Source organism: Streptomyces changchenzhani (genome assembly GCF_039766235.1).
Taxonomy (GTDB): domain Bacteria; phylum Actinomycetota; class Actinomycetes; order Streptomycetales; family Streptomycetaceae; genus Streptomyces.
Genome location: NZ_JBDHNH010000010.1, coordinates 228,990 through 285,088, shown reverse-complemented (window position 1 = coordinate 285,088; position 56,099 = coordinate 228,990). Strand labels below are relative to the sequence as shown.

The 56,099-nt window shown below is 71.1% G+C and carries 51 protein-coding genes and 6 pseudogenes (2 of these 57 cut by a window edge); 36 read left to right on the top strand and 21 right to left on the bottom strand.

What is annotated here, in order from left to right:
• The 9 genes and pseudogenes from ABCR94_RS29785 to ABCR94_RS29750 all read left to right on the top strand — a co-directional run.
• Nucleotides 1-1,084, top strand: partial view of a glycoside hydrolase family 43 protein gene (locus ABCR94_RS29785; protein ID WP_347123493.1) — the 3' portion only. It extends 482 nt beyond the left edge of the window; the window shows 1,084 of its 1,566 coding nt (coding positions 483-1,566); the start codon falls outside the window, past its left edge; the stop codon is at nt 1,082-1,084.
• 29 nt (nt 1,085-1,113) lie between these two features.
• Nucleotides 1,114-1,260, top strand: a pseudogene (locus ABCR94_RS39240) (pectinesterase family protein); the annotation flags it as partial.
• Nucleotides 1,261-1,286: 26 nt separating this feature from the next.
• Nucleotides 1,287-2,654: an ABC transporter substrate-binding protein gene (locus ABCR94_RS29780; protein WP_521978106.1), complete on the top strand. Its 1,368-nt coding sequence runs from the start codon at nt 1,287-1,289 to the stop codon at nt 2,652-2,654.
• Nucleotides 2,655-2,999: 345 nt separating this feature from the next.
• A complete protein-coding gene (locus ABCR94_RS29775; RefSeq protein WP_347123492.1) occupies nt 3,000-3,833 on the top strand; it encodes a M55 family metallopeptidase in 834 nt (277 codons plus the stop codon).
• Complete coding sequence (locus tag ABCR94_RS29770) at nt 3,826-5,253, top strand: M20/M25/M40 family metallo-hydrolase (protein WP_347123490.1); 1,428 nt, start codon at nt 3,826-3,828, stop codon at nt 5,251-5,253. The genes ABCR94_RS29775 and ABCR94_RS29770 overlap by 8 nt, the downstream gene beginning before the upstream one ends.
• A gap of 52 nt (nt 5,254-5,305) precedes the next feature.
• Nucleotides 5,306-7,321, top strand: a complete 2,016-nt coding sequence (locus ABCR94_RS29765) for a S9 family peptidase (RefSeq protein ID WP_347123488.1) — start codon at nt 5,306-5,308, stop codon at nt 7,319-7,321.
• The gene (locus tag ABCR94_RS29760; protein WP_347123487.1) at nt 7,318-8,268 is read left to right on the top strand and encodes a S66 peptidase family protein; all 951 of its coding nucleotides are present in this window, start codon (nt 7,318-7,320) and stop codon (nt 8,266-8,268) included. Before ABCR94_RS29765 ends, ABCR94_RS29760 begins: the two co-directional genes overlap by 4 nt.
• A gap of 22 nt (nt 8,269-8,290) precedes the next feature.
• Complete coding sequence (locus ABCR94_RS29755; protein WP_347123485.1) at nt 8,291-8,866, top strand: GNAT family N-acetyltransferase; 576 nt, start codon at nt 8,291-8,293, stop codon at nt 8,864-8,866.
• Nucleotides 8,867-8,986: 120 nt separating this feature from the next.
• A pseudogene (locus ABCR94_RS29750) lies at nt 8,987-9,499 on the top strand (DUF5107 domain-containing protein); the annotation flags it as partial.
• A 38-nt stretch (nt 9,500-9,537) separates the two neighbouring features.
• Here the strand turns inward: ABCR94_RS29750 and ABCR94_RS29745 are convergent.
• Nucleotides 9,538-9,891, bottom strand: a complete 354-nt coding sequence (locus ABCR94_RS29745) for a VOC family protein (RefSeq protein WP_347123484.1) — start codon at nt 9,889-9,891, stop codon at nt 9,538-9,540.
• 102 nt (nt 9,892-9,993) lie between these two features.
• Here ABCR94_RS29745 and ABCR94_RS29740 point away from each other — a divergent pair, with 102 nt between their 5' ends.
• Nucleotides 9,994-10,491 (top strand): GNAT family N-acetyltransferase, encoded by a 498-nt coding sequence (locus ABCR94_RS29740; protein WP_347123483.1) that lies wholly within the window; start codon nt 9,994-9,996, stop codon nt 10,489-10,491.
• Nucleotides 10,492-10,508: 17 nt separating this feature from the next.
• Here ABCR94_RS29740 and ABCR94_RS29735 read toward each other — a convergent pair.
• Nucleotides 10,509-11,165: pseudogene (locus tag ABCR94_RS29735) on the bottom strand (class I SAM-dependent methyltransferase); the annotation flags it as partial.
• 135 nt (nt 11,166-11,300) lie between these two features.
• Here ABCR94_RS29735 and ABCR94_RS29730 point away from each other — a divergent pair.
• Nucleotides 11,301-12,017 carry a GvpL/GvpF family gas vesicle protein gene (locus ABCR94_RS29730; protein ID WP_347123479.1) on the top strand — a complete coding sequence of 239 codons (717 nt, stop codon included), beginning with the start codon at nt 11,301-11,303 and terminating at the stop codon, nt 12,015-12,017.
• Between the two features lie 164 nt (nt 12,018-12,181).
• On the opposite strand, the gene ABCR94_RS29725 is transcribed toward ABCR94_RS29730, so the two are convergent.
• A complete protein-coding gene (locus tag ABCR94_RS29725) occupies nt 12,182-13,696 on the bottom strand; it encodes a bifunctional phosphatase PAP2/diacylglycerol kinase family protein (RefSeq protein WP_347123478.1) in 1,515 nt (504 codons plus the stop codon).
• Between the two features lie 132 nt (nt 13,697-13,828).
• Between ABCR94_RS29725 and ABCR94_RS29720 the strand changes: the two genes are divergently transcribed.
• The 4 genes from ABCR94_RS29720 (at nt 13,829) to ABCR94_RS29705 (ending at nt 18,224) form a co-directional block, all read left to right on the top strand.
• Entirely contained in the window at nt 13,829-14,404 is a 576-nt protein-coding gene (locus ABCR94_RS29720) for a TIGR03086 family metal-binding protein (protein WP_347123476.1), read from the top strand.
• Between the two features lie 308 nt (nt 14,405-14,712).
• The gene (locus ABCR94_RS29715; RefSeq protein ID WP_347123474.1) at nt 14,713-15,510 is read left to right on the top strand and encodes an RNA polymerase sigma factor SigF; all 798 of its coding nucleotides are present in this window, start codon (nt 14,713-14,715) and stop codon (nt 15,508-15,510) included.
• A gap of 336 nt (nt 15,511-15,846) precedes the next feature.
• Nucleotides 15,847-17,064, top strand: coding sequence for an aminotransferase class I/II-fold pyridoxal phosphate-dependent enzyme (locus ABCR94_RS29710; RefSeq protein ID WP_347123472.1), 1,218 nt, complete (start codon nt 15,847-15,849; stop codon nt 17,062-17,064).
• A 41-nt stretch (nt 17,065-17,105) separates the two neighbouring features.
• On the top strand, nt 17,106-18,224 hold the full coding sequence (locus tag ABCR94_RS29705; RefSeq protein WP_347123471.1) for an MBL fold metallo-hydrolase: 1,119 nt from the start codon (nt 17,106-17,108) through the stop codon (nt 18,222-18,224).
• Here ABCR94_RS29705 and ABCR94_RS29700 read toward each other — a convergent pair.
• Together ABCR94_RS29700 and ABCR94_RS29695 are read right to left on the bottom strand one after the other, a co-directional pair.
• Nucleotides 18,172-18,792: a DedA family protein gene (locus ABCR94_RS29700; protein ID WP_347123469.1), complete on the bottom strand. Its 621-nt coding sequence runs from the start codon at nt 18,790-18,792 to the stop codon at nt 18,172-18,174. The two genes, ABCR94_RS29705 and ABCR94_RS29700, sit on opposite strands and share 53 nt — an antisense overlap.
• Entirely contained in the window at nt 18,789-19,562 is a 774-nt protein-coding gene (locus tag ABCR94_RS29695) for an MBL fold metallo-hydrolase (protein WP_347123467.1), read from the bottom strand. Before ABCR94_RS29695 ends, ABCR94_RS29700 begins: the two co-directional genes overlap by 4 nt.
• Nucleotides 19,563-19,706: 144 nt before the next feature.
• On the opposite strand from ABCR94_RS29695, the gene ABCR94_RS29690 reads away from it, so the two are divergent.
• The 3 genes from ABCR94_RS29690 (at nt 19,707) to ABCR94_RS29680 (ending at nt 22,553) form a co-directional block, all read left to right on the top strand.
• Nucleotides 19,707-19,847 (top strand): hypothetical protein, encoded by a 141-nt coding sequence (locus ABCR94_RS29690; protein WP_347123465.1) that lies wholly within the window; start codon nt 19,707-19,709, stop codon nt 19,845-19,847.
• A 69-nt stretch (nt 19,848-19,916) separates the two neighbouring features.
• Entirely contained in the window at nt 19,917-20,321 is a 405-nt protein-coding gene (locus ABCR94_RS29685; RefSeq protein ID WP_347123463.1) for a hypothetical protein, read from the top strand.
• 135 nt (nt 20,322-20,456) lie between these two features.
• Nucleotides 20,457-22,553, top strand: a complete 2,097-nt coding sequence (locus ABCR94_RS29680; RefSeq protein WP_347123461.1) for a phage holin family protein — start codon at nt 20,457-20,459, stop codon at nt 22,551-22,553.
• Here the strand turns inward: ABCR94_RS29680 and ABCR94_RS29675 are convergent.
• A pseudogene (locus ABCR94_RS29675) lies at nt 22,550-23,169 on the bottom strand (HdeD family acid-resistance protein). The gene ABCR94_RS29680 and the pseudogene ABCR94_RS29675 overlap by 4 nt on opposite strands.
• 122 nt (nt 23,170-23,291) lie before the next feature.
• On the opposite strand from ABCR94_RS29675, the gene ABCR94_RS29670 reads away from it, so the two are divergent.
• Nucleotides 23,292-23,771 carry a nucleotide triphosphate diphosphatase NUDT15 gene (locus ABCR94_RS29670; RefSeq protein ID WP_347123459.1) on the top strand — a complete coding sequence of 160 codons (480 nt, stop codon included), beginning with the start codon at nt 23,292-23,294 and terminating at the stop codon, nt 23,769-23,771.
• A gap of 207 nt (nt 23,772-23,978) precedes the next feature.
• Nucleotides 23,979-24,713 carry an SDR family NAD(P)-dependent oxidoreductase gene (locus ABCR94_RS29665; RefSeq protein ID WP_347123457.1) on the top strand — a complete coding sequence of 245 codons (735 nt, stop codon included), beginning with the start codon at nt 23,979-23,981 and terminating at the stop codon, nt 24,711-24,713.
• Nucleotides 24,714-24,760: 47 nt separating this feature from the next.
• Here ABCR94_RS29665 and ABCR94_RS29660 read toward each other — a convergent pair whose 3' ends face one another.
• The 3 genes from ABCR94_RS29660 to ABCR94_RS29650 form a co-directional block, all read right to left on the bottom strand.
• Complete coding sequence (locus ABCR94_RS29660) at nt 24,761-26,053, bottom strand: MDR family MFS transporter (RefSeq protein ID WP_347123455.1); 1,293 nt, start codon at nt 26,051-26,053, stop codon at nt 24,761-24,763.
• Nucleotides 26,050-27,282 carry a PLP-dependent cysteine synthase family protein gene (locus ABCR94_RS29655; RefSeq protein WP_347123454.1) on the bottom strand — a complete coding sequence of 411 codons (1,233 nt, stop codon included), beginning with the start codon at nt 27,280-27,282 and terminating at the stop codon, nt 26,050-26,052. The genes ABCR94_RS29660 and ABCR94_RS29655 overlap by 4 nt, the downstream gene beginning before the upstream one ends.
• 106 nt (nt 27,283-27,388) lie before the next feature.
• On the bottom strand, nt 27,389-27,760 hold the full coding sequence (locus ABCR94_RS29650; protein WP_347123452.1) for a hypothetical protein: 372 nt from the start codon (nt 27,758-27,760) through the stop codon (nt 27,389-27,391).
• A 245-nt stretch (nt 27,761-28,005) separates the two neighbouring features.
• On the opposite strand from ABCR94_RS29650, the gene ABCR94_RS29645 reads away from it, so the two are divergent.
• Entirely contained in the window at nt 28,006-28,419 is a 414-nt protein-coding gene (locus ABCR94_RS29645) for a hypothetical protein (protein ID WP_347123451.1), read from the top strand.
• Nucleotides 28,420-28,422: 3 nt separating this feature from the next.
• Here the strand turns inward: ABCR94_RS29645 and ABCR94_RS29640 are convergent, their stop codons facing one another.
• Nucleotides 28,423-29,241 carry a helix-turn-helix domain-containing protein gene (locus ABCR94_RS29640; RefSeq protein WP_347123450.1) on the bottom strand — a complete coding sequence of 273 codons (819 nt, stop codon included), beginning with the start codon at nt 29,239-29,241 and terminating at the stop codon, nt 28,423-28,425.
• A 136-nt stretch (nt 29,242-29,377) separates the two neighbouring features.
• On the opposite strand from ABCR94_RS29640, the gene ABCR94_RS29635 reads away from it, so the two are divergent.
• On the top strand, nt 29,378-29,683 hold the full coding sequence (locus tag ABCR94_RS29635) for a 4a-hydroxytetrahydrobiopterin dehydratase (protein WP_347123448.1): 306 nt from the start codon (nt 29,378-29,380) through the stop codon (nt 29,681-29,683).
• A gap of 345 nt (nt 29,684-30,028) precedes the next feature.
• Entirely contained in the window at nt 30,029-31,147 is a 1,119-nt protein-coding gene (locus ABCR94_RS29630; protein ID WP_347116969.1) for an IS630 family transposase, read from the top strand.
• Nucleotides 31,148-31,178: 31 nt separating this feature from the next.
• Here ABCR94_RS29630 and ABCR94_RS29625 read toward each other — a convergent pair whose 3' ends face one another.
• Nucleotides 31,179-32,024, bottom strand: coding sequence for an NmrA family NAD(P)-binding protein (locus ABCR94_RS29625; protein ID WP_347123446.1), 846 nt, complete (start codon nt 32,022-32,024; stop codon nt 31,179-31,181).
• A gap of 94 nt (nt 32,025-32,118) precedes the next feature.
• Between ABCR94_RS29625 and ABCR94_RS29620 the strand changes: the two genes are divergently transcribed.
• Both ABCR94_RS29620 and ABCR94_RS29615 read left to right on the top strand, forming a co-directional pair.
• The gene (locus ABCR94_RS29620; protein ID WP_347123445.1) at nt 32,119-33,051 is read left to right on the top strand and encodes an AraC family transcriptional regulator; all 933 of its coding nucleotides are present in this window, start codon (nt 32,119-32,121) and stop codon (nt 33,049-33,051) included.
• 72 nt (nt 33,052-33,123) lie between these two features.
• A complete protein-coding gene (locus tag ABCR94_RS29615; RefSeq protein ID WP_347123444.1) occupies nt 33,124-34,050 on the top strand; it encodes a class I SAM-dependent methyltransferase in 927 nt (308 codons plus the stop codon).
• A gap of 13 nt (nt 34,051-34,063) precedes the next feature.
• On the opposite strand, the gene ABCR94_RS29610 is transcribed toward ABCR94_RS29615, so the two are convergent.
• The 4 genes from ABCR94_RS29610 to ABCR94_RS29595 all read right to left on the bottom strand — a co-directional run bounded on the left by ABCR94_RS29610 (nt 34,064) and on the right by ABCR94_RS29595 (nt 38,473).
• On the bottom strand, nt 34,064-34,549 hold the full coding sequence (locus ABCR94_RS29610) for an RICIN domain-containing protein (protein ID WP_347123443.1): 486 nt from the start codon (nt 34,547-34,549) through the stop codon (nt 34,064-34,066).
• A 307-nt stretch (nt 34,550-34,856) separates the two neighbouring features.
• On the bottom strand, nt 34,857-35,570 hold the full coding sequence (locus tag ABCR94_RS29605; RefSeq protein ID WP_347123441.1) for a polyamine aminopropyltransferase: 714 nt from the start codon (nt 35,568-35,570) through the stop codon (nt 34,857-34,859).
• Between the two features lie 80 nt (nt 35,571-35,650).
• Nucleotides 35,651-37,336, bottom strand: a complete 1,686-nt coding sequence (locus tag ABCR94_RS29600; RefSeq protein ID WP_347123439.1) for a ribonuclease J — start codon at nt 37,334-37,336, stop codon at nt 35,651-35,653.
• A gap of 309 nt (nt 37,337-37,645) precedes the next feature.
• The gene (locus ABCR94_RS29595; protein ID WP_347123437.1) at nt 37,646-38,473 is read right to left on the bottom strand and encodes an aldo/keto reductase; all 828 of its coding nucleotides are present in this window, start codon (nt 38,471-38,473) and stop codon (nt 37,646-37,648) included.
• 331 nt (nt 38,474-38,804) lie between these two features.
• Here ABCR94_RS29595 and pqqA point away from each other — a divergent pair, with 331 nt between their 5' ends.
• The 6 genes from pqqA to ABCR94_RS29565 are packed head-to-tail and all read left to right on the top strand — an operon-like array spanning nt 38,805 to nt 43,103.
• Nucleotides 38,805-38,945, top strand: a complete 141-nt coding sequence (pqqA, locus tag ABCR94_RS29590) for a pyrroloquinoline quinone precursor peptide PqqA (RefSeq protein ID WP_347123435.1) — start codon at nt 38,805-38,807, stop codon at nt 38,943-38,945.
• 10 nt (nt 38,946-38,955) lie between these two features.
• Entirely contained in the window at nt 38,956-39,858 is a 903-nt protein-coding gene (pqqB, locus tag ABCR94_RS29585) for a pyrroloquinoline quinone biosynthesis protein PqqB (RefSeq protein ID WP_347123433.1), read from the top strand.
• Entirely contained in the window at nt 39,855-40,577 is a 723-nt protein-coding gene (pqqC, locus tag ABCR94_RS29580) for a pyrroloquinoline-quinone synthase PqqC (RefSeq protein WP_347123431.1), read from the top strand. The genes pqqB and pqqC overlap by 4 nt, the downstream gene beginning before the upstream one ends.
• On the top strand, nt 40,574-40,828 hold the full coding sequence (pqqD, locus tag ABCR94_RS29575; RefSeq protein ID WP_347123430.1) for a pyrroloquinoline quinone biosynthesis peptide chaperone PqqD: 255 nt from the start codon (nt 40,574-40,576) through the stop codon (nt 40,826-40,828). The genes pqqC and pqqD overlap by 4 nt, the downstream gene beginning before the upstream one ends.
• A complete protein-coding gene (gene pqqE / locus ABCR94_RS29570) occupies nt 40,825-41,928 on the top strand; it encodes a pyrroloquinoline quinone biosynthesis protein PqqE (RefSeq protein WP_347123429.1) in 1,104 nt (367 codons plus the stop codon). Before pqqD ends, pqqE begins: the two co-directional genes overlap by 4 nt.
• A 26-nt stretch (nt 41,929-41,954) precedes the next feature.
• Complete coding sequence (locus ABCR94_RS29565) at nt 41,955-43,103, top strand: PQQ-dependent sugar dehydrogenase (protein WP_347123428.1); 1,149 nt, start codon at nt 41,955-41,957, stop codon at nt 43,101-43,103.
• A 46-nt stretch (nt 43,104-43,149) separates the two neighbouring features.
• Here ABCR94_RS29565 and ABCR94_RS29560 read toward each other — a convergent pair whose 3' ends face one another.
• Entirely contained in the window at nt 43,150-44,949 is a 1,800-nt protein-coding gene (locus ABCR94_RS29560; protein ID WP_347123426.1) for an AMP-dependent synthetase/ligase, read from the bottom strand.
• Nucleotides 44,950-45,176: 227 nt separating this feature from the next.
• Here ABCR94_RS29560 and ABCR94_RS29555 point away from each other — a divergent pair, with 227 nt between their 5' ends.
• Complete coding sequence (locus ABCR94_RS29555) at nt 45,177-46,184, top strand: bile acid:sodium symporter family protein (protein WP_521978142.1); 1,008 nt, start codon at nt 45,177-45,179, stop codon at nt 46,182-46,184.
• A gap of 127 nt (nt 46,185-46,311) precedes the next feature.
• Nucleotides 46,312-46,728 carry a (2Fe-2S) ferredoxin domain-containing protein gene (locus tag ABCR94_RS29550; RefSeq protein WP_347123423.1) on the top strand — a complete coding sequence of 139 codons (417 nt, stop codon included), beginning with the start codon at nt 46,312-46,314 and terminating at the stop codon, nt 46,726-46,728.
• 243 nt (nt 46,729-46,971) lie between these two features.
• Here the strand turns inward: ABCR94_RS29550 and fdhD are convergent, their stop codons facing one another.
• The 5 genes and pseudogenes from fdhD to ABCR94_RS29525 form a co-directional block, all read right to left on the bottom strand.
• On the bottom strand, nt 46,972-47,811 hold the full coding sequence (fdhD, locus tag ABCR94_RS29545; RefSeq protein ID WP_347123613.1) for a formate dehydrogenase accessory sulfurtransferase FdhD: 840 nt from the start codon (nt 47,809-47,811) through the stop codon (nt 46,972-46,974).
• Between the two features lie 54 nt (nt 47,812-47,865).
• Nucleotides 47,866-48,724 (bottom strand): annotated as a pseudogene (locus ABCR94_RS29540) (2Fe-2S iron-sulfur cluster-binding protein).
• Nucleotides 48,721-50,705, bottom strand: a pseudogene (locus ABCR94_RS29535) (NAD(P)H-dependent oxidoreductase subunit E). The pseudogenes ABCR94_RS29540 and ABCR94_RS29535 overlap by 4 nt, the downstream one beginning before the upstream one ends.
• Entirely contained in the window at nt 50,696-52,627 is a 1,932-nt protein-coding gene (locus ABCR94_RS29530) for a molybdopterin oxidoreductase family protein (protein ID WP_347123422.1), read from the bottom strand. Before ABCR94_RS29530 ends, ABCR94_RS29535 begins: the two are co-directional and overlap by 10 nt.
• A complete protein-coding gene (locus ABCR94_RS29525; RefSeq protein ID WP_347123612.1) occupies nt 52,624-53,670 on the bottom strand; it encodes a 2-dehydropantoate 2-reductase in 1,047 nt (348 codons plus the stop codon). The genes ABCR94_RS29530 and ABCR94_RS29525 overlap by 4 nt, the downstream gene beginning before the upstream one ends.
• Before the next feature lie 187 nt (nt 53,671-53,857).
• Between ABCR94_RS29525 and ABCR94_RS29520 the strand changes: the two genes are divergently transcribed.
• The 3 genes from ABCR94_RS29520 to ABCR94_RS29510 form a co-directional block, all read left to right on the top strand.
• Nucleotides 53,858-54,805 carry a beta-ketoacyl-ACP synthase III gene (locus ABCR94_RS29520; RefSeq protein ID WP_347123420.1) on the top strand — a complete coding sequence of 316 codons (948 nt, stop codon included), beginning with the start codon at nt 53,858-53,860 and terminating at the stop codon, nt 54,803-54,805.
• Nucleotides 54,806-54,946: 141 nt separating this feature from the next.
• The gene (locus ABCR94_RS29515; RefSeq protein WP_347123419.1) at nt 54,947-55,621 is read left to right on the top strand and encodes a GntR family transcriptional regulator; all 675 of its coding nucleotides are present in this window, start codon (nt 54,947-54,949) and stop codon (nt 55,619-55,621) included.
• A 165-nt stretch (nt 55,622-55,786) separates the two neighbouring features.
• On the top strand, nt 55,787-56,099 hold the 5' portion of the coding sequence (locus ABCR94_RS29510; RefSeq protein ID WP_347123418.1) for an ROK family transcriptional regulator. 869 nt of this gene lie beyond the right edge of the window; the window shows 313 of its 1,182 coding nt (coding positions 1-313); the start codon lies at nt 55,787-55,789; its stop codon lies beyond the right edge, outside the window.

The following is a 56,099-nucleotide window of genomic DNA, read 5'->3' as shown; positions in this document are numbered from 1 at the left end:
CAAGAACCGCCTCACCGGCCACCGCATGAGCCCCGACGGTCGCGAACTCCTCGACGAGGGGCGGGTCCTGGTCGACGCCGACCGGATACCCGGCTGGTTCACCCTGGAAGGCCCCAAGCTCTACCGGCACGACGGCTGGTTCTGGATCTTCGCCCCCGCCGGGGGCGTGGAGACGGGCTGGCAGGGCGCCCTCCGATCCCGTACCTTCGCCGGCCCCTACGAGCACAGAACCGTCCTGGCCCAGGGCCGCACCGACATCAACGGGCCCCACCAGGGCGGCTGGGTGCGCACTCCGCAGGGCGAGGACTGGTTTCTGCACTTCCAGGTGCGCGGCGCCTACGGACGGGTCGTGCACCTCCAACCGATGCGCTGGGACGACGACGGCTGGCCCGTGCTCGGCGACAACGGCGAGCCCGTACGCGTACACCCGAAACCCAAGGCACCGCAGCAGCCGGTGTGCGCACCGGCCACCGACGACGAGTTCCCGGGCGGGCGGCACGGGCGTCAATGGCAGTGGACCGCCAACCCCGAGCACGGCTGGACGGTCACGCACACGGGCGACGGACTGCGGCTGCCCTGTCTGCCGGGCCCGTACGCCCACGATCCGCGCAGGCTCCCGCACGTGCTGGTCCAGCGGCTGCCCGCGGAGACCTTCACCGTCGAGGTGGAACTCGCCCTGGACGCGGCGCGGCCGGGGGCGAAGGCCGGACTCGTCGTCCTGGGCGACGCGTTCAGCTGGATCGGCCTGGAACGCGGGGCGGACGGGACGGCCCGCCTGGTTCATCGGTACGCGGAGGCGGTCGCCGAAAGGGAACGCGACGCGGAGTACGAGCGGCCCGCGCCCGGTGGCGAGGCCCTGCTGCGCATCGAGGTGACGGCAGGCGCCCGCTGCCGGTTCTCCGCCGATACCGGCGAGGGGACGCGGTCCTCGGGACAGGTCTTCGCCGCCACGCCCTGGCGCTGGGTCGGGGCGCTGCTCGGCCTGTTCGCCGCGGCCCCGGAGGGCGCGGGGCCCACCGGAACAGCCACCTTCACGCACTTTCGCGTCACCCCTGAACCGCCGCGAAGCCCTGAAGCCCTCTGAAGACACCCCTGAAGACAGCCGGACTTACCTACATCACTGCGCCGAGCACCTGGAAGGGCAACCCGTACGGCTTCCTGATCACCCGCAGCCGCATCGTCAGCGACGCGCCTGCGGGTTCCTTCCACCTCGGCCGGCCCTGGCACCCCGGCGGCAACCCGGACGCCGTCATGAGACTCCCACCCACATGAGAGAAGAGCCCACCATGAACACATCCATGCCGCACAGCAGGAGCAGGAGCAGAGGCAACGCAAGCCGCAGGACGGCCACGGCGGTCGCGCTCGGCGCCGTACTCGCGCTGACGGCGACGGCGTGCGGCGACGACGGCAGCGGCGGAGCCGGCCACGAGGGATCAGGGAAGGGCGAGATCACCTTCTGGGACAACAACGGCGGTGTCCGCACCGCCGTCTGGCAGAAGATCATCGCGGCGTTCGAGAAAAAGAACCCGGACATCGACGTGAGGTACGTGCCGATCCCGATCACCGACGTCCAGTCGAAGTACGACACGGCCATCGCTGGCGGCGGCCTGCCCGACGTGGGTGGCGTCGGCACGGCGTGCCTCGCCAACATGGTCGCGCAGAACGCCCTCGACCCGGTCACCGGCCGCATCGACGACAGTGCGCTCAAGGGAAAGCTCTCCACCGGCATGGTCAAGAACGTCCGGGCGGCAGGAGGCCGGGGCGAGGAGATGTTCGCCGTGCCGACCTCCGCGAACCAGGGCACCCTCTGGTACCGCTCGGACCTGTTCCGGGCGGCCGGCCTGAAGGTGCCCGCGACCTGGAAGGACTTCTACGCCGCGGCCGACAGGCTCACCGACGTGGGGAGCAACAAGTTCGGCTTCACCATTCGTGGCGGGGCCGGATCGGTGGCCCAGGCCCTCGACATGATGTACGCACAGTCGGGCATCGACACGTTCTGGCGCGGTGACAGGAGCACGGTCGCCGATCCGAAGAACCTCGCGGCGCTGGAGAAGTACATCGGCCTCTACAAGAAGGCCACCCCGTCCGCCGACCTCAACAACGATTTCACCAAGATGGTCGCCCAGTTCGACCAGGGCGAGATCGGGATGCTCCAGCACAACCTCGGCTCCTACCCCGACCATGTGAAGGCCTTCGGCAAGGAAAGGATCGACGGCTTCCCGCTGCCACCCGCCGCCGGCGGTGGCCCCCGCACGATCGTCTCCACACCGGTCGACGGCCTCGGCCTGTTCAAGAGCGGTAAGAACAAGGCCGCGGCCTGGAAGTTCATCGCGTTCGCGTCCTCACCGGAAATGAACAGCCTCTGGAACGAGGAGGCCGGTTCCATCCCGGCCAACAACGACGCCGCGGACGACGAGTGGATCACCTCGGCCAAGCCGATCGCGGCGGCCATGGAATCGGTCAACGACCCTGGCACGAAGATCGTGCAGCTCCCGTACTACCTGCCCGACTGGAACAAGATCAGTAAGGCGGAGACCGAGCCCGACTTCCAGAAGGTGCTGCTCGGAAAGATGACGGCGAAGGAGTTTGCGCAGAAGCTCGCCGGTCTGCTCGACGCGGCGCAGAAGGAGTGGAACGAGCAGCCCAACCCGTAAAGCGTCACAGCCCGCCCCAGGAGTCCACCAGCCCAGCGGAGAGGACCTCACGCGTCTCCTTCGTCACCCTCGCGCAGACGGACGGTCGCCGCGCTCGCCGCGCAGCCGCTGGCCCCGGCCGCGTACGGAGCCGTCGAAGTCGCACGGCTCGCGGCCGACGGGCTGCGGCGCCGGGTGCTCGCCACGCGCGACGTGCGGCGCCTCGACGACGAGATTCCGCCGGAGCGGATCGTCCGGCCGCCCGACGACCAGGTACGGGCCCAGCTAGCGCCGCCAGTGGTCCACACCTGAGGCGGCCCTGACAGACCTGGCTTGGGTGCTCGCCGACGCGTAACGTGATGCCGCATGAAGATCCTCATCAGCGCCGACATGGAGGGCGCCACGGGTGTCACATGGCCGGCCGACGTGTTGCCGGGCACCCCGCAGTGGGAGCGCTGCCGTTCCCTGTTCACCTCGGACGTGAACGCGGCCGTTCTCGGGTTCTTCGACGGGGGCGCCGACAAGGTGCTCATCAACGAAGCACACTGGACCATGCGCAATCTGCTCCTGGAGCGGCTGGACGACCGGGCCGAGATGCTGACCGGCCGGCACAAGTCCCTGAGCATGGTCGAGGGCGTCCAGCACGGAGACGTGGACGGCATCGCCTTCGTCGGCTATCACACCGGCGCCGGGACCGAAGGTGTTCTCGCGCACACTTATCTCGCGAACTCCATCACGGGCGTGTGGGTGAACGGCGAGCGGGCGAGCGAGGGCCTGCTCAACTCGCATGTCGTCGCCGAGTACGGCGTCCCTGTGGTGCTCGTCACCGGTGACGATCTGACCTGCGTGGACGCCAAGGGGTACGCTCCAGCGGCGCGGATGGTCGCGGTCAAGGACCATGTCTCGCGGTACGCCGCGGTGTGCCGCACCCCGGCTCGTACCGCGAGGGACATCAGGGCCGCGGCCAAGGAGGCGGCGGCCCTCGCCGTGCGGCACGATCCGGTGCGCGGCGTGGCGTTCACGGTGGAGCTGGAGTTCGACGCGGAGCACCTTTCGGCGGTCGCGACCGTGGTACCAGGGGTGGAGCCGACAGGTGAACGGCGTGTCGCCTACACCAGTGCGACGATGTATGAGGGCATTCGTACCTTCAAGGCGGTCACCACGATCGTCTCGGCCGCAGTGGAGGAGCAGTATGGCTGACATGCAGCCGAGCGACGACGGCACGACCGGCGACGGTACGACCGGCAACGCGACGACAGGCGACGTCACGACAGGCGACGTCACGACCGGCAACGACGGGTCGATCGACGCGCTCGCGCTCGACGAGGTGGTCGCCTTCACCTCCGAGCTGATCCGCATCGACACCACCAACCGCGGCAGCGGCGACTGCCGTGAGCGCCCGGCCGCCGAGTACGTCGCCCAGCGCCTGGCCGAGGCGGGCCTTGAGCCCGTCATGCTCGAACGCACCGCGGGCCGTACGAACGTGGTGGCCAGGATCGAGGGCACCGACCCCGGCGCCGATGCGCTGCTCGTCCACGGTCACCTCGACGTCGTACCCGCCGAGCCCGCCGACTGGAGCATGCACCCCTTCTCCGGCGAGGTCCACGACGGCGTGGTCTGGGGGCGCGGCGCGATCGACATGAAGAACATGGACGCGATGGTCCTCGCCGTCGTACGGTCCTGGGCGCGCGCCGGGGTGAGACCCCGGCGCGACATCGTCATCGCCTTCACCGCCGACGAGGAGGCCAGCGCCACCGACGGCTCGGGCTTTCTCACCGCCGAGCACCCGCAGCTCTTCGAAGGCTGTACGGAGGGCATCAGCGAGTCCGGCGCCTACACCTTCCACACCCGCCCCGGCATGGAGATCTATCCGATCGCGGCGGGCGAGCGCGGCACCGGCTGGCTGCGGCTCACCGGCCTCGGCACCGCCGGGCACGGGTCGAAGGTCAACCGCGACAACGCGGTGAGCAGGCTGGCCGCGGCCGTCGCCCGGATCGGCGAGCACGAATGGCCGGTGCGGCTCACCGCGACCGTACGCGCCAGCATCATGGAGCTGGCCGCCCTGCACGACATCGACGCACCGGACCTCGACGCGCCCGACTTCGATGTGGACGCCCTGCTCAACAAGCTGGGCCCGGCCGCCGCGCTGGTCGAGGCGACGGTACGGGGCAGTGCCAACCCGACCATGTTCAACGCCGGGTACAAGATCAACGTCATTCCCGGGCGGGCGACCGCCCATGTCGACGGGCGTTTCCTGCCCGGTGGCGAGGATGAGTTCCGCGAGACCCTGGACGCGCTCACCGGGCCGCACGTGGACTGGGAGTTCCACCACCGCGAGGTCGCTCTTGAGGCGCCGACCGACTCACCGACGTACGCGAAGCTGCGTGCGGCCGTGGAGCAGTTCGCCCCCGAGGGGCATGTTGTGCCGTACTGCATGTCGGGCGGGACGGACGCCAAGCAGTTCTCCCGGCTCGGCATCACCGGCTACGGCTTCTCCCCGCTGAAGCTGCCGGTCGACTTCGACTACCAGGCGCTCTTTCACGGGGTCGACGAGCGGGTACCGGTGGAGGCACTGCACTTCGGGGTACGGGTACTTGACCACTATCTGAAGACCGCGTAGACCGCATAGATCCGGACCGACCGCAGAGGGACGACAAAGGGGGACCGGGACCATGGTGCCGACAGTGCCGTACGGAAGCTGGCAGTCACCGATCGATGCCGCTCTCGCCGCATCGCACGACGGGCGTCCGGAGTACATCGGGGTGGTCGGTGACGAGGTGTGGTGGACCGAGCCCCGGCCCACCGAGGGCGGCCGGCGCGCGCTGGTACGGCGGCGGGCGGACGGCGCCGAGGAATCGGTGCTGCCCTCCCCCTGGAACGTACGCAGCAGGGTCATCGAGTACGGCGGGCAGCCCTGGGCGGGCGCCGCGCGTGAGGGCTCCGGCCCGCTCGTCGTCTTCGTCCACTTCCCCGACCAGCGGCTCTACGCGTACGAACCAGACGCCCCCGGCGCCGAACCGCGCCCGCTCACCCCGGTGTCGGCGGTCGGCGGCGGGCTGCGCTGGGTGGACCCGCAGCTGTGGCCGGCGCGCGGGGCGGCGGGCGAAGTGTGGTGCGTGCTTGAGGAGTTCACCGGCGAGGCGCCCACCGACGTACGCCGTGTCATCGCGGCCGTCCCGCTGGACGGCTCGGCCGCCGAGGACCGCGGCGCCGTGCGTGAGCTGTCCGACGACCGGCACCGCTTCGTCACCGGGCCGCGGGTCTCGCCCGACGGGCGGCAGGCCGCCTGGATCGCCTGGGACCACCCGCGGATGCCGTGGGACGGCACGCTGGTGATGCTCGGCGAGATCGCCGATGACGGCCCCTTCGAGGACATGCGGACCGTCGCCGGGGACACCGACGAATCGGTCGCCCAGGTCGAATGGGCGCCGGACGGCTCGCTGTTGTTCGTCTCGGACCTGGGCAACTGGTGGGAGCTGTACCGGGCCACGACTCCCGGCGAGAGCCTGCCGGGTGTCGTGGCCGGGACCGGTCTGTGCGCCGGGCGCGCCGAGGAGTTCGGCGGGCCGCTCTGGAAGATCGGACTGCGGTGGTTCCACCCCCTGGACAACGGCCTGATCGCCGTCATCCACGGCGCGGGCCCGACGACCCTGGGCATCCTCGACCCGGAGACCGGCGAACTCGTCGACGCGGCAGGACCCTGGACCGAATGGGCCGCCACCCTCGCCGTGGACGGCAGCCGCGTCATCGGCGTCGCCGCGAGCCCGCGCAGCGCGTACGAAATCGTCGAGCTCGACACCTTCACCGGCCACACCCGGGTCATCGGCTCCGCGCACGACGACCCGGTGGACCCCGCCTACTACCCCGAGCCGCAGATCCGCACCTTCGTGGGCCCCGACAGCCGCGACATCCACGCCCACATCTACCCGCCGCACAACCCCGACCACATCGCGCCGGGCGACGAACTCCCGCCGTACGTGGTGTGGGCCCACGGCGGCCCCACCGGCCGCGCCCCACTCGTACTCGACCTGGAAATCGCCTACTTCACCTCGCGCGGCATCGGCGTCGCCGAGGTCAACTACGGCGGATCAGCCGGGTACGGGCGCGAGTACCGCAACCGGCTGCGCGAGCAGTGGGGCGTCGTGGACGTCGAGGACTGCGCCGCCGTCGCCCTCTCGCTGGCCGAGGAGGGCACCGCCGACCCCGGCAGGATCGCGATCCGCGGCGGCAGCGCCGGCGGCTGGACCGCGGCGACCTCGCTGGCCACCACCGACGTGTACGCCTGCGGCACCATCATCTTCCCGATCCTCGACCTGGCGGGCTGGGCGACGGACGAGACCCACGACTTCGAGTCCCAGTACCTGGAGAGCCTGGTGGGGCCGATCGGCGAGTACCCGGACCGGTACCGCGACCGCTCGCCCGTGCACCACGCGGAGCGGATCACCGCACCGTTCCTGCTGCTCCAGGGCCTCGACGACGTGATCTGCCCGCCCGTGCAGTGCGAGCGGTTCCTGGAGCGGATGGCGGGGCGCGGCATTCCGCACGCCTACATCGCCTTCGAGGGGGAGGGACACGGCTTCCGCATGGCCGACACCATGACCCGCGCCCTGGAGGCCGAACTCTCCCTGTACGCACAGACCTTCGGAATCGACCGGGCCGACGTCCCCCGCCTGGAGCTCAATAAGTGACGCCGCCGCCTCCGGCCGGGCCCGCGCCCCTGACCAGGCCCGCGCGACTGAGGCCGGGGGCGCGGGTCGCCGTGGTCGCACCCAGCGGCAGCGTGCCCCGGGAGCGGCTCGACGCGGGCCTCGACATCCTGCGGGGCTGGGACCTCGACCCGGTTGTCGCACCCCATGTGCCGGACCGGCACCGGCAGTTCGGGTACCTCGCAGGCGCGGACGAGGCGCGCGCCCGCGACCTCCAGGAGGCGTGGTGCGACCCGACGGTCTCCGCCGTCCTGTGCGCGCGGGGCGGCTACGGGGCTCAGCGCATGGTGGACCTGCTCGACTGGAACGCGATGCGCGCCGCGGGCCCCAAGGTCTTCGTCGGCTACAGCGACATCACCGCGCTGCACGAGGCGTTCGCCGTACGGGCGGGGCTGGCCACACTGCACGGGCCGATGGTCGCGACGGATGTGTTCCTCAAGGACGGCCCGACCCAGGAGTCACTGCGGGCCACCCTCTTCGACCCCGAGTCGGTCCGTACCCTCGGCCTCCCCGCGGCCCGCGTCATGGTCCCCGGGCGGGCCCGCGGCGTCACCCTCGGCGGCTGCGTCAGCCTGCTCGCGGCCGAACTCGGCACCCCGCACGCCCGCCCCGGTGCGCGCGGCGGGCTGCTGCTCATCGAGGAGATCGACGAGGAGCCGTACCGGCTCGACCGGATCCTCACCCAACTCCTGCGCTCGGGCTGGCTGGACGGCGTCGCGGGCATCGCCCTCGGCTCGTGGGAGGAGTGCGGCCCGTACGACGACGTACGGGCGCTGCTGTACGACCGGCTGAGCCCGCTGGGCGTCCCGGGCGTCGAGGACCTGGGATTCGGCCGCTGCCCGACCGCGCTGACCATGCCGCTCGGCGTGCCCGCCGTACTGGACACGGACACCCGCACCCTGACCCTCGACGTGCCCGCGCTGCGCTGAGCGCGGCAAGTAGCCTGACGGGATGTCTCGTACGACGACCGGTCCCGGCAGGCCGCACCGCCCCCAGAGCCCCCAAAGCTCCCAGAGTCCCCGGGTGACCCTGCGGTCCTTCGGTCAGGACGACGCCGAGGAGTTCACGGCGCTCGCGCGGGACAGCAGGAGCCTGCACCGCCCCTGGCTCTTCCCGCCGGAGGAGCCCGCCGTGTACGCCGCCTACGCGAGGCGGCTCACCGAGGACCCGGCGAAGGCCGGCTTTCTGGTCTGCGAACGCCCGAGCGGTCGCATCGCGGGTTTCATCAATATCAACAACATCGTCCGGGGCGGTTTCCTCTGCGGGGCCCTGGGCTACGGCGCGTTCGCCCACGCGGCGGGCCGCGGCCTCATGAGCGAGGGACTCGACCTGGTTCTGCGCCACGCCTTCGGGACCCTGGGCCTGCACCGCCTGGAGGCCAACATCCAGCCCGCCAACCAGGGGTCCATCGCCCTCGTCCGCCGGGCGGGCTTCCGGCTGGAGGGCTACTCGCCCGACTTCCTCTTCATCGACGGCGCCTGGCGCGACCACGAACGCTGGGCGATCACGGCCGGGACGGCAGACTGATATTCACCGAACACTGGCCTACGGAGCCCCTGGTCAGAGCGGCCCCCGTCGTGTTCCGATGGTCGTCGGGGCATCGGCCACCGGAGCTGCCTGCGGCCCCCGTGAGGGAGTGAGGCTGTCTTGGCCACGACCGTGCGACGTTCTGTACTGACCTTGCCCGCCGCCCCGTTGGGGCCGCCGAACCCGCTGCCCGGACTGTGTCCCCTGGACGAGACGCACGTACTCGACGAGCGCTCACGTGACGGGCTGCCGCGCGATATGGGCCGGCAGATCGGCTTCGAACCGCTGCGCACCCCGCTGCCCGTGCGCATCCTCGACGGGTACGGGCGCGAACGCGCCGAGACCGACCTCGGCGCGTTGGTCATCGAGAACGACCGGCTGCGGGCGACCGTCCTGCCCGGACTCGGGGGGCGGGTGCACTCGCTTTTCCACAAGCCGACCGGCCGCGAACTCCTCTACCGCAACCCGGTGTTCCAGCCCGCCCAGTTCGCACTCAACGGCGCGTGGTTCTCCGGCGGCATCGAGTGGAACATCGGCGCCACCGGGCATACGACACTGTCCTGCGCGCCACTGCACGCCGCCGTCGTGCCTGCCCCCGACGGCGGTGAGATGCTCCGGCTGTGGGAGTGGGACGACCGCCCGCGGCGCCGGGCCCGACGCGGGGGTGAGCGTCAGGCGTCCGTGCGCAGGTCGACGTACTCGAAGACCGTGCCGTCGGGGTGGAGCGCGAGCAGGTTGCGGCCCGCCGGTGTCGCCACCGGGCCCACGATGATGCGGGCACCGGCCGCGCCGAGCGCCGCGCCCGCCTCGTCCAGATCCCGTACGGCGATGGTCGCCGACACCTTGCGCAGCACCTCCAGTTCGGACTCGGGGCCGCTCATCAACAGGAAGCAGCCCACCGCGGCCACCGAGATCCCGCCGCGCTCGTAGCGCTGCGCCCTGCTTCCCGTGAGGCGTTCGTAGAAGGCCACCGGGGCCTCCAGGTCGTCGACGCAGATGCGCAGCGTGGTTCCGAGGATCTCCATAGGCGCGAGGATAGTTGGTGGTCAGGGGCGGCGGGACGCGATTCGCACGGTCGGCCGGGCAATCGATTTGCCCGGCCGGGAACAGGGTGCGAAGGTCCGGGGATGAGTACGTACACCGTGACCGTCCGCCCGTACCGGGAAGCGGACTGGGACGCGGTCTCCAGGATCCATGACACGGCGCGCCGCGACGAGTTGCGCGGCCACCTCGGTGCGGACGCCTTTCCTCCGCTGGCCGAAACCTACGAGGACGAAGGGTTCTTCGACGGGACGGTGTGGGTCGCCGCCGCGGACGACGAGGGGGACGACGCAGGCGAGGTGCTCGGTTTCGCCGCGCTCGACGACGCCGAACTGACCTGGCTGTACGTCGATCCCGCCCGCTACCGCCAGGGCATCGGGCGGCTGTTGCTGCGGCGCGCGCTGGCCGACGGCGGTGGTTCGACCGTGCGGTGCACGGTCCTCGACGGCAACGACGCGGCCCGCGCGCTCTACGAGAGCGAGGGCTTCGTACACGTCGAGACGAGGACCGGGCGCCTCGCGGGCAAGGAGTCGTTCGCCGCCACGGGCCACATCATGAAGTGGCGCCGGCCGGTCAGCCTTTAGCGGGCTTCCGTGAGCGGTCAGGCGCGCAGGAGCACTTCGCCATGCGGGACCATGAACCACGCGTCGTCGCGGCGGCCCCACTCGCGCCACGCCTCGGCCAGCGTGGTCAGTGTCTCCTCGCGGGTGTGGCCCCCGTCGACGGCGAGACGGGCATACACCGATGCTGTCGTACGGTCCGCCCACAGGCCGCTCCACCAGGCGCGCTCGTCCACGGTGGCGAAGCACCAGGCCGCGGCCGTCGCCCGGATGTCGTCGAAGCCCGCGGCGCGGGCCCAGGACACCAGCCTGCGCCCCGCGTCCGGCTCGCCGCCGTTGGCGCGGGCCACCCGCCGGTACAGCTCCTGCCACTCGCTCAGCCCCGGCACCTCGGGGAACCAGGTCATCACGGCGTAGTCGCTGTCGCGCGCCGCGACGACTCCGCCGGGGCGGCACACCCGCCGCATCTCGCGCAGGGCCAGCACCGGGTCTCCGACGTGCTGGAGGACCTGGTGGGCGTGGACGACGTCGAAGGAGTCGTCAGAGAAGTCGAGCGCGTGCACGTCCGCGACGGCGAACTCCACGTTCTCCAGGCCCTGTTCGGCCACCGCCTCACGGGCCCGGTCGAGGACGTCGGCGGCGGCGTCCCGACGCCCGGGTGCGGCCATGTCGGCGCCAAAGCCTCCGCGGCCTTGACCGCCTCAAGGTTTGCTCCGGGCGTCCTTGGTTACTCGCAAGAACGGCGCGAACAACAGCCCGGTCGCGGGGGCCGGGCCGAGTCCCAAGTCCCGCGCCCCGCCCAGCACTTCGACCCGCAGGAAGGAGGAGCAGGAGTGAGTACCTACGTTTACGGAATCGCCCGCGGCTCCCACCCCAGCCTCCCGGAGCAGATGGGTGGCGTCGGCAACCCGCCGCAGCTCGTCCGCACCATAAGGACCGGTGAACTGACCGCCCTGGTCAGCGAGGCCCCGGAGGACCTGCGGCCCAAGCGGCGCGAGCTGCTCGCGCACCAGAGCGTCCTCGCGGAGGCGGGTGAGGGCGGCGCCGTGCTGCCCATGCGGTTCGGCAGTATCTCGGCCGACGACGAGGCCGTACGGACGGTCCTCGGCGAGCGCGAGAAGCACTACCTGGAGCGGTTGGACGCGCTCGACAACAAGGTCGAGTACAACGTCAAGGCCTCGCACGACGAGGAGGCCGTCCTCCATCAGATACTTGCGGAGGACTCCGAACTGCGGGCACTCAACGAGACCAACAGGGCGGCCGGCGGCGGCACGTACGAGCAGAAGCTGAGGCTCGGCGAACGCGTCGTGGCGGCCATGCAGCAGCGCGAGCGCCGGGACGGCGAGCTGGTGCGCCAGGCGCTGGAGGGCGCGGCGGGCGGCGTCAGCCCCGGTCCGGACAGCACCGGTTGGCTGGCGAACGTCTCGTTCCTGGTCGACCGCGACCACTGCGCCCCGTTCGTGGAGGCGGTGGAAGCCCTGTGCAAGGAGCAACCACACCTGGTGCTCCAGGTCAACGGCCCACTACCGCCCTACAGCTTTGTGGAGTGACGCGACGGACCTCCCGGGAGAGCCGCGGCTCCTGAGTGCGGCCTCTGTCCGCGGCGGGTGGTCACGTAGACATGGGTATGGGCATGGGTATGGGCAGAACGGCAGTGAATCAGGGCAAGGGGAGAGGGGCGGCGGCCTTCGGGCCGCCGCCCCTCTCCCCTCTTTCACAGCGCCAGCGGCCGGTACACGGTGAGAGCCTCGTCGGCCTTGTCGATGACGAACTCCTCGGGGGCGTCCACCACTTCACCGTCGTACGCGAGCAGCGTGCCCGGCGCCAGACCGGAGATCCACACCCGGCGCAGCCGCTGCGCCGCGTGCACGGGCGAGCGGCTCAGCGGTCCCGCGAGCGCCGCGGCCAGCAGCCGCAGGCCCGGCAGCCGCCCGCCGTGCACCACGCGCACGTCCAGCAGGCCGTCGGCCAGATCGAAACGCCGGCCGGGGGTCGGACCGACCCGCTGGTACGTGCCGTTCCCGGCGAACAGCATCCACACCGAGCGCCTGCGGCTCTTGTGCTGCCCCACCTGCGCCTCCAGCGGCCGTTCGTCGCGCAGCACCTTCACCGCCGCGAGCACACCCGCGGGCCAGCCGCCGATGCGCGGCGCCCAGTGCTCCCGGATCCGTACCAGCTCCGGGTACACGCCCAGGCTGAAGGTGTTGAGGAAGTACCCCGGCTGGTCGTCACCCCCCGGACCCGGCGTGAAGCGGCCCAGGTCGACCTTGACGGCGTCGCCGGAAGCCAGCGCCCGGCAGGTGTCGTGGACTTCCTCGATGCCCAGGTCGTACGCGAAGTGGTTCAGCGTGCCGCCGGGGAAGACCGCGAGGGGAACCCCGTGGCCGGCCGCGACCACCGCGGCCCTGTTGACCGTGCCGTCGCCACCGCAGATACCGAGCGCCCTGCCTTCCTTGGCGGCCTTCTCCATCGCGTCGCACAGCTCATCGGGCTCACACTCGACGACCTGGGCGAGCGGCAGCGCGTCCCGCACCAGCGTGGCCTTGGCAGCCGCCGAGCCCGCGCGCTTGTTGACCACCACGACCAGGTCCTGGCCACCGGGGAGCGCCGGAGCCTGGGTGTGCGGGCGGCCCGGGGCCGGCATCTGCGACCTGGTCGGTACGAGCCCGCGCACCGCGAACGCCGCCCCCACCCCCAGCGCCGCACCGACCAGCACATCGCTCGGATAGTGCGCGCCGGTATAGATGCGGGAGATCGCGACGGCTGCCGCGACCGGCGCCACCACCGCGCCCCAGCCCTTCGATTCGAGAGCCACGCCCGTCGCGAAGGCAGCGGCGGAGGCGGAGTGCCCGGAGGGGAAGGATGTGGTGATCGGCTGGCGCTTCAGCTGCCGTACCAGCGGCACGGTGTCCAGCACCGGCCGCACCCGGCGCACCGAGCGCTTGCCCACCGTGTTGACGGTGGCAGAGGCCAGCGCGAGGGAGGCGACCCCGCGCACCGCGGCCCGCCGCGCGCGGGTGCTGCCGCCCAGAGCCGCCAGCCCGGCGGCCGTCCCGAGCCACAGCACACCGTGGTTCGCGCCATGGCTCAGGCGGGGCAGGACATAGTCGGCGCCCGGCCAGTGGCGGGCCGCCACACTGTGGAAGATCGCCTGATCGCGGCCGCTCAGCCAGGTGGCGAGCCGGCCGGGCAGGCGGCTGGTGGGATGGTGTGCACGTGGTGAAGACATGGTGCGCGCGTACCCGGCCGGGCCGCTTCCGAATCAGGCGGCCCGGCCGGGTCGCCTGTTCCGTACGCCCCGTCGCATCGTTGTGCCCGGCAGGACTCGCGCCGGGGCGCGGTCGGGGGAACAGTGAAGCCCATGGATTCGAACCCCCTCCTTACGCGCCATGAGCAGGCGCTCGCGTTCTTCACCGACCGGGTGCACGCGGTACGCCGGGACCAATGGCAGGCGCCCACCCCCTGCACCGACTGGTCGGTACGTGACCTGGTGCGCCACCTCACCGAGGAGCAGCTCTGGGTGCCCGAGCTGGTGACCGGGCAGCGCACGGTCACCGAGATCGGTGACACCTTCGACGGTGACGTGCTGGGCGAGGACCCGGTGGCCGCCTGGGACCGGGCGGCGGCGGGTGCCCGCGCCGCGTTCGCGGAACCGGGCGCCCTGGAGCGGCGGGTGAGGCTGTCGTACGGGGAGAGCACGGCCGCCGCCTACTGTTCGCAGATGGTCGCCGACGCGGTGGTGCACGCCTGGGACCTGTCCCGGGCGATCGGCGCCGACGAGCGGCTGCCGGACGAACTGGTGAGCTTCACGGTGCGGGAATTCGGGCCGTACTCGGCGGACCTGGAGAAGACCGGGCTGTTCGGCGCCGCAGTGGAACCGCCCGCCGGGGCCGACGCCCAGACCAAGCTCCTCGCCCTGCTGGGGCGCAGTGTCTAGGCGGTGTCCGACCGGACACCCCCCAAGGGGCCGGGGGTGCGCGGGGATTCCCGGCACCATCTGACCGAGTACCAGATGAGAGCCGGCGGAAACGGCCTGTGCCGCCCGGCTTTGTTTGGCCCCCCGGTGGCCGGGCAGGCGACTCGTGTGCTTCGGACCGGAGGCACGTCCGTGGGAGCGGCAGATTGTGCTCCGGGCGTGTCACGAACAGTGCCCGGACACCTCGGGGCCTGAACTCGAAGGCCCGTCGTGCCTCCCTCCCCACGGTGACACCCATCGTCTGCACCGTTCAGGGAGTTGCAACGAAGATGCCTACACCTACGCAGGGGAAACACCCGCATGACGACGCCCCCGACACGGCGGACGCCTTCCGGCTGCTGACGACTCTCCCCGACGGGGCCGAGCGCAGCGCCGTGCGGCAGGAGATCATGAACGCCTGGCTCCCCATGGCCGACCGTCTCGCGGGCCGGTTCCGCAACCGCGGCGAGGCCCTTGAGGACCTGCGCCAGGTGGCGGCGCTCGGCCTCGTCAAAGCTGTCGACCGGTACGACCCGCAGCACGGCTCGGCCTTCGAGAGTTTCGCGGTGCCGACCATCACCGGGGAGATCAAGCGGCACTTCCGCGACCACATGTGGACGCTCCATGTGCCGCGCCGTGTCCAGGACCTCCGTAACCGGGTCCGCACCGCCCACCAGGAGTTGTCCCAGACCGCGTCCGCGTCCGGCAGCGCCCCCACCATCGCGGAGATCGCCGCGCAGGCCGGGATGACCGAGGAGGAGGCCGTCGCCGGCCTCGAAGCGCTCGACTCGTTCACCGCGCTGTCCCTCGACGCCGTACTTCCCGGCACCGAGGACGGGTACTCGCTCAGCGACGCACTCGGCGGCACCGACCCGGCGCTCGACGTCATCGTCGACCGCGAGTCAGTCAAGCCCGGCCTGAGCAGGCTCCCCGAGCGGGAGAAGCAGATCCTCTATATGCGGTTCTTCCGTGACATGACACAGAGCCGCATCGCCGAGGACCTGGGCCTCTCGCAGATGCATGTCTCCCGGCTGATCAGCCGCTGCTGTACCCAACTGCGCGATCAGGCCCTGAGGGAAGCCGCATAGTAATGGGCCGCATGGCGGGACATCAGTCCATGACCTGACCCTCCGCCATCGACAACGCACGCCGCGGGCCCGTACGGAAGAGAGTGAGGACTCCCTGTACGGGCCCGACCGTGCCGCCGATGCCCGGCGGGCCGGGGATCCCGGCAGGCCCGACCGGTCGGAGAGCTGCCCGGAGAGCCGCCGGGACGTGCTCCGGGCGGCCGTCCGGGGAAGCGCGACGCGACGAACCTCCGTATAAAGGGCATTGGAGCCGGTAAAGGGCACGGGAGCCGGGCAGATGTTCCCAGCGGATCAGTGGGCCGGTCGTCCCGGGCCGGAGCGGTGGAGGTGGCGGCGATGCAACGGACGGCCCCGGCAGGTCGCGGACCCGTCCGCTACGGGCCGCCCGCCCCCGAGCCCGGACTGCCGGTACTGCCCGAGCTGGCCGCGGTACTCGCCGCCGCGGCAGGGCGGACCGAGGCCGAGCCGCCCGGCGGGGGACCCGCCCTGCGCGCGGCGGCCGCCGGGTACTGGGAGCGGCGCGGGCTGCACGGCGACGCGGGGTGCGTGGCCGCCGCGCCCGGCGCCCAGCCGTTGCTGGCCGCGCTGCTGGCCGCGTGCGGCGGCGACGTCCTGATGCCGCGCCCCTGCCCGGCCTGGTGGGTGCCGCAGGCGCGGACCCTGGGGCGGCCCGCCTACCATGTGCCGACCCCGGCGGAGTGCGGCGGCGTACCCGACCCGTACGCACTCCTGGAGACCGTGCGGCGGGTCCGCGCCGAGGGTGGCGATCCGAAGCTGCTGCTGCTGTGTCTGCCCGACGACCCGACCGCCACCGTCGCCCCGCCCGAAGTCGTGCACGAGGTCTGCGAGGCCGCGGCGTCCGAGGGTCTGCACATCGTCAGCGACGAGACGTGGGGCGACACCGTGCACCGGCCGCACCAGTCGGTGTTCCTGAGCCCCGCCGAGATGTACCCCGGCCAGGTCACCGTCCTCGTCGACCTGGCCGGCGCCCACACCCCCGCGGCCTGGCCGGTCGCCGTCGCCCGTTTCCCCCTCACCGGGTACGGCGCGGACCTGCGCGCCAGAACCCTCGACATCCTCACCGCGCTCGGCGCCGCCGTGACGGGCCCGGTCGCCGAGGCTGCGGCGTACGCACTGGGCGAACCGCAGCCGGTCACCGCCAGGACCGTGGCCGCGACCGCGCTGCACGCGCGCGTGGCCGGCGCCGCGCACCGCGCCGTCCTGGCATCCGGCGCGCTCGCGCGCCCCCCGCAGGCGGGCCGTCACCTGTACGTCGACCTCGGCCCGTTGAGGGCGGGCCTCGCTGCGCGGGGCGTCACCGACTCGATGGACCTTGAGGACCACCTGAGCGCCCGCCTCGGTGGTCCGGTGCCCGGCGGCCACCGCTTCGGCGACGAAATGAGCGCGCTGCGCGTGCGGATCGCGACCGCCGGGCTGCTCGGGGCAACGCCGGAGCAGCGTATGGAGTCCCTCACAGCAGCTGAGCCGCTGGAATTGCCGCACGTGGCACGAGCGTTGAGCATTCTCGGATCGGCTTTCGACGAACTTCGATGATCCACTGAGCCGGCGCACGCCACCGAAACGGAGCAACCTCGATGACGGAACAGCAGACCGAGAGCTCCCGCACGGCCCCCGGCACTTTCGGTGTTCCCGGCGGTCCCGGCCCCCTGGCCACCCCCGACCGGGCGGCCCCGCCCCGCCCCCTCGGCGAGTTCCGCCGCTGGCCCCGCTCCTTCGCCGACCGTCTCACCGCCCCGCTCCCGGGCGTCAGGGCCTTCGCCCGGCTGGCCCGCGAGGGGACCATGCGGCCGGGACCCGAAGGCCTCCGCGATGTCGGCCTGCTGCCGTACGAGCCGGGCCCGTTGCCCGCCGCCGACGTGACGACGGCCGCCGTCACCTGGGCGGGCCACGCCAGCTGGGTGGTCCGTATCGGCGGGCTCACGGTCCTCACCGACCCCGTCTGGTCCCGTCGGATCCTCGGCACCCCGGCCCGCGTCACCCCCGTCGGTGTCCCCTGGGAGGACCTGCCGCACATTGACGCGGTGGTCATCAGCCACAACCACTACGACCACCTGGACGCACCCACCCTCAAAAGACTCCCGCGCGACACCCCGCTCTTCGTCCCGGCGGGCCTGGCCCGCTGGTGCCGGCGCCGGGGCTTCAGCAGAGTCACCGAGCTCGACTGGTGGGAAGCCGCGGAACTGGGCGGCGTCCGTTTCGACTTCGTCCCCGCCCACCACTGGAGCAAGCGCTCCCTCCTCGACACCTGCCGCTCCCTGTGGGGCGGCTGGGTGCTGAGCGACCAGCAGGGGCAGCGGATCTACTTCGCCGGCGACACCGGCTACGGGCACTGGTTCAAGGAGATCGGCGCCCGCCATCCGGGAATCGACCTGGCGCTGCTCCCGATCGGCGCGTACAACCCGCGCTGGTGGCTGAGCGACGTACACGCGGATCCGGAGGAGGCCGTGCGGGCCTGCGAGGACCTCGGGGCACTGCGCATGGCCCCCATGCACTGGGGGACCTTCCTGCTGTCCGCCGAGCCGGTACTCGAACCGCTGACCCGGGTGCGTACCGCCTGGGAGGAGACGGGCCGCCCCCGCGAACAACTGTGGGACCTGCCGGTCGGGGGATCGCGGATCCTCACGGCGGAGCACGACGCCCCTACGCCGATTGAGCCGGCCGCATCCTGCGCCACAGCGAAGGCACCCCGCTGATCAGCAGCGTCAGCGCCACCACCGCGACCACGCCTTCCCATGGCTCCGCGAAGAGCGTGCCGCCCAGGATGCCGATCAGCTGGTACGCCGCCGCCCACGCGAGGCAGGCCGGGATGTCGCCGCGGGCGAACCGCCGCATCGGCATCCTGCCGAGCAGGCACGCCAGCATCACCGGGATCCGCCCGGCCGGCATCAACCGGGACAGCACGAGGACCATCGACCGGTGCTCGTCCAGCTTGCGCTGCGCCTGTTCGAGGTGTTCCGGGGAAACCCGCCTGCGCAGCGCCTCCAGCCGGCGCGAACCGTTCTTGGAACGAACCCCGCGCACCCCCAGCCAGTACAGGCCGAGGTCCCCGAGGAAGGCGGCGGACGCCGCCACCAGGAAGACGATCAGCAGTGCGATCGGGTCGGTCTGGTGGAACGCCACCACCGCGGCCGTACTCACCAGCGCCCCCGTCGGCACCACGGGCACCAGCGACCCCAAGGTCACCAGCGCGAACAGCGCCGGATAGCCGATCGCCTGCTGGGTCGACTCCGTCGGCACCCCGTCCACCAGTTCGAGGATCACCGTGCGGCCTCCGGCCGGACACTCTCGCCGTGCGCGAGCCGGTGCACCGCGACCTCCGGCGCGAGCCGGGCCGCCTGCCGCACGAACTCTTCGCCAGGCGCGTGGAACTCGTGCGGCCGGACGCCGTCCATCCCGATCGGCCAGTACGTGCCGTAGTGCACCGGCACCGCGGAGTGCGGCGAGATCCGGGCGAGCGCCTGCGCCGCCCGCCCCGCGTCCAGGTGCCCCTGCCCGAGATAGGGGCCCCAGCCGCCGACCGGCAGCAGCGCCACATCGACGGGGCCCACCGCGTCGGCCATCGTGTCGAAGAGCCCGGTGTCCCCGGCGAAGTACGTACGCGCCTCACCGGTGATGACGAAGCCCAGCGCGGGGGCCCGGTGCGGCCCCATCGGCAGTCGCCGCCCGTCGTGCAGTGCGGGAACGGCCCGTACCCGCAGGTCCTTCACCCGTACTTCGTCCCCCGCGTCGACCTCGGTGATGTGCAGCGCGGAGAGCCTGCGCAGTCCGGGCACGGCCCGCGGGGCGCCGCGCGGCACGATCAGCCGGGTACCGGGCGCGAGCCGCGCCAGCGAAGGCAGATGCAGATGGTCGGAGTGCAGATGCGACACGAGCACGGCGTCCGCCTCGGCCGCGGCGGGCGGCGGCACCGCGCCGCGCCTGCGCCGAAGATGTGCGAGGCGCCGGGCGAAGAGCGGGTCGGTCAGCACCCTGACCCCGGAGTCCTCGACCGTGCAGGTGGCATGACCCCACCAGGTGATCTCCACCGGCACGAACTGCCTCCTCGCTGTCGGTTGTCCGGTAAGAGCCTAAGGCCCGGCGCCGGAAGTCCCTGGGCGCACCCGGCGGACCGCGCCCGCGGAGTCTGCTCATGAAGGCTTTGGGTAGCCATCGGGAAATGACAGGGGGACGACGCCTTGGCCACGTACTCGCTGTACTGGGCTTCGCTGTACTGGGCCGCGTATGCGGAGGACTGCCCGCGCTGCGGGGGAGTCCTCGCCATCACGCAGGACGGCTGGCGGATCTGCCACTCCTGCGGCTACTCCTCCCCGCCGTGATGCGCGCCTCCTCCCGGCGGCCCGATCGGAGTAGGGTCTGCGGCGACAGCTAGCACGGAGGGGCCCGGCATGGACGAGGTACGAGTGGCGGCCATCGCGAGCCTGACTCCGCTTGAAGAGCTTGACCTGGATCCCTTCCTGGTGGACACCCGCAGCCAGCAGGCGATGTGTGCGCGCTGGGCCGCCGACAAGGGCTACGTCGTCACACGGCAGTTGGTCTTCTACGGGATGCGCCCCGACCACTGCGGACTGTGGACGGACGTCGACGCGGGCACCGTGGACCTGTTCGTCGCACCCAACGAGCGTGTGCTGGCGAGGGCCTTGAGGTCGGTGCGGGAGTTCTCCGCGGAGTGCGAGCGCAGAGGCATCCGCCTGGAGACCGCGGGCCTCGACGAACCGGCGTACGACGCGGCCATGAAGGCCAGCGTCCACCGCAGGCTGTCGATGCCGACGGCCGGTTACGACGGCTGCTGAACCCGGGTACCCGACGCCGCGCCCCTGGCCGCGCCCGCGCACCGGCGCGGAAGGGCCGGGCCGCGCGGCCGGTTGTGCCAGGCTGGGAGCCGGGGCCGCAGGTGCGGTCCGGGGACCTCATGAGGTGGCAAAGGCGTGCGCGCAGGGCGATGGCGTAGAGCGGGCGGAACTCTCCTGCGGGTGATCGCGGTGTGGGCGGTCTCCACGCTGACGATGCTGGCGCTGGCCGGAATCCTGCCGGACTTCCAGCTCAAGGCCGACAACGACGACAGCATCACCAGGATCGCGCTCACCGCGGTCTGGGGCGCGGGCGCCTTCGGTCTGCTCGGCGCACTGGTCTGGCCGCTGGCCGTACGGGCGCTGCTGCTCGTCCCCGCGCTGGTCCTGGGCGTGCTGGTGTTCTTCCTGAACGGCTCACTGCTGCTGATCGCGCTTCGCCTCATCCCCGACGGGCGCGGCGAGTCTGCCCCGGAAACCGCGGTGGTCGTCGCCGCGGTCATGTCCGCCGTCGCATCAGCGACGTCCGGCGCGCTCACGGTCCGCGACGACGACGCCTACCGGCACCGGATCTCCCGGCTCGCGGAGCGCCGCCGGCGCAGGCAGGGCGGGGACGACGGGCGCACCGGGCTGCCCGGCACCCTTTTCCTGCAACTCGACGGCGTGGGCCACGACGTGCTGCTGCGGGCCGCCGCCGCGGGCCTGATGCCCACCGTCACGCACTGGCTGGACGGCCCCGAACCCACGCACCGGCTCATCCCCTGGCGCACCGACTGGTCCAGCCAGACCGGCGCCAGCCAGCTCGGCATCCTGCACGGCTCCAACCACGACGTCCCCGCCTTCCGCTGGTACGAGAAGGAGACCGGCGAGATCCTGGTCTCCAGCCGCCCGGCGAGCGCCGCCCGCATGCAGCGCCGTGCGATCGAGCGCACCAAGGACGGCGGACTGCTCACCTTCGACGGCGCGAGCCGCGGCAACCTCTTCAGCGGCGGCGCCGACCAACTTGCCCTCGTACTGTCCATCGCGGCCAGACGCGGCAAGTCCAACCGCTCCCGGGCCGGCTACTTCACCTACTTCTCCGACCCGGCCAACACCGTGCGTACCGCGATGTCCTTCGTCGCCGAGGTCTGCCGCGAGATCGGCCAGTCCACCCGCGCCCGTCTGCGCGGTGACACACCGCGGATCAAGCGGGGCGGCCTCTACCCCTTCATCCGGGCCTTCGCGACCGTCGTCGAGCGGGACGTGGTGGTCGCCGCGGTGCTCGGCGACATGCTCGTCGGACGCACCGCCGTCTACGCCGACCTTGTCGGGTACGACGAGGTGGCGCACCACTCCGGGCCGCACAGCCCGGACGCGCGGAAGGTCCTGGAGCGGCTCGACCGCTCGCTCGCGCTGATCGCCAAGCTCGCCGAACGCACCCCCCGCGCGTACCGGATCGTGCTGCTCTCCGACCACGGGCAGAGCCCCGGCGAGACCTTCGCGGGCGCCTACGGGCTGACCCTGGCCGACCTCGTCCGGGCCGGCTGCGGGCTGCCCGTGCCGCGCGGGGCCGCGCGCAGCAGGAGCGGCGCGGAGGCGCGTGACGCGGTCCGGATCGCACTGCATCGGCCGCCGGCCGAGGGCGGGGAGGACCAGACCGGGCCCACCACCGACCCGGTGGTGCTCGCCTCGGGCAATCTGGGTTTGATCTCCTTCCCCGACATCGGGGGCCGGGCGACCTCCGAGCAGATCGACCGGCTGCACCCCGCGCTGCTGAGCACCCTCGCCAACCACCCGGGCATCGGCTTCCTGCTCGTACGCAGCGAGGAGTTCGGCACTCTGGTACTTGGCGCGAACGGCGCGCGGCTGCGGCTCGACGACCCGGGTGTGGGGGACACCGGACCGCTGGCGGTCTTCGGCCCCGGCGCCGCCGACGCCGTACGGCGGACGGACGGTTTCCCGCACGTGGCCGACATCATGGTCAACTCCTGGCACGACCCGGTCAGCGGCCGGGTGCACGCCTTCGAGGAGCAGATCGGCTCGCACGGCGGTCTCGGGGGCGAGCAGGGGCGGCCCTTCCTGCTGTCACCGTTCACGCTCTCCCGGCCGGTCGCCGAGGGGCACGAACTGATCGGCGCGGAGCAGGTCCACCGGGTGCTGCGGCGCTGGCTGCGCGAATGCCAGGGCCCGCAGGTGCCGGTGCCGGCCACGGAGGGTCCCCGGCGCGAGGAGCGCGCCGTGCACGACATCCCCTAGGGAGTGTGCGGTGCCAGGTGCTTCGCCCGTGCGCGCACCTGGAAGGCCGTCACGATCTCGATCACGCCGAGGGCCAGCAGCCAGCAGCCGCCGACAACCGTCAGGACGGCCACCGACTCCAGCGGCGACACGATCAGCACGATTCCGGCCAGGGCGCTGACCACCCCGAGGCAGACCTGCCAGCCGCGGGCGGGCATCGACTCGTCGGACACCCCGGCCACACGACCTGGGTGATGCCCCGGAACAGCCAGCCGATACCGACCCACAGCGCCAGCAGGAGGATCGACTGCATGGCTCCGCGGAAGCAGAACAGGCCCAGCAGGATGGACAGGGCGCCGCTGATGAAGGCCATCACCCGCAGCGCGGTCGACACATGCGTACCGAAGGCCGCCGCCAGCTGGAGCACACCGCTGACCAGCAGATAGACGCCGAAGAGCACACCGACGGCGAGCAGCGAAGCGCCCGGCCAGACGAGGACCAGGACGCCAAGGACGAGGGTGGCGACCCCCGCGAGGAGTACGGCCTGCCAGGCGCTGTGCGCGAGGCGGACCATCGAGCCCAGAGGCGGCGGGACGGTGTCGTCGGGGCGGACGGTGTCGTTCGGCTGGTTGCTCATGGTCAACTCTGCGGTCGCCCCCGGCGCTCCCGCCACCGCAGGCAGCCGTCGGAGGGGCGTGGGGCGCGTGGGGGCGTTGCGTTTACCCTGCCAGGGTCCGTGACCACCCCAGGAGGATCCCCATGACGGCGCAGCCCACGGCCGAACGCCCCGAACGGGCCGCCCCCACGCCGAACGGCCTCACCGGCGTCGGCGTCGTCGTCACCGACGGGCAGGGCCGGATCCTGCTCGGCCTCGGGCATGACGGCCGCTGGGAGCTGCCGGGCGGCAAGGTCGACCCCGGCGAGAGCTTCGAGGAGGCCGCCGTGCGCGAGCTCGCCGAGGAGACCTCGCTGCGCGCCGACGCCGGTGCGGTACGCATCGTCGCCGTACTGCTCGACGGCGTCGGGGGCGTCACCCGGGTCTCCGCCGCGGCGGTGCTGCGGAGCGCGGCGGGCGCGCCGCGCGTCACTGAGCCGGACAAGATCGTGCGGTGGCAGTGGTTCGACGGTGGCGAGCTGCCGCAGCGGCTCTTCGCACCGTCCGCAGCCGTTCTGCGGTCCTGGCGGCCCGAGTTGGACCTGCCGCGCGACGCGTCGCACTGCTACCCCGCACACCGCTGAGCGGCCCCGCGCCGATCCGGCAACTGCCTTGACGCGGAAGGGAATTGGGCGTCCGCTTCCCCGGCCTGAGGAGGGGACGGGCCACATGGGCGCCGACTTCTACCCGACACTCGGCGCTTACGACTCCGGTGACTTCGCCGGGGCGGTCGCCCATCGCCATGCCGCCATGTCGTCGCCGCTACATTGTCCCGTCGTGAGGAATCCGCAGTGAGTGAGCACCAGCGAGTCACCGTCGTCACCGGAGGAAGCCGCGGCATCGGAGCCGCCATCTGCCGGCGGCTGGCCGCCGACGGCCACGACGTGGTCATCGGCTACCGCTCCGACACCTCCGCGGCCGAGGCGGTGGCCGCCGACGTCCGTGGCGCGGGACGCCGCTGTGTCACCGTAGCCGTGGACACGGCCGACGAGGCCTCCGTCGATGCTCTCTTCGACGCCGCCGCGGCTCTTGGTCCGGTCACCGGCTTGGTCAACAACGCCGGAGTGAGCGGCCCCAACGGGCGGCTGGCCGACGCCGACGCCGAGGGAATGCGCCGGGCGCTGGAGGTCAACGTCCTGGGATACCTGCTGTGCGCGCGCCGGGCCGTGCGGGACCTGACTCGCACGGGCGGCGGGGCGATCGTCAACGTCTCGTCGGCCGCGGCCACCCTCGGCAGCCCCGGCCAGTACGTCCACTACGCCGCAGCCAAGGCCGCGGTGGACACCATGACGGTCGGGCTGTCCAAGGAGGTGGCCGCCGACGGCATCCGGGTCAACTGCGTTGCCCCTGGCGTCATCTGGACCGAGTTCCATGAGGATCCGGAGCGCCCCGCGAAGCTTGCGACCACCATCCCCATGGGGCGCTCGGGGCAGCCCGAGGAGATCGCCGGGGCGGTGTCCTGGCTGCTGTCCGCCGACGCCTCCTACGCGACGGGCACCATCATGCGCGTCGCGGGCGGCATGTAGGACGCCGCGCGTGTGGGGACGTACACAGTACGTCCCCACACTCACGCCTAGCCCCGCCCGGCCAGTGACGCGGCCGGGCTCTTGGGCGTCGCCGCGAGGCTTCCCCTGCGCGACAGAAGGTGGATCGCGCCCGCGCAGGCCAGCCCCAGGACGGTCAGCGAGAGCCAGGGGAGGGCCGGTACGCCGATGCGGTGGGACGCGTCCAGGGCCGCGCCGGTCAGGAGATTGCCCGCGGTGATACCGACCCCGCAGATGGTGTTGTACAGCCCGTAGTGGGTGGCGACGAGCCGCTCCTGGGCGAGGGTGACGATGGTGTCCATCTCGAAGGGGTAGATGATCATCGTGGCCACGGCCAGCAGTAGCCCGCAGAGCACCGCGGGCGCCATGGCGCCGATCAGGCGGCCGGTCCCCGCGGCCGGTACGGGCAGCAGGAGCGGCAGGAAGGCCGCGCCCATCAGCGCCAGGCCGACACTGATGGCCCGGTCGGACGTCCAGTGCCTTCTGCACCAGGCGGTGACGCGGGTCTGTCCGAGGATGGTGGCCAGCCCGGAGACGGCGAACAGGGTGCTCGTACCGATCGTCGCGGCCGTCTCGTCGGGGGCCGCGTCGCGCAGCGCCATCGGCAGCGCGAGATAGACCTGGAAGGACAGCACGTACGAGCCGGTCATCGAGGCGGCGAAGAGCAGGAACGGCCGGTTGGCCAGCACCTGACGCCACTGCCGGCCGATGCTCTCGCGCTTGGCGCCCGCGTCGCCGGAGTCCCCGCGGGCCTGCGGCAGGGCGCGCACCTGCACCACGGTCAGGACGGCGAAGACCGCCGCCGACACCAGGCAGGTCAGCTTGAAGTCGACGCGGGTCAGGGCGAGCCCGATGAGGGGCCCCGCCAGAATGCCCGCCTGGTAGAAGATGTTGAACAGGGCGAAGGCCTCGACGCGCCGCTCACCCGCGTCACGGGCCAGGTAGGCGCGTACCGCCGGGTTGAACAGGGCTCCCGCGAAGCCGGTGGCCGCCGAGGCGGCCAGCAGACCCGGGACCGAGTCGACCAGACCGAGGGCGGCGAAGGCGACGGTGCGCAGGACGCAGCCGGCCACGATCAGCGGCTTGTAGCCGAAGCGGTCGGCGAGGGTGCCGCCGAGGAGGAACATGCCCTGCTGGCTGAAGTTGCGCATGCCCAGGATCAGCCCGACCAGCCAGCCGGTCAGGGCGAGCCGCCCGGACAGGTGCTGGGCGAGGAAGGGCATCAGCATGTAGAAGCCCAGGTTGATGGTGAACTGATTGAGCAGCAGCAGCTGGACACTGCGGTCGTAGGACCGCACCTGGGCTAGGACACCGGCGGTCATCGGCCGACCTCCGGTACGGGTGCGGTGGCCCCCGGTGCGGATGCGCCAGCCTCCGGTACGGATAGGGCGATCTCCCGTACGGATGCGCTGATCTCCGGTACGGATGCGGCGATCGCCCGTACGGGCGGGCGGACTTCACGGTCGGGCGCGGCGATCTCCTGGGCGGGCGCGAGGACACGGCGGCACCGCGTCCAGCGGACGGCCTCGCGCTCCGACGGGTGGCCGATCTCGTCCGGTGCGTCGGCGGGCCGCCCGCCGAGCAGGTCGTGTTCGCGGCAGTAGTCGTCGTTGTAGACGGTCGACAAATAGCGGTGCGGGCCGTCCGGGAAGACCGCCGCGATGCTGGTGCCCAAGGGGTACGTACGAGCGACCCAGCTGGCGACGAGCGCCACCGCCCCCACGCTCCAGCCACCCGAGACGTAGTGGGATCCCGCGAGCCTGCGGCAGGTCCACACGGCCTCGGCGGGTGCGACCCAGTGCACCTCGGCGAACTGCTCGTAGGCGACGTTGCGCGGATGGATGCTGCTGCCCAGGCCGCGCATCAGGCGCGACCTGGCGGGCTGGCCGAAGATCGTGGAGCCGGTGGCGTCCACGCCGATGACCCGCAGGTGCGGGGCGAGCGTGCGCAGTACCCGGCTGATGCCCGCGGAGTGCCCGCCGGTGCCGACGCTGACGACCAGGACGTCGATCGCGCCGAGCCGGGCGGACAGTTCATGGGCCAGCGGGGCGTACGCGTCGACATTGTCCGGATTGGCGTACTGGTCCGGGCACCACGCCCCGGGCCGCTCGGCCAGCAGCGCGTGCACCCGCAGCCGCCTGGCCTCCTGCCAACCGCCCACCGGATGCGGGGTGGTGACCACGTCGACCTCGGCGCCCTGGGCGCACAGCAGTCGGTGCATGTCCGGTTCCAGACCCGGGTCGGTGACCACGGTGACGGGGTGGCCGTGGACCTTCCCGGCGAGCGCGAGTCCGAGGCCGAAGGTGCCGCTGGTGGACTCCACGATCTCGGCGCCCGGCTTCAGCTCACCGCGTGCGCGCGCCTCGGCGACCATGTGGAGGGCCGGACGGTCCTTGAGACCACCGGGGTTGAAGCCTTCGAGTTTGGCCCAGAATCCGCGTCCGGGAGGTGTGAGAGGGTCCGAGACCCAGACGACAGGAGTGTTGCCGACCGCGGCGGCGAGTGAGCGGCCGACACCGCGGGAGAGCAGGTCGGCGGAATGCTGGTGCATCGTGACTGCTTTCTGGTCAGGGAGAAGAACGCCGTACGACAGCGGCTCACCCCTGCCCGCAGCGGACAGGGGTGAGGGACCGACTGCCCGGTCCGGGGGCGGTCTTCTAGATGCGCCAGAGGCAGAGGAGCGATTGTGCGGTGGAGGACCCCGACGGCGGTGGGTCGGGGATCCGGCGCGAAGCGGCGCGGCGGACGGCGCTCCGCGTGTCGGCCGGGTGCTCCGGGGCCGCTTCCGTGGCCGGGAGACGGTCGGGGCCCGCCCAGGGGCCGGAGCCCCGCTCGCGCGAACAGTGGTCGCCGGGCTGGTGCGGCGCGGGCGCGGCGGGCGCGTGAACCGGCTCCGCCGTGTGCTGAACCGCCGTGGTGGTGTGGGACAGCCGGTGCACATGCGTGGGTGAGCCGGCCGCCGTACAGAAGTACGCGGCAAGCAGCGCCACCATCAGCGCCATCAACACTCTGCGACCACGATCACACACACGGTGAACCGTAGTCGACCTGGTGGGACGCGAGTGACCGGTGGCTTGAAGTGAGGCTGAAAGCGGCCTGCTGCAGTCCCGGTTCGCCCTGCTTCAGTCCCGGCCTCGCCCCGCTCCATTACTCGGGAGGTAATCGACGCTCCCCGTGCGGAACGGCATCGTGGTCACCACCGGGCCCCGGGCGGCGTACTCCGTCCGGGGTTCGGGCCCATTGCGCGTACGACCTCGATGGAGGCTGATTCGTCATGTCCGCAACCCTGCTCACCGCCCTGTCGAGGACCACCGAGCCGCAGACGACGCTGCGTCGCTTCCTCGCCATCGACGCCGTGGTCACCACCGGCAACGGGCTGGTGTACGTCGCCGCCTCCGGCCCCGTCGGCAAGTTCCTCGGGGTCGGGTCCACCCTGCTGCTCGGGCTCGGCGTCCTCCTGGTGCTGTTCGGCGGGTACGTCGGCTACCTCGCCTCGCGCCCGCAGCCGCCGGCCTTCGCCGTGAAGACCGTCGTCGAGGTCAATGTGGCGTGGGTCGTCGCCAGCCTCGTATCGCTCGTCCTCTGGCTCTCGCCGACAGCGGTGGGCACGGTCTGGATCCCGGTGCAGGCCGCGCTCGTGGCGGGCTTCGCCGCGATCCAGTACCTGGCGCTGCGCGCCAGGGCATGAGCGCTACGCAGCCGTCGACTGGAGGTATTTGACGGTCGCCGGGTCGGCCGGGAGGAGCGTCTCGATGGCCAGCTCGGCGACCGTCACGTCCAGCGGCGTGTTGAAGGTCGAGACGGACGAGATGAACGACAGCACCTGCCCGTCGTGCTCGACCTGGAGCGGCAGTGCGAAGTAGGGGTACGGCGGGTCGGTCGGGTCGGGCTCGCGGTACCGGGCGCCGTCGGCGCGCTCCGGCAGGGGATAGGCGGCCACCTCGTCGTACACCGCGCGCAGCGCGTCCGACCTGACCAGGGCGATCTGGCGCTCCATCTGGGTCAGCAGGTGCCCGCGCCACTCCGGCAGATTGCGGATGCTCGGCGCCAGGCCCTCCGGGTGCAGGGTCAGCCGCATCGCGTTCAGCGGCGGGACGAGGAGCCGCTCGGGGACACCGGCCAGGAGCATCATGATGCCGCGATTCGCCGCCACCACGGTGTACGAGGCGTCGACGACGAGCGCGGGGTACGGCTCGTAGCCCCGCAGGAGCTGCTCGATGCCCTGGCGCACGGCGCCCATCGCCGGGTCATCGAGCGGGGTCGCGGCGAACCGAGGGGCGTAACCGGCCGCCAGGAGAAGGGCGTTGCGTTCACGCACGGGAACATCGAGGTGCTCGGCGAGCCGCAGCAGCAGCTCCTCACCGGGACGGGACCTGCCCGTCTCGATGAAGCTGATGTGCCGGGCCGACGAGTCGGCGCGCAGAGCCAACTCCAGCTGGGTGATCCGCCGATGCCCGCGCCAGCCCCGCAGCAGTGGCCCCACACCCTGGTCGGCCGAGGTAGTCGTCATACGGGAACGGTACGCGGACGCCGCCGTCGGCGCGCATCCGTGGCAGCGCGTCGGCGTCCTACCGGGCCGGAAAGTGGGAGGCTGTCCGGCACCACAACACCGGCGCACCGCAACACCATCACGGAGGGAGTCCGCCATGACCGATGAGCCGCTGTCGCAGAAGGAGATCGAGGATCGGCTCCGCGAACTGCCCGGCTGGTCGCTGGGCGACGACACGATCGCCCGTACCTACCGGCTCGGCACGCACTTCGCGGCGACCGCACTGGTCGTCCATGTCGCCCAAATCCAGGAGGAGTTGAACCACCACTCCGAACTGACCCTCGGCTACAACACCGTCGCCCTGACCGTGAACACGCACAGTGCGGGAGGCGCGGTCACCGCGCTGGACCTCGAATTGGCCCGCCGCGTGGAGGAGATCGCACCCGGACACGGGGCGAGCTGACCGGCCGGGCGCCCGCCCCTCCGCGCGCGGGGACGGCGGGCGCCCGGACTCGGTGCGGTACGTACAGCCGACTGCGGGAGAGCGGGTCGAGCTCCGCTTTCCTGTCACCCTGCGCCTGCGCGTCGTACAGCAGCTGTTCGGTCTCTGCGGGCGGCGCCCGGCCGGTCGCTGTCCCCGTTCTCAGGGTCGATCCTACGAAGCGACCCCCTCCCCGCACTCGCTAGTGCGTTGGCCACGAACGTTCGCCGGGTCTGGCGACACGCTGATCGATGTTTAGGGTGCTGGGGTCGGTCGGCTTCACTCTGGATGCAACGTAGTTGTTGTTGAGGATGAGTGAGGTCGCAGATGGCAGAGCCGGTCAGGGCGCGACGGTTGACTGATCAAGAGGGGCAGAGGCTGCAGCAGATCGTTCGGCGGGGCCGCCACGAGTCCGTGCGGGTGCGTCGGGCACTGATCATCATGGCGTCGGCGTCGGGGACCACCGTGACGGCGATCGCGCAGTTGGTCGCCGCGCACGAGGACACAGTCCGGGACGTGATCCACGCGTTCAACGAGGAGGGCCTGGCCGCGCTGGACCCTCGGTGGGCGGGAGGCCGTCCCCGCCTGATCAGCGATGACGAACGCGAGTTCATCATCGCGACGGCCCGGACCCGCCCGGTCACGCTGGGACGTCCCTTCACGCACTGGAGCCTTCGCAAGCTCACCGACTACCTGGCCCGCAACCGGGTGAGGACGGTGAAGATCGGCCGGGAACGGCTGCGGCAGATCTTGCGCGAGAACGGGATCTCCTTCCAGCGGACCCGCACCTGGAAGGAGTCCAAGGATCCCGACAAGGACACCAAACTCGACCGCATCGAGCACGTGACCAGTCGTTTCCCGGACCGGTGTTTCGCCTTCGACCAGTTCGGCCCGCTGTCGATCCGCCCCTGCCACGGCTCCGGCTGGGCCCAGGAGAAGAAACCGGACCGGCTGCCGGCCACCTATCACCGCACCCACGGCATCCGGTACTTCCACGGCTGCTATTCCCTGGGCGACGACCAGCTGTGGGGAGTGACCCGCCGCCGCAAGGGCGGTGACCACAGCCTCTCGGCGCTGAAGTCGATCCGGGCCGCTCGCCCCGACGGCGCCCCTGTCTACGTGATCATGGACAACCTGTCGGCGAACAAGACCCCGACCATCCGGACCTGGGCGAAGAAGAACAAGGTCGAGTTGTGCCTGACGCCGACGAGCGCGTCGTGGGCCAACCCGATCGAGGCGCAGTTCGGGCCCCTGCGCAACTTCGTCATGGCCAACTCGAACCACCCCAACCACACCGTCCTCGCCCGCAAGCTCCAGGACTACCTGCGGTGGCGCAACGCCAACGCGCGGCACCCCGACGTCCTGGCCGCCCAGCGCCGCGAACGCGCCAAGGTCCGCAGCGAACGCCAGCAACGCTGGGGCCACCCACGCCCCAAGGCCGCATGACCAGACCCGGCACACGTTCGTGGCCAACGCACTAGCTCGCGTGGTCGGTCCAGTCGCCCGCGGCCGTCGCCTCCCGGGCGAACTCGGTGAAGTCCTTCGGCTCCCGGCCCAGCACCCGTTTCACCCCGTCCGTCGTCGCCGCGTTGTGCCCGTCAAGCAGCGTGCCGAACAGCGCGGCCAGCCACTCCGCCTCCGCCGCCGACATCCCGTACTGCTGGAGCAGCTGCGCGTACTGCGGTTCGGTAACCGGCACGTACCGCACCTCGCGCCCCGTCGCCTTCGCGATCTCCGCCACCACTTCGGCGAAGGTCAGCAGCCGCGGCCCGGTCAGCTCGTGCACCAGCCCCGCGTGCCCGTCCTGCGTCAGCGCGGCGACCACCACATCGGCCAGATCGTCCACGTGCACCCACGGCTCCGCCGTATCGCCCGCGGGGAATGCCACTTCGCCGGCGAGCACGCCTTCGGCCATGGGGCCCTCGCTGAAGTTCTGCGCGAAGAAACTGCCGCGTACGACGGTCAGTTCGGCGCCGCACTCACGCAGTGCGTTCTCGGCGGCAACCGCCTCGGGCTCGCCCCGGCCGGACAGCAGCACCAGCCGCCGCACCCCGTTGTCCACCGCGATCCGCCCGAGCGCACGCACCGCTTCCGTCGCGCCGGGGGCGGCCAGGTCCGGGTAGTACGCCACATACGCCGCGTCCGCGCCCCGCAGCGCCGGACCCCAGGTCGACTCGTCCTCCCAGTCGAACTTCACCGCTCCCTTGCGCGACCCCGACCTGACCGTCACGCCCAGGGAGGCGAGCCGCTCGACGACCCGGCGGCCCGTCTTGCCCGTGCCGCTCGTCACCAACACCGTTTGCTGCTTCAGGTTCTCTGTCATGCCTCAAGCTTCGGCGCCCACGCCTGGACGGGCCATGCTCCAGAGGCTCAACTCCATGCGTATACGTCCAGGCGTGTGCGTCTACGCTGAGGCCATGGACGCACTCGCTGGACTCCTCGACGGGCCGCGCGCCCGGGGAGCCTTCCTCATGCGGGCCGTGATGAACCCGCCCTGGGCGGTACGGGTCGAGGACCGGGCACCGCTCACCCTGATGTGCATGACGCGCGGCGAATCCTGGTTGCTGCCCGACGGCGGTGACCCGGTGCTGCTGCGACCCGGCGACATCGCGATCGCGCGCGGCCCCGACGCGTACACCTGGGCCGACGACCCGGCGAGCCCGCCGCGGGCCCGGATCGGCCCCGGCGGGACGTGCAGCACGCTCCAGGGGGAGCCGCTGGCCGAGGCGATGCATCTCGGCGTACGGACCTGGGGCGACAGCCCGGACGGCGCCGCGTCCATCCTGATCGGCACCTACCAGATGGCAGGGGAGGTCAGCGGGCGGCTGCTCGCCGCACTGCCGCCCCTGGTGTTCCTGGCGGCCGACGAGTGGAACTGCCCGCTGATGCCGGTGCTCGACGAGGAGATCAGCAGGGACGAGCCGGGCCAGAGCGTGATGCTGGACCGGCTGCTCGACCTGTTGCTGATCGTCACCCTGCGGTCGTGGTTCTCCCGGCCGCAGGCCGAGGCTCCGGCCTGGTACCTGGCGATGGCCGACCCCGTCGTCGGGCAGGCGCTGCGGCTGATGCAGGACGACCCCGCCCACTCCTGGACGGTGGCCTCGCTCGCGGCGAAGGCGGGTGTCTCGCGGGCCGGACTTGCCCGGCGCTTCACCGAGCTGGTGGGGGAGCCCCCGATGGCCTACCTCACGGGGTGGCGGCTCGGGCTCGCCGCGGATCTGCTGCGGGAGACGGACGCCACGGTGGGTGCGGTGGCGCGTCAGGTCGGCTACAGCGGTTCCTTCGCGCTGAGCGCCGCCTTCAAGCGGGTCCGGGGCATCAGCCCGCAGGAGCACCGCTCATTCCCCTGAGCGCGCTTGGTACTTTTTGCGGGAGTGGCAAATAAGTTTGCCGAATCAGCCCTGCGGCGGGACGCTGTGGACATGAGCCCTCACCACGATCACGAGCCCGATCACGAGCCCGGTCACGACAACGTCCACCAGCACGGTCATGACCACGACCACGCCACCATGGACTGGGACGCGATGAGCGCCCACCTGGAGCGGGAGGCCGAGGTGCACCGCCCGGTGTACGAGCAGGCCGCGGCCTGGATCGCCGAGCGCTTCCAGGAGCCTCGCGGAGTACGCCGCGTCCTCGACCTCGGCAGCGGCCCCGGGGTAATCACCTGTCTGCTGGCCGAAGCCTTCCCGGAGGCCGAGGTGGTCGCGGTGGACGGCACCCCGACCCTCCTGGAGCGCACCCGGGCACGGGCCGAACGAGCCGGTCTGGGGGATCGGGTACGTACCCACGAAGCGGAACTCGCGGACGGGCTCGGCGCGTTGGGTGAGGCCGACGTCGTCTGGGCCGCCAACACCCTGCACCACGTCGGGGACCAGCGCGCGGCGCTCACCGACTTCGCCCGGCTGCTGCGCCCCGGCGGCCTGGTCGCCCTGGTCGAGGGCGGGCTGCCGCCGCGCCGTCTGCCGCGCGACATCGGCATCGGCAGGCCGGGCCTGGAGGCGCGCATCGAGGCCGTCACGTCGGACTGGTTCGCGCGGATGCGGGCCGAACTGCCCGGCGTGAAGCAGGAGATCGAGGACTGGAGCGCGCTGCTGGCCGCCGCCGGGCTGACGCCGGCCGGCCCCCGTTCCTTCCTGCTCGACCTCGCGGCCCCGCTCACCGGTGAGGCGCGCGAGCAGGTCGTCGACACCTTCGCCCGGCAGCGGGACAAGCTCGCCGACGTGCTGGCGGCCGACGACATCACCACACTCGACCGGCTTCTCGACCCGGCGGATCCGGCAGGGCTGCAACAGCGCCCCGACCTGTTCCTGCTGACCGCACGCACGGTGCATGTCGCCCGCCGCGGCTGACCGCTGCGACCGCTTAGGGAGTGTCGCCGAGCACCGGCTCCAACTGCCACCACTGGCCGGGGGAGTCGGTGTCCTCCCACTGCCGCACATTCGCGCCGTCGTCCATGCTGCCGTCGGCGACCTCAAGCAACAGCCCGCTCACCCAGCTGATCAGCGTGACCGTGCCCGGGGCGTCCAGGTGCTGCTCGATCACCCACTCCTGGGCGCCGAAGTTATTGGCCTTCCACTGCTGGACGTTGGCCCCGTTCTCCGTCGACGCCCCGGCCACATCGAGCCGCTTCTCGCTCGCGGCGTTCACCAGGTGGTAGAGGCCGCCGCCGCTGTGCACGGCGCTGATCAGCCACTGCTGCGCCGGGGCGCCGCTCTCCTTGCCCTGCTGGACGTTGGCCCCACTGCCCTTGGCGCCGCCGTACACCTCCAGGAGCAGCCCGCTGCCGACATTGCGCAGCCGGTACGGGCCCTCCCGCACGGCCTGCGGTCTCTGGGCGTCCCCGTTCATCTTCCTTGCTCCTTCAGGCTGACGAGGTCCATGGCGCCACTCTGCCAGTCGCCGGCCGGACCTGAAACGTACCTGGTGATACGTACCTCGTGATACGTACCTGGCGGCCATGGACGGGGCCACGGGCCCGGCGTATGGCGGTGGGGTGAACAGCGACTCGCGTCGGGCGCGCGTCGGAAGCGGCCCGGACCAGCGTAGATATGACAACGTGATGCGACGGCGCCACCCGGCCCGAGCCAGGTGGCGCCGTCGTCATCGTTGAGCCCGTCCGCGGAACGCGTGTGCCCCGCTCATTGCGCTGTCCCGGTCACTTCCTCGCGACGTAGACCGTGTTGGTGGCCCGGCCGCCCTGCAGCGGATTGTCGAAGTCGACGACGTGCGCCTCGGAGTCCGTGAAGACCTCCGCGAGCACGGCGAGGAACCGCTCGTCCGGCGGGTCGTTCGACCACAGGGCGAAGACCCCGTCGGGGTGGAGTCGGTCCGCGAGCCCGCGCAGCCCCGCCGGCAGATAGAGCGCCGCGTGGCTGGGGTGCAGGACATGGTCCGGCGCGTGGTCGACGTCCAGGAAGATGCCGTGGAAGCGGCGGTCGGCCGCCTCGGGATCCCAGCCGTGGGCGTCGCCGGCCATCGCGAAGAAATCGCCCTGGACCAGACGGCAGCGGGCATCCGATGACAGCTGGGCGCCCAAAGGCACTAGACCCCGCTGGTGCCACCCGATCACTTCGCCGAGCGCGTCGACCACGATGAGCGAGCGCACCCGTGAGTCGTCGAGAACCGCCTGGGCGGTGTAGCCGAGGCCGAGCCCGCCCACGACGATGTCCAGCCCGTCGCCCGGCAGTTTCGCCAGGCCGAGTCGCGCGAGCTCGATCTCTCCCGTGGTGAAGAGGCTGGACATGAGGAACTCGTCACCGAGCTTGACCTCGTACAGGTCCTGGCCCGACACCGGATCGCGCCGACGCCGCAGGCTGATGTCTCCCATGGCCGTCGGGGAATAGTCGATTTCCTCGAAACGCGCGCTCATCCGCTCCTCTTCTCCACCGTCGGCTTCTCCACCGTCGGCCACCCGTTTCCGTACAACTCCGTTGCCACCTGTACGGCGGCTCAGGCGTCGATGATGACCGGGATGATGAGGGGCTTGCGGCGGTGTGTCCTGAAGGCCCAGGACCCCACGGCGCGGCTGATGAGCTGCTCCAGCTGACGCGCGTCGCCCACACCTTCCTTGGCCGCCGTCGCCAGCGTCTTCTCGATCACGGGGATCACCGGCTCGAAGGTGGTGTCGTCATGGACGAAACCGCGAGCCAGGAAGTCGGGAGCCTCGGCGAGGGCGCCCGTGTCGGCGTCGACGATCGCCACCACCGTGATGACACCCTCCTCCGCGAGGGTGACACGGTCCTTCAAGGACGCCTCGGTGGCGCCACCGACCGTCATGCCGTCCACGTACACGTTGCCCGCGGGCACCTTGCCGGTGATCGAGGCCCGTCCGTTGACGAGGTCGACGACCACACCGTCCTCGGCGATGATCACCCGGTCGGGCTCGACGCCGGTCCGGATGGCAAGATCGGCGTTGGCCCGCAGGTGGCGCCACTCGCCGTGCACGGGCATGACGTGCTTGGGCTTGACGATGTTGTAGCAGTACACGAGCTCGCCGGCACTGGCGTGCCCCGAGACGTGCACCTTGGCGTTGCCCTTGTGGACGACGTTCGCGCCCCACCTGGTCAGGCCGTTGATCACCCGGTAGATGGCGTTCTCGTTGCCCGGGATAAGGGAGCTGGCGAGCAGGACCGTGTCGCCCTTGCCGATGCGGATCACGTGGTCGCGGTTGGCCATGCGCGAGAGCGCGGCCATCGGCTCGCCCTGCGAGCCCGTGCACACCAGAGTGATCTTGTGGTCCGGGAGCTTCTCCAGTTCCTTGAGGCTGACGACCAGCCCGGACGGAACCTTCAGATAGCCGAGGTCACGGGCGATGCCCATGTTGCGGACCATCGATCTGCCCACGAAGGCGACCTTGCGGCCGTGCTGGTGCGAGGCGTCCAGCACTTGCTGGATGCGGTGCACATGGCTGGCGAAGCTGGAGACGATGACGCGCCGGGGCGCGGTGCGCAGAACCTGCTCGATCGCCGGGTTCAGCTCGCGCTCGGAGGTGGTGAAGCCCGGGACCTCGGCGTTGGTGGAGTCGGTGAGGAACATGTCGACGCCCTCCTCGCCGAGTCGGGCGAAGGCGCGCAGGTCGGTGATGCGGTCGTCAAGGGGGAACTGGTCCATCTTGAAGTCACCGGTGTGCAGCACCATCCCGGCGCTCGTACGGATCGCCACCGCGAGGCTGTCCGGGATGGAGTGGTTGACCGCCACGAACTCGCAGTCGAAGGGGCCGTAGCTCCGCCGGTCGCCCTCGCGGACCCGTACGGTGCGCGGGCGGATGCCGTGCTCCTTGAGCTTGGCCTCCAGGAACGCCAGCGTCAGCTTCGAGCCGACGATGGGAATGTCGGCCCGCTCGCGCAGCAGATACGGCACGGCGCCGATGTGGTCCTCGTGGCCATGGGTCAGCACCACGGCCAGGACATCGTCCAGTCGGTCCCGGATCGAGGTGAAGTCCGGCAGGATCACATCCACGCCGGGTTGGGTCTCTTCGGGGAACAGCACGCCGCAGTCGACGATCAGTAGCTTGCCGGAGTGCTCGAAAACCGTCATATTGCGGCCGATCTCACCCAGACCGCCGAGGGCGACGATCCTGAGCCCTCCGGCGGGCAGGGGTGGGGCGGCTTTTAGCTCGGGATGGGGATGGCTCATAGTGCGACGCTACCGGAGGCCTGCGGGTGCGGATCCACTACCTGGGCCTCTACGCGTGACGAGCCGGGTGCTTCCCCCGCCCGGGAGCCGCGGCTGAGCCTTTCCCGGGCATGTCCCGGGCATGTTCTGGTCACTGTCGTGGCGGCCGCTCGGGGCGTGTCCCGGCGGGCTCCGGCGCTGCTCCGTTCGGTGGAACGGGCCGGCGAAAGTCAAGGGGGAGCGGGCATCGGCCGGGCGGACACCGGCGAAAACGACCGCGCCGCCGCACGTCCCGGCCGTGCGGCGGCGTCATGCTTCGGCCGGCCGGGGTCAGCCGAAGTTCGCCGGGTCGAAGCCCAGGCGCTTGCCCTCGTCGAGAGCGGCAAAGGCCGCCAGATCGTCACTGTCGAGCTCGAAGTCGAATACGTCGATGTTCTCCTTGATCCGCGACGGCGTCACGGACTTCGGAATCACCACGTTGCCGATTTGCAGGTGCCAGCGCAGGACCACCTGGGCCGGGCTCTTGCCGTGCTTGCGGGCGACGGCGACGACGGTCGGGACCTCAAGCAGGCCCTTGCCCGAGCCGAGCGGCGACCATGCCTCGGTGGCGATGGAGTGCTTGGCGTGGAAGGCGCGGGAGGTCTCCTGCTGAAGCTGCGGGTGCAGCTCGATCTGGTTCACCGCGGGGACGATCGAGGTCTCGCCGATCAGCCGCTCCAGGTGCTCCGGATGGAAGTTGGAGACACCGATGGCCCTGGCGCGGCCGTCCGCGTGGATCTTCTCGAAGGCCTTGTACGTGTCCACATACTTGTCCTGGGCCGGCGCCGGCCAGTGGATCAGATACAGATCGACATGGTCCAGGCCGAGCTTGGCCAGCGATTCGTCGAAGGCGCGCAGAGTGGAGTCGTAACCCTGGTTTTCGTTCCACAGCTTTGTGGTGACGAAGAGCTCGTCGCGCGGGACTCCCGAGTCGGCGACGGCCCGGCCGGTGCCCGTCTCGTTGTCGTAGATCGCAGCCGTGTCGATGCTCCGGTACCCGGAGTCGATCGCTGTGCGAACGGTTGCCGCGGCCTCGTCGTCCGGCACCTGCCAGACACCGAAGCCGAGCTGCGGCATCTCGACGCCGTTGTTCAGGGTGATTGAGGGGACGTTGCTCACGAGGAGTCGACTCCTTACGTCGTCGGTTTGGTACTCCCATGGTCAACGATCACCAGGCCCTACGCATTCCCGGGAAGAGCGGAACGATTGGCTCAATACGGCTCCGATGTTATTGGTCCGGGCCATTGACCGCGTCCCGTCGTGCCGCGAATCTGGAGCATGTTGCTGAACCACGGACACTCATGTGAACTGATGTGGGTTCTGTGTGGGTTCTCAGTGCACATCACCCCCACCCACCCCACCCATTACCATCCGGTCCCACCCAGCCCCACCCAGCCCCACCCCGCTCACTCCTGAAATCCCCCACTCCTCAGGAAAGTTGGTACGGCTCATGAAGGACAATCAGGAAACATCGGAGCGCAGTGACCGCACTCTGACGGCACTCTTGTCGGAGACGGCCTGGCAGACCCCTCAGTACACGGTCGTCGAGACCGCACTTGAGGTCACCGCCTACTCGCTCAGCACCCGATAGTTCCGCCGCAATGCAGCTGCAGGTGCTCGGCACCGCGGCGGGCGGCGGCATACCCCAGTGGAACTGCGCGTGCCCCGGCTGTGCCGGGGCACGCGCCCGCCCACACCTGCGCCGCCGCCATGCCTCACTCGCCGTCCGCGCGGCCGAAGGCCGCTGGTACCTCGTCAACGCCACCCCCGACCTGGGCGACCAGGTCGAGGACTGCCCGGCTCTGCACCCCGGACCCGCCGCACGGCAGACCCCGCTGGCCGGGGTGGTTCTCACCGACGCCGAACTCGACCACACCCTCGGCATCGCACGCCTGCGTGAGGCCGACGATCTGCAGATCGTCGCCACCGCGCCGGTGCGCGGCGCCCTGCTCGACCAACTGCGGCTCGGCGCCGTACTCGCCCCCTACACGACCGTGCGCTGGCGGGACCTGACCCCCGACCCGCAGCCCCTCGACGCCGAGGCGGAATCGGACCTCGAAATAAGTGCCGTACCCCTTTCCGCCAAACGGCCGCGGTACGCCGTCGGCACCGGCCCGGACGCCGACACCTGGGTCGTCGCCCTGCGCCTGCACGACCGTACGAACCACACCACCGCCGTCTACGCCCCGGCCCTCGGCGTCTGGCCGGACGCGCTCCAGGAGGCGGTGGACGAGGCCGACTGCGTGATCATCGACGGCACCTTCTGGGACGAGGACGAGCCCATCAGGACCGGGATATCGCAGCGCACCGCGACCGGCATGGGGCACCTGCCGATCGACGGACCCGACGGCACGGCCCGGCGCCTGGCGCCGCTCGCGGCCCGGTGCCTCTACACCCACCTCAACAACACCAATCCGCTCGTGGACCCCGAGGCGCCGCAGCACAAGCAGCTCGCCGAATGGAACCTCGAAGTGGCAGCCGACAAGACGGTGATCGAACTGTGAGCACCACCGCGCCGCCGCGAACGGCGCCCGACCGCCCCTGGACACCCGTGGAGCTGGAGGAACGGCTCCGCGCGGTCGGCCACGACCGCTACCACGACCGGCACCCCTTCAACGTCCGCATGCACACCGGCGACCTCAGCCCCGACGAGCTGCGCCGCTGGATCGCCAACCGCTTCCACTACCAGCGCAACATCCCCGTCAAGGACGCCCTGATCCTGGCCAAACTCGACACGCCCGAGCTGCGCCGCACCTGGGTGCGCCGCATCCAGGACCACGACGGGCTGCGCGAGGGCGAAGGCGGCATCGAGCGGTGGCTGCGGCTCGGCGAGGCCGCCGGGCTCGACCGGGCGGGGATCGTCGCAGGCCGGGGGCTGCTCCCCGGCGTACGGCTCGCGGTCGACGGATACGTCAACTTCTGCCGGCTGCGCCCCGCCCTCGAAGCCGTCGCCGCCTCCCTCACCGAGCTCTCGGCCCCCACTCTGATGCGCACCCGCATCGAGGCCTTCGAGCGCCACTACCGATGGATCGCCCCCGACGGGCTCGCCTACTTCCGCGACCGGGTCCCCCAGGGAGGCAGGGACAGCGAGGAGGCGCTGGCGCTGGTCCTGCGGTGGGCAGGGACCAGGCGGGAACAGGAGCAGGCCGTCGCCGCGCTCGCCTTCAAATGCGATGTGCTGTGGTCGCTCCTCGACGCGGTGGCGGCGGGTGAGGGTCCATGAGCTGGCACCCCGCCCTCGTCGGCTCGGCGATGCTGCGCCACGACGACGTACGCGATACGGATCTGCTGCTGCTCCCGGAGCGGGTCGTCGTCCTGCACGGGCCCGCGGGCTCCATCCTGCGGCTGTGTGACGGCAGTCGTGGCGTCCCGGAGATCGTCAAGGAACTGGCTGAGCGCTTCCCCGGGGCGCCGGTCGCCGACGAAGTCCCCGACTTCCTGGACCGGTTGCGGGGAGAGGGGTGGCTGCGATGACCGCCCCGGTGGCGCAGGGCATTCCGCGTCCCTGGGCGATGCTCGCCGAGCTCACCCATGCCTGTCCGCTGCGTTGTCCGTACTGCTCCAACCCGCTCGAACTGGCAAAGAAGTCAGGTGAGTTGACGACCGCGCAATGGGTGGACGTGATGGGTCAGGCGGCGCGGCTCGGCGTCGTACAGACCCATCTCTCCGGCGGCGAACCCCTGTTGCGGCCCGACCTGGTGGAAATCACCGCGGCGGCCTCCCGGGCCGGTATCTACACCCAGCTGGTCACCAGCGGCAGCGGCCTGGACGCCGACCGGCTGGCCGCCCTTGTCGACGCAGGGCTGCGCAGTGTCCAACTGTCCGTGCAGCACGCACGTCCGGCGGAATCCGACCGCATCGCCGGACGCCGCTCCGCCTTCGCCGACAAGGAGCGGGCGGCGGCCCTCGTACGGGAAGCGGGTCTGCCGCTGGGGCTCAACGCCGTACTCCACCGGGCGAATCTCGACGCGATCGACTCCCTGGTGGAACTCGGCCTCTCCTGGGGCGTCGAGCGGATCGAGCTGGCCAACGCCCAGTACTACGGCTGGGCGCTGCTCAACCGCGACACGCTGATGCCCACCCCGGGCCAGTTGGAGCGGGCCCGTACCGCCGTGGAGTCCTGGCGGGAGCGGCTCGGCGGCAGTCCCGAGCTGGTGTGGGTGGTCCCCGACCACTTCGACGGAACGGCCAAGGCCTGTATGGGGGGTTGGGGCGCGGTCTCGCTCGCCGTCACCCCCGACGGCAGCGTCCTGCCCTGCCCGGCCGCGGCCACGCTGCCCGGACTCGAAGCGCCCAGCGTCCGCGAGCACACCCTGGAGTGGATCTGGGACCACTCCGAGGCCTTCAACCGCTACCGGGGCACCGGGTGGATGAGCGAGACCTGCGGCGGCTGCCCCCGCCGCGGTGAGGACTTCGGCGGCTGCCGCTGCCAGGCGTACGCCCTCACCGGCGACGCCACGAGGACCGACCCGGCGTGCGGCCTCTCCCCGGACCACGCGCTTGTACGCACCCTCACCACCGGCGCCGAACCGCGCCCGTACGTCTACCGCAGTCACGCCCGAAGCCGAAGCTGAAGGAGAACGACTTGACCCCCCACACCGTGACTTCCAACGAAACCGGCGGGCGTCGCACCAGGCGCACCGCCGTACGTACCACCGTGGCAGCCCTCGCGGCCGTCTCCCTGTGCGGCGGGCTCGTGCACGCGGCGCAGGCGGCGCCGGCGGACCGGGCCGCCCGCCCGTCCGCCGCCCAGGTGAACGACGACGGGGGTGTCCCGTCCGGGGTCACCACCGTCTCCGGCGGCTGGACGGTCCCGTGGGGCACGCACTGGATGCCCGACAACAGCAGCGCCCTGGTCACCGAGCGGGACAGCTTCCGGGTGTTCAAGGCCACCGCGTCCGGGACCAGGACCCAGGTCGGCACCGTGCCGAACGTGGTGACCACCGGTGGCGAGGGCGGCCTGCTGGGCGTGGCGCCCGACCCGGCCTGGGCCACCAACCGTTACGTCTACTTCATGCACACCGCGTCCGAGGGCAACCGCATCGCCCGTATGACCTACGACGGTACTTCGCTCACCGGCTACAAGATCATTCTTCAGGGCATCAAGAAGAACAAGTACCACAACGGCGGACGGTTGGCCTTCGGCCCCGACGGCTACCTGTACGCGACGACGGGCGATGCGCAGGACAAGCCCCTGGCGCAGGACAAGAACTCCCTCAACGGCAAGGTCCTCCGGCTGACCACCGACGGGAAGGCGGCCCCTGGCAACCCGTTCGGCAACCACGTCTACAGCCTTGGCCACCGCAACCCGCAGGGCCTCGCCTTCGACCGCAACGGCCGCCTGTGGGAAGCGGAGTTCGGCGACTCCCGCAAGGACGAACTCAACCTGATCAAGCCGGGTGGCAACTACGGCTGGCCGACCTGTGAGGGCGACTGCACCGTGGCCGGGATGACCAACCCCAAGAAGTCCTGGAACACGTCAGAGGCGTCACCCAGCGGCATCGCCATCGTCCGCAACAGCATCTACATGGCGTCGCTGCGCGGCGAGCGGCTGTGGCGGATTCTGATCACCGGTGACACCGAGAACGTCGGTACGGCGAGCGCGCACTACGTCGGCACGTACGGCCGCCTGCGCACCGTCACCAAGGTGCCGGGCGCGGACCAGCTGTGGCTCACCACCACCAACGCCGACAGCAACGGCGGCCAGCCGGCCGGCGCGGACAAGATCCTCCGGGTCACGATCAGTTAGAGGGCGGCAGTCCCGAGGCGGTCGGAAATGTTTCGTGCGGCGGTCGTCAGCAGTAGAGGGCGTTGACCTCCGCCGTGTACGCCGCCTCGATCGCCTTGCGCTTGAGTTTGAGCGAGGGGGTCAGCAGCCCGTGCTCCTCGCTGAACTGATGGGCCAGGATCCGGAATGTGCGGATCGACTCCGGCTGCGAGACCGACGCGTTGGCGGCCACCACCGCACGCCGGACCTCCATCTCCAGATCAGCGTCCCGCACCAGCTCGGCGGGGGCGAGCGGCGCCCTGTTCTGCATATGGAGCCAGTGCTCGACGGCCTCCAGGTCCAGCGTGAGGAGCGCAGCGATGTACGGCCGGTCGTTGCCGACGACGATGCACTGGGCCACCAGCGGATGCGCCCGCACCCGCTCCTCCAGGCCGACCGGCGACACACTCTTGCCGCCCGACGTCACCAGGATCTCCTTCTTCCGGCCGGTGATCGTCAGATAGCCCTCGTCGTCCAGCATGCCGATGTCCCCGGTGGCCAGCCAGCCGTCTTGCAGCACCGCGTCGGTGGACTTGGGGTCGCCCAGATACCCCGCGAACACCTGGCCGCCGTGCAGCCAGATCTCCCCGTCGGCGGCGATGTGCACGGTCGTGCCGGGCAGTGGCAGCCCGACCGTGCCGTAGCGGGTGCGCTCCGGCGGGTTGGCGGTGGCGGCGGCCGTCGTCTCCGTCAGGCCGTACCCCTCGTAGATCGTCACCCCCGCACCCGCGAAGAACAGGCCGAGCCGCCGCTCCATCGCGGAGCCCCCGGACATGGCGTGCCGCACCCGCCCGCCGATGGCGTCACGGACCTTTCCGTACACCGCCTTGTCGAAGAACTGGTGCTGCAGGCGCAGCGAGGCGGAGGGTCCGGGCCCGGTGCCGAACGCCCGGTGCTCCAACGCCTCGGCGTACCGCACTGCGACCTCGACCGCCTTGTCGAAGGCTCCGGCCTTCCCTGCCAGCTCGGCCTTGCGCCGCGCCACGTGGTAGACCTTCTCGAAGATGTACGGCACGGCGAGAAGGAACGTCGGCCGGAACACGGCCAGATCGGGCAGCAGTACGTCCGCGGACAGCACGGGCTGATGGCCCAGCTTGACCCGTCCCCTGATGGCCGCCACCTCGATCATCCGGCCGAAGACGTGCGCGAGCGGCAGGAAGAGCAGCGTGGACGCCTCTTCGCTCGACCCGGAGTTGAACAGCGGTTCCCAGCGGGCGATCGCGGTGTCCGTCTCGAACATGAAGTTCGCGTGCGTGATCACACAGCCCTTGGGGCGGCCCGTGGTACCCGACGTGTAGATCACGGTGGCCACCGAATCCGGTGTCACCGCCCGCCGGTGGCGGTGCACCACGTCGTCGCCGATGTGCGCGCCCGCCTCCAGCAGCTCCGCCTCCGCGCCCGCGTCCAGCTGCCACAGCCGCTTGAGCAGCGGCAGCCGGTCGATCACCGAGCCGATGGTCATCGCATGGTCCTCGTGCTCGACCATGCAGGCCGACACCCCGGCGTCGTACAGCGTCCAGAAGACCTGCTCGACGGAGGCGCTCGGATAGACCGGCACGGGCTGGGCGCCGACCGTCCACAGGGCGAAGTCGAAGAGCGTCCACTCGTAACGGGTGCGCGACATGATGGCGACCCGGTCGCCGAACCGCACACCGTGCGCGATCAGCCCCTTGGCGAGCGCCATCACTTCGTCGCGGAACGCGACCGCGGTCACGTCCCGCCAGTGCCCGTCGTCGCCCTTGCGTCCGAGCATGACGTGGTACGGATCCTCCTCGGCGTGATCGAAGACGGCATCCGCAAGTCCGCCGACCTGAGGCGCCGCTGCCATGGGTGGGACAGTGAACTCGCGCAATGACCTGCTCCTTGTGGCGCTCCGCACAGCGCCGGTGACGGTACCCCAAGGGGACCGGCGGCGGCAGGGGGTTGCGGAATCCGGCCAACGCTGTATTGGCACAGGTCAGCGCGGGGAGGCAGGGCGAAAATCGGCCACAATGGGGAAGGCTCGGGCGCACTCCTGACTGTGGAGTAAGTATGGTGCGCGGAAACCTCCACGGAATCTGTACGCGCCGCTCACGTGCGGATTGGCGGCCACCGGCACGTCTCGTGCTGCCGGCCTCCGGCGCGGCGGCCGAGGTTGCCGGCGGTGCGTCGACCGGCGCGGTCGCGGTGCTGTTCTTCCTCTACGGGGCGCGCCTCTCCACCCGCGAGGTGACGGACGGGCTGCGGCACTGGCGGCTCCATCTGACCATCCTGGCCTGTACGTTCCTGCTCTTCCCACTGCTCGGGCTCGCGGCCCGAGGCCTGGTTCCCGGCGTCCTCACACCCCCGCTCTACACCGGGCTTCTCTTCCTGTGCCTGGTGCCTTCGACGGTCCAGTCCTCGATCGCCTTCACCTCCGTGGCGCGCGGCAATGTGCCGGCGGCGATCTGCGCGGGGTCCTTCTCCAGCATCATCGGGATCTTCCTCACCCCGCTCCTCGCGGCAGCGCTGCTCGGCGCTGGTTCGGCAGGCTTCTCCGGGGGCTCGCTGCTGAGGATCGTCGTCCAGCTGCTTGTGCCCTTTGTCGCGGGGCAGCTGCTGCGTCGCTGGATCGGGGGTTTCCTGGCCCGGCACAAGAAGGTCCTCGGATACGTCGACCGCGGCTCGATTCTGCTTGTCGTCTACACCGCCTTCAGCCAAGGCGTCACGGCGGGCGTCTGGCACCAGGTGAGCCCGGAGCGACTCGGGGCGCTGCTCGGAGTGGAGGCGGTGCTGCTGGCGCTGATGCTGTCGGTGACCTGGTACGGGGCGAAGCGGCTCGGCTTCGGGCGGGGGGACCGGGTCGCGATCCAGTTCGCCGGGTCGAAGAAGTCCCTGTCGGCGGGGCTGCCCATGGCGAGTGTGCTGTTCGGGGCGGAGGCGAGCCTGGCCGTGCTGCCGCTGATGCTCTTCCACCAGATGCAGTTGATGGTGTGCGCGGTGATCGCCAAGAGGCGCTCGCGGGATGTGCTGCCGGAGGATGGGGCGGCTGAAACGGATGAAACGCCGGAGGTCGTGGGCGAACGCGTCGGAGCTGCCCGATAGGCGCGGATCGGACTGTTCGCCCGTACCGCTGTCCGCCCGAACCACCGGTACCCAACGTGACGAATTCCTCGCCCCGGTGGTCCGGATCGCCCGCCTGGGCACGGCCCCCGGCTGGCAAGATCGCCAAGTGACCTCAGCGATACGTGCCTTCGGCCCCCGCCCCTGCGCCCTCACCGTGTGCAGGGGCTGCTGTTGCGGCGACGCGGGCAAGCATCCCGGCACCGACCACGACGGCCAGCTCCGTCGGCTGCGGGAGGCCGCTGCGGCGTCCGAGGGGCGGCTGCTGGTCCGGACGAGCGAGTGCCTCGGCCCGTGCGGGCAGGCGAACGTGGTGGTGGTCCAGCCGTCCACGGAGGGACGGCGCCGGGGTGGGCGGGCCGCGTGGGTCGGCTGGGCGCTGGACGACGACTGTACGGACGACATCCTGGCCTGGGTCGCGGCGGGCGGCCCCGGCCTGGCCGCCCCTCCGGCAACGCTGGAGCTCCAGCTGATCCCGGCCCCGAAGCCGGCCCCGTCCCCGACCCGCCGGGGGCGCCGGCGCTGAGCGAGTGGGGGAGGGTGGGCGGGGTGCGGGTGCCGCTGCGCGGGGCTTTCCCCTACCCGCCCCTTCCCGAACTGGGGCTCCGCCCCAGGCCCCGGTCCTCAAACGCCGGACGGGCTGTATTCTTTGGCCACCGACCCGCACCCACCTCCCGCACACGCAAGTGACCCGCCGTACGGAAGTGACCCGGCCGGCGCAGGGGGCGCTCCCCGCCGGCCGGGCCGTTCTCCCGTGCAGCGGGGCGCGTCACACCCCGGAGTGCAGGGCGATCCGCGCATCACCCGCGTACACGTTCATGTTCGGCCCGCGCAGGAAACCGACCAGCGTCAGACCGGTCTCGACGGCCAGGTCGACCGCGAGCGACGACGGCGCGGAGACCGCCGCGAGCACCGGAATCCCCGCCATCACCGCCTTCTGCGCGAGCTCGAAGGACGCCCGCCCCGACACGAGAAGCACCGCCCGCGACAATGGCAGGCGCCCGTCGCGGTGGGCGCGGCCGACGAGCTTGTCGACCGCGTTGTGCCGGCCGACGTCCTCCCGGATATCGACCAGCTCGCCCTCCTCGGAGAAGAGTGCCGCCGCGTGCAGACCCCCGGTCCTGTCGAACACCCGCTGCGCCGCCCGCAACCGGTCGGGGAGGCCGGCGAGCAGCTCGGGTGTGACCCGGACCGGGGGAGTATCGGCGATCGGGAAGCGGGTGGTGGTGCGTACGGCGTCCAGGCTCGCCTTGCCGCACAGCCCGCACGACGACGTCGTGTAGACGTTGCGCTCCAGCGTGATGTCCGGGACCTCGACGCCGTCCGCCAGCCGCACATCGACGACGTTGTACGTGTTCACACCGTCGGCCGTCGCCCCCGCACAGTAGACGACGCTCCGCACGTCCGACGCGGCGCCGATCACGCCCTCGCTGACGAGGAAGCCGGTGGCGAGCGCGAAGTCGTCACCCGGTGTGCGCATGGTGATGGCCAGCGCCTTGCCGTTCAGCCGGATCTCCAGTGGCTCCTCGGCGACCAGAGTGTCCGGGCGGGTGCTGACGACCCCGTCCCTGACCCGGATGACGCGGCGGCGCTCGGTGACCCGTCCCATGATGATCCGTCCCACTTCTTCACGATCGGTTGCTTCACGAGCAGTACTCCGCGATCAGCGCTGCTGTACGTGCTGGTAGCCGAATCGGCCCTTGATGCACAGATTGCCGTGGGTCACCGGGTTGTCGTGCGGCGAGGTGACCTTGACGATCTCATTGTCCTGCACGTGCAGAGTGAGGTTGCAGCCGACGCCGCAGTACGCGCACACGGTCGTCGTCTCGGTCTGGGCCGGCTCGTCCCAGGTCCCCGCCGCGCGCATGTCGAACTCCGACTTGAAGCTCAGCGCGCCCGTGGGGCACACCTCGATGCAGTTGCCGCAGTACACACACGCCGACTCGGTGAGCGGTCCGTCGTTCTCGACGGAGATACGGGAGTCGAAGCCGCGGCCCGAGACGGCGATGGCGAAGGGTGTTCTGCCACTGCTCGCCGCACGCGTCCACGCACTTGTAGCAGAGGATGCACTTGTCGAGGTCGCGGACGTACAGCTCGTTGTCGATCTTCGGTTCCTCGTTGACGCGGGCCGCGTCCGGGCCGAAGCGGTCCGGTTTCGCCTCGTACTCCTTGATCCATTCGGCGGCGCGCGGTGTGGTGGACAGATCGGTCGACGAGGCGAGCAGCTCAAGGACGATCTTCCGGCTGTGCCGGGCGCGCTCGGTGTCCGTACGCACCTCCATGCCCGGCTCGGCCAGCCGTGAGCAGGCCGGGGCGAGCGTACGGGCCCCCTCGACCTCCACGACGCACAGCCGGCAGGCGTTCTTCGGGGTGAGGGTGTCGCCGTGGCACAGGGTCGGGATGTCCTTGCCCGCCGCCTTGCAGGCGTCCAGGATCGTGGAGCCCTCCGGGGCCCTGACCGGAGTCTCGTCGAGAGTGAACTCGACTAGCCTGCGCGGTAGTTGAAGATCGATCGCGGTCATTTGTACACTCCCAGACGGTCGATGGCCGACTCCACGGCATTCCACGCGGTCTGCCCCAGACCGCAGATCGAGGCGTCCCGCATGGCGCCTCCCACCTCGCGCAGCAGCGCGATGTCACCGGCGGCAGCCGCGCCCGTACGGTCCTTGATCCGTTGCAGCGCCTCCTCCTGCCGTACGGTCCCGACCCGGCAGGGCACGCACTGGCCGCACGACTCGTCCCGGAAGAACTCCGCGATGCGCAGGAGCACTCGGGGCAGGTCGTCGGTGTCGTCCAGGACCAGGACCACCCCCGAGCCGAGGGTGGCGCCCGCGGCGCGCGTGCCCTCGAAGGTGAGCGGGATGTCCAGCTCGTCGGGGCGTACGAAGCCGCCCGCTGCGCCGCCGAGCAGCACGGCCCGTAGATTGCGCGGCGGGCCCGCCAGAGCGAGCAGCTCGCGGAGGTTCGCCCCGAACGGCAGCTCGTAGATCCCGGGCCGGTCGACCTGTCCCGAGACGCAGAACAGCTTGGTGCCGGTGGACGCCTCGGTGCCGGTGCGTGCGTAGGCCGCCGCGCCTTCGGTGAGGATCGGCAGGACATTGACCAGCGTCTCGACGTTGTTGACGGCGGTCGGCTTGCCGAACAGGCCCTTCTCCACCGGGAACGGCGGCTTGGAGCGGGGCTCCCCGCGCTGCCCCTCGATCGAGTTGAAGATCGCGGTCTCCTCGCCGCAGATGTACGCGCCCGCACCGCGCCGGATCTCGATGTCGAACGCGTAGCCCTGCCCGAGGACGTCCGGGCCAAGCAGGCCGCGCACGGTGGCCTGGGCGATGGCGTGCGTCAGGCGCTCGTACGCCCGCGGGTACTCCCCACGCAGGTAGAGGTAACCCCGGTGGGCGCCGGTCGCGTACCCGGCGATGGTCATCGCCTCGATGAGCGCGTACGGGTCGCCCTCCATCAGGACCCGGTCCTTGAAGGTGCCCGGCTCGCTTTCGTCGGCGTTGCAGACCAGGTAGTGCGGGTGGTCGGGCTGGCGGGCGGTGGCGTCCCACTTGCGGCCGGTGGGGAAGGCGGCCCCGCCGCGCCCCACCAGGCCGGCGTCCAGGACCTCGCGGATCACCCGGGCGGGGCCGATGGCGAAGGCGCGGCGCAGGGCGGTGTAGCCGCCGGCCGCCCGGTAGTCGTCGAGGGAGGCCGGGTCGACCACGCCGATTCTGCGCAGGAGGACCAGGCCGGGGTCGCCCGCCTGGGGGACGGCGGTGGTGGCCGGTGGTTCTGCGGGGGCGGATTCCGGGGCGGTGGCGGCCAGTGCGACGGCGTCGGGGTGGCGGGGGCGATGACGGCTGCGGTCTGGTGGGCGCCTGCGGCGGGCTTGTTCCCCGACCCGCCCCTTCCCGGCTGTGACATGTGCGGCTCCGCCGCGTGGGGGCTCCGCCCCAGACCCCGGTCCTCAAACTCCCCCATTGCCTTAAGGGCATGGGAGGGGCCCCCTCGACAGGCTGGGATGCCCGCCCGCAACACCAGCGCCGCCGGGGCCCGTTCGCACAGGCCCAGGCACGGGCTCGGCTGCCACACCACGCCCTCCGACGCCGCGCCCGCCGGGCCCATCCGCTCCGCCAGGCCCGCGCACAGCTCCGCCGAGCCGCGCGCGGCGCACGCCAGGTCCGTGCAGACGTGCAGGACCTTCGCCGGGCGGGGCTTCACCGAGAACATCGCGTAGAAGGTCGCCACCCCGTACGCCTCCGCGGGCGGCACGGTCAGCCGTTTGCAGATGTAGTCGAGCGCGCCCTCGCTGAGCCAGCCGACGCGGTCGTTGACGGCGTGCAGGGCGGGCAGCAGCAGGTCGCGCCGGTTTCGCTGGGCCGCGCCGCCGCGCGCCCAGCGCAGATCCTGGTCCGTCCGATCGGTGCCGCCCACCCAGCCCGACTCGGGTGGCCCCAACAGGCTGTCCACCGCCGCGCGTTCCTCGTCCGACGGCTTGGCGTCCGTGTACCTCAGGTCCATGCGGGCACCAGCTTCTCGATCCGTATCGCGGAGGCCTTGAACTCGGCCGTGCCGGCGATGGGGCAGTTCGCCTCGATCGTCAGCTGGTTGGTGTCGACCTCGTCGGGAAAGTGCATGGTCATGAAGGCGAGACCGGGCCGCAGAGCCGGGTCGACCCACACCGGCGCCGTGACGCTGCCCCGCCGCGAGGAGACCCGTACCTCCTCGCCGACCTCCACCCCGTAGGCGACCGCGTCCTCGGGGCACAGCTCGATGTACTCGCCCCGCCGCAGCGGGGAGGCGAAACTCCCGCTCTGCACACCGGTGTTGTACGAGTCGAGCCGCCGTCCTGTGGTCAGCCGCAGTGGGTACTGGTCGTCTGTCAGGTCGACCGGCGGGTCGTGCTCGACGAGGCCGAAGGCGGCGGCCGTGCCGCGCGCCGCCGGGTCGGTCTCCCACAGACGCGCGTGCAGGAAGGTCGACGGGAGGATGTCCGGGTCGGGGCACGGCCATTGCAGGCCCTGGTGCTCCTCCAGCCGGTCGTACGTCATCCCGTAGTGGTCGGGGGACAGTGCCCGCAGTTCGTTCCAGACGGCCTCGGAGTCCTCGAACTTCCAGTCGTGGCCCAGCTGTTCGGCCATCGCGCAGAGAATGTCGATGTCCTCGCGGGCCTCGCCCGGCGGCAGCAGGGCCGCCCGTACCCGCTGGACGCGCCGCTCACTGTTGGTCGTCGTGCCCTCCGTCTCGGCCCAGGCGGCCGTCGCCGGGAGCACCACGTCCGCCATTTCGGCGGTCTTGGTGAGGAAGATGTCCTGGACCACCAGGTGATCGAGCGAGGCGAGTCGGCGAATGGCCTGCTCGCTGTCCGCCTCGGACTGGGCCGGGTTCTCGCCGATGCAGTACACGGCGCGCAGCTCGCGGCTCTCCATCGCCTCGAACATCTCCGTCAGCGTCATGCCGTAGCGCGGCTGGATGACGGTGTCCCAGGTCCGCTCGAACTTGCCCCGCGCCACCGGGTCGAGGATGTCCTGGAAGCCGGGCAGCCGGTTGGGGATGGCGCCCATGTCGCCGCCGCCCTGCACATTGTTCTGCCCGCGCAGTGGCTGCACCCCGGCGCCGTACCGTCCCACCTGGCCGGTGAGCAGGCAGAGGTTGATGAGCGCCCGGACGTTGTCCGTGCCGTTGTGGTGCTCGGTGATGCCCAGCGTCCAGCACAGCTGGGCGCGCTCGGCCGTCGCGTAGGCGTGCGCCAGCTCGCGGATCGCGGCCGCCGGTACGCCGGTGACCTGCTCGGCGGCCGACAGCGTCCAGGGCTCGACCAGGGCGGCGTACTCCTCGAAACCGCTGGTGGCCCGCTCCACGAACGCCCGGTTGACCAGACCCGCGTGGATGATCTCGCGGCCGATGGCGTGCGCCAGCGGGATGTCCGTGCCGACGTTCAGGCCGAGCCAGCCCTCCGCCCACTCGGCGGTCGAGGTGCGGCGCGGATCGACGGCGTACATCCGTGCGCCGTTGTGTATCCCCTTCAGCACGTGATGGAAGAAGATCGGGTGAGCGAAGCGGGCGTTGGAGCCCCACATCAGGATCAGGTCGGTGTGCTCGACCTCCTCGTACGAGGAGGTGCCGCCGCCCGAGCCGAAGGCGGCGGTGAGACCCGCCACGCTCGGCGCGTGGCAGGTCCGGTTGCAGGAGTCGACGTTGTTGGTGCCCATCACCACGCGGGTGAACTTCTGCGCGACGTAGTTCATTTCATTGGTCGCGCGGGCGCAGGACAGCAGGGCGAAGGAGTCGACGCCGTACGTCTCCTGGGTGCGCCGGAATCCGTCCGCGGCCCGGCGCAGGGCCTCGTCCCAACTGGCCCTGCGCAGAGTCCCGTTGGAGTCCCGTACCAGTGGATGGGTGAGGCGCGGATACTGCTTGGTCTGCCTGTCCTTCTTCTTCACGGGGCGCTCCCAGCTGAGGAGGTCTTGGCGAGCAGATCGGCCAGCGCGTGCACGGCGCGCAGCGTCGGTACCGTCGTGCCGGTCAGACCGGCGAGTTCGACGACCGCGGCGAGCAGCACGTCGAGTTCGAGGGGCTTTCCCTTCTCCAGGTCCTGGAGAGTGGAGGTCTTGTGGTCGCCGACGCGCTCGGCGCCGGCGATGCGCCGCTCCACGGAGATCTCCGGGTGGCAGCCGACGGCGGCCGCGACCTCCAGCGTTTCGCGCATCATCGTGTCGACGAGTGCGCGGGTGTCCGGATGGCGGCAGATCTCGCCCATGGTGGCTCTGGCCAGCGCGCTGATGGGGTTGAAGGAGATGTTGCCGAGGAGTTTGATCCAGATGTCGTTGCGCAGGTCGGGCTCGACGGGGCACTTGAGGCCGCCCGCCACCATGGCCTCGCTGAAATCGAGACAGCGCCGCGAAACCGTTCGGTCCGGCTCCCCGATCGAGAAGCGGGTGCCTTCCAAGTGCCGTACGACACCGGGTGCTTCGAGCTCGGTGGCGGCGTAGACGACGCACCCGACGGCCCGGCCGGGCGGCAGCGTCGCGCTGACCGCGCCGGCCGGGTCGACGCTCTCGATGCGGCGGCCCGCGTACGGGCCCGCCAGACGGTGGAAGTACCACCAGGGGATGCCGTTCTGGGCGGCGATCACCGCGGTGCGGTCGTGCAGCAGCGGATGCACCAGGGGACCCGACGCGGCGTACGAGTTGGCCTTGAGGCCGAGGAAGACATAGTCGACGGGCCCGACCTCGGCCGGGTCGTCGGTCGCGGCGGGCCGCGCGGTGAAGTCACCGCGCGGGCTGAGCACCCGCACACCGTCGCGGCGCATGGCCGACAGGTGCGGACCGCGGGCGATCAGGTGGACCTCGGCGCCTGCGCGGTGGAGCGCGGCCCCGACATACGCGCCGATGGCTCCGGCGCCGACAACTGCGACTTTCACGGGGCTCTCCGATCGGTTGAGGGACCGAGAAGGGGGGAGCGGGGGAGCGAATGGCGTCGACAGAATATTGTCTACAGTATCCGTTCCGGAGTGGTCAAGGGATGCGGCAAGGGATGCAGTCGGACAGTCCAGTCAGCAGGAAGCTCCAAAGAGTGGACGGCGAATCCTGTCGATTCACGCACCCTCGTACCGGTGAGTCACAAAGAAGAGTGGGTTGCTCCGACTGTCCGCAAAGAGGGGTGGAACCGTCATGACCGGCTCACGTGTCGTCGCGCTCGGGCACTACCAGCCTGCCAAGGTGCTCACCAACGAGGACCTCGCGGAGCTGGTCGACACCAGCGACGCGTGGATCACCAGCCGGGTCGGGATCAAGACCCGTCATGTGGCGGGTCCCGAGGAACCCGTCGACGAGCTGGCCGCGCACGCCGGCGCCAAGGCGCTCGCCTCGGCCGGGCTGACGCCCACCGACATCGACCTGGTGCTGGTCGCCACGTCCACCGCGATCAACCGCTCGCCGAACATGGCGGCGCGCGTCGCCGCCCGCCTCGGGATGACCTCGCCGGCCACGATGGACCTCAATGTCGTCTGCTCGGGCTTCACCCACGCCCTGGCCACGGCCGACCACGCGGTACGGGCCGGAGCGGCCACCAGGGCCCTGGTCATCGGCGCCGACAAGATGGCCGAGATCGCCGACTGGACCGACCGCTCCACCTGCGTCCTGGTCGGCGACGGCGCTGGCGCGGCGGTCGTCGAGGCCTGCGCGGACGACGACAAGCCCGGAATCGGCCCGGTGCTGTGGGGTTCGGTGCCTGAGCTGGGTCACGCGGTACGGATCGAGGGCACGCCCCCGCGCTTTGCCCAGGAGGGCCAGTCCGTCTACCGCTGGGCCACCACCCAGCTGCCGCCCATCGCCCGCAAGGTGTGCGAACGGGCCGGTGTCACGCCCGAGGAGCTGGCCGCGGTGGTCCTGCACCAGGCGAACCTGCGGATCATCGACCCCGTCGCGCAGAAGATCGGCGCGATCAACGCGGTCATCGCCCGCGATGTCGTCGAGTCCGGCAACACCTCCGCCGCGAGCATCCCGATCGCGCTGTCCAAGCTGGTGGAGCGCGGCGAGATCGTGTCCGGCGCCCCGGTCCTGCTGTTCGGCTTCGGCGGGAACCTGTCGTACGCGGGCCAGGTCATCAGCTGCCCGTAGGCAGGCCCCAGGGCGACAAGCTCACCCCCGCATCGCGGCGCGAGCGTGACGAGGATCTCCGCATGGCTTCGATGGTGCTTGGTAGACTGTAGACGATAGCCAATCTCTGGTTGGCTTCTCCGACACAGGAGGGGGACCGCGATGTTGTCCGCAGGACTGCCGCAGGGAGCCGTGCCCAAGCTGGAGAGGCCGGGTCCGTTGCGTGAGCGGGTCTACGAGGCCCTGCTCGAACTCATCACGACCCGTTCGCTGCGACCGGGCCAGCACCTGGTGGAGAGCGAGCTCGCTGGACACCTCGGGGTGTCCCGTCAGCCCGTGCGCGAGGCGCTGCAGCGGCTCAACACCGAGGGATGGGTCGATCTGCGGCCCGCGCAGGGCGCGTTCGTGCACGAGCCCACGGAAGAAGAGGCCGACCAACTCCTTTCCGTACGCACACTCCTTGAGGCCGAGGCCGCCCGGCTGGCGGCCGCCAACGCCGGGTCCGCCCAGATCGCGGCCCTCGAAGAGCTGTGTGACCGGGGCGAGCAGGCCGTCATGGCGGACGACGTGGATCTGACCGTAGCCGTCAACGCCCAGTTCCACGCCAAAATCATGGAGTTGGCGGGCAATCTTGTCCTTGCCGAACTGGCCGGCCGGGTGGACCGCCGGGTCCGCTGGTACTACACGCCCGTGGCCCGCCAGCGCGGCAAGCAGTCCTGGATCGAGCACCGCGAGCTGATCGCCGCGATCTCCGCCCGTGACGAGCAGCGCGCCACCGAGGTCATGCGGGCCCACACCGAGCACACCCGCACCACCTATCACGAGCGCGAGGCGTGAAAACGACCGTCTGAAGCCCTCCGAGACCCGACTTTGTCCTGGGTGTGGAGAAAGTCGGGGCAGATTCCTGCGCAACTTCTTCCCACTCCCGGCAGCCGCTGCTACGTTCCCCTCCAAAGCACGACGGAGAACAGTCGATGAGGCAGGGAGGGGCACGTGAGGCGCATGACGGCTCGACCCGCGAACGCGCATCAGGCGCGACTGCTCCGCCTCTTGCGTGACGGGGGTCCCAACTCCCGTGCGCAGCTCGGCGATCAGGTTGACCTCTCGCGCTCGAAGCTAGCCGTCGAGGTCGACCGGCTGCTTGAGACAGGGCTGGTCGTGGCCGACGGTCTCGCCGCCTCGCGCGGCGGACGCCGGTCGCACAACATCAGACTCGCGCCCGCCCTGCGCTTCCTGGGCGTCGACATCGGGGCCACCTCAATCGATGTGGCCGTCACCAACGCCGAGTTGGAAGTGCTCGGCCACCTCAACCACC

Coding starts and splice junctions, on each gene's coding strand:
- ABCR94_RS29725 (WP_347123478.1), bottom strand. CDS start 13,696: ATGTCTTCACCACGTGCACACCATCCCACCAGCCGCCTGCCCGGCCGG.
- ABCR94_RS29710 (WP_347123472.1), top strand. CDS start 15,847: ATGCAACGGACGGCCCCGGCAGGTCGCGGACCCGTCCGCTACGGGCCG.
- fdhD (WP_347123613.1), bottom strand. CDS start 47,811: ATGGGACGGGTCACCGAGCGCCGCCGCGTCATCCGGGTCAGGGACGGG.
- ABCR94_RS29670 (WP_347123459.1), top strand. CDS start 23,292: ATGACGGCGCAGCCCACGGCCGAACGCCCCGAACGGGCCGCCCCCACG.
- ABCR94_RS29645 (WP_347123451.1), top strand. CDS start 28,006: ATGTCCGCAACCCTGCTCACCGCCCTGTCGAGGACCACCGAGCCGCAG.
- ABCR94_RS29605 (WP_347123441.1), bottom strand. CDS start 35,570: ATGAGCGCGCGTTTCGAGGAAATCGACTATTCCCCGACGGCCATGGGA.
- ABCR94_RS29600 (WP_347123439.1), bottom strand. CDS start 37,336: ATGAGCCATCCCCATCCCGAGCTAAAAGCCGCCCCACCCCTGCCCGCC.
- ABCR94_RS29515 (WP_347123419.1), top strand. CDS start 54,947: ATGTTGTCCGCAGGACTGCCGCAGGGAGCCGTGCCCAAGCTGGAGAGG.
- ABCR94_RS29685 (WP_347123463.1), top strand. CDS start 19,917: ATGGACGAGGTACGAGTGGCGGCCATCGCGAGCCTGACTCCGCTTGAA.
- ABCR94_RS29620 (WP_347123445.1), top strand. CDS start 32,119: ATGGACGCACTCGCTGGACTCCTCGACGGGCCGCGCGCCCGGGGAGCC.
- pqqA (WP_347123435.1), top strand. CDS start 38,805: ATGAAGGACAATCAGGAAACATCGGAGCGCAGTGACCGCACTCTGACG.
- ABCR94_RS29625 (WP_347123446.1), bottom strand. CDS start 32,024: ATGACAGAGAACCTGAAGCAGCAAACGGTGTTGGTGACGAGCGGCACG.
- pqqD (WP_347123430.1), top strand. CDS start 40,574: ATGAGCTGGCACCCCGCCCTCGTCGGCTCGGCGATGCTGCGCCACGAC.
- pqqB (WP_347123433.1), top strand. CDS start 38,956: ATGCAGCTGCAGGTGCTCGGCACCGCGGCGGGCGGCGGCATACCCCAG.
- ABCR94_RS29615 (WP_347123444.1), top strand. CDS start 33,124: ATGAGCCCTCACCACGATCACGAGCCCGATCACGAGCCCGGTCACGAC.
- ABCR94_RS29780 (WP_521978106.1), top strand. CDS start 1,287: ATGAACACATCCATGCCGCACAGCAGGAGCAGGAGCAGAGGCAACGCA.
- pqqE (WP_347123429.1), top strand. CDS start 40,825: ATGACCGCCCCGGTGGCGCAGGGCATTCCGCGTCCCTGGGCGATGCTC.
- ABCR94_RS29655 (WP_347123454.1), bottom strand. CDS start 27,282: ATGCACCAGCATTCCGCCGACCTGCTCTCCCGCGGTGTCGGCCGCTCA.
- ABCR94_RS29630 (WP_347116969.1), top strand. CDS start 30,029: ATGGCAGAGCCGGTCAGGGCGCGACGGTTGACTGATCAAGAGGGGCAG.
- ABCR94_RS29715 (WP_347123474.1), top strand. CDS start 14,713: ATGCCTACACCTACGCAGGGGAAACACCCGCATGACGACGCCCCCGAC.
- ABCR94_RS29520 (WP_347123420.1), top strand. CDS start 53,858: ATGACCGGCTCACGTGTCGTCGCGCTCGGGCACTACCAGCCTGCCAAG.
- ABCR94_RS29705 (WP_347123471.1), top strand. CDS start 17,106: ATGACGGAACAGCAGACCGAGAGCTCCCGCACGGCCCCCGGCACTTTC.
- ABCR94_RS29755 (WP_347123485.1), top strand. CDS start 8,291: ATGTCTCGTACGACGACCGGTCCCGGCAGGCCGCACCGCCCCCAGAGC.
- ABCR94_RS29720 (WP_347123476.1), top strand. CDS start 13,829: ATGGATTCGAACCCCCTCCTTACGCGCCATGAGCAGGCGCTCGCGTTC.
- ABCR94_RS29770 (WP_347123490.1), top strand. CDS start 3,826: ATGGCTGACATGCAGCCGAGCGACGACGGCACGACCGGCGACGGTACG.
- ABCR94_RS29775 (WP_347123492.1), top strand. CDS start 3,000: ATGAAGATCCTCATCAGCGCCGACATGGAGGGCGCCACGGGTGTCACA.
- ABCR94_RS29610 (WP_347123443.1), bottom strand. CDS start 34,549: ATGAACGGGGACGCCCAGAGACCGCAGGCCGTGCGGGAGGGCCCGTAC.
- ABCR94_RS29635 (WP_347123448.1), top strand. CDS start 29,378: ATGACCGATGAGCCGCTGTCGCAGAAGGAGATCGAGGATCGGCTCCGC.
- ABCR94_RS29740 (WP_347123483.1), top strand. CDS start 9,994: ATGAGTACGTACACCGTGACCGTCCGCCCGTACCGGGAAGCGGACTGG.
- ABCR94_RS29745 (WP_347123484.1), bottom strand. CDS start 9,891: ATGGAGATCCTCGGAACCACGCTGCGCATCTGCGTCGACGACCTGGAG.
- ABCR94_RS29640 (WP_347123450.1), bottom strand. CDS start 29,241: ATGACGACTACCTCGGCCGACCAGGGTGTGGGGCCACTGCTGCGGGGC.
- ABCR94_RS29660 (WP_347123455.1), bottom strand. CDS start 26,053: ATGACCGCCGGTGTCCTAGCCCAGGTGCGGTCCTACGACCGCAGTGTC.
- ABCR94_RS29765 (WP_347123488.1), top strand. CDS start 5,306: ATGGTGCCGACAGTGCCGTACGGAAGCTGGCAGTCACCGATCGATGCC.
- ABCR94_RS29560 (WP_347123426.1), bottom strand. CDS start 44,949: ATGGCAGCGGCGCCTCAGGTCGGCGGACTTGCGGATGCCGTCTTCGAT.